Source organism: Pseudomonas sp., from assembly GCF_040514055.1.
Lineage (GTDB): Bacteria > Pseudomonadota > Gammaproteobacteria > Pseudomonadales > Pseudomonadaceae > Aquipseudomonas.
The window spans coordinates 1-55,865 of record NZ_JBEVDL010000006.1; the positions used below are offsets into that span (position 1 = coordinate 1).

A 55,865-nucleotide genomic window follows, 5' to 3' on the forward strand; every position below is an offset into this window, starting at 1 on the left:
GAGGGGCGGCACTATACCGATGAGTGTGCCGTCCGTCTGCACGGTTGTGGTGCATTCGGGGAAACGAAGCTTTGAAACACCCGGCGTTACCGGCGCCGGGCTTATGCGGGGTCTGCTTTTCTGTGGGAGCGGGGTTTCTCGCGGAGGGGGGGTGTGAGGCACCATAAATAGTGGATGTCAGACCGTATTCGCGAGCAAGCCCGCTCCCACATATCTCAGCTCCCAGACATTCTGATTGGCTGCCAAATCGTTAAAAAAAAGGGCTTGGGGAATAAATCCCCAAGCCCTCAAAAGGTGAGAGGTGTCTAGTCCCTCGACCTGGTGAGCGGTGCTATCAATAACGCGTCGGGTCAGGCTTTAAGCGGAACCAGACGTGGAGCAATCATGTTTTCCGGGCGCAGGATGTCGTCGAGCATCGCGTCGTCGAGCAAGCCTTCTTCACGTACCAGTTCCAGCACGCCGCGGCCGCTTTCAAGGGCGATACGGGCGATGCGGGTGGCGTTTTCATAGCCGATGTACGGGTTCAGCGCGGTAACCAGACCGATCGAGTGTTCGACCAGTTCGCGGCAGCGCTCTTCGTTGGCGGTGATGCCGACGATGCAGTGCTCGCGCAGCATGTCCATGGCGCGTTGCAGCAGGCGGATCGAGTCGAGGATCTTGAAGGCGATCAGCGGCTCCATCACGTTCAACTGCAGTTGGCCGCCTTCGGCTGCCATGGTCAGCGCGAGGTCGTTGCCGATGACCTGGAAGGCCACCTGGTTCACGGCTTCCGGAATCACCGGGTTGACCTTGCCGGGCATGATCGAACTGCCTGGCTGACGCGCCGGCAGGTTGATTTCGTTGATGCCGGTGCGTGGGCCGCTGGACAGCAGGCGCAGGTCGTTGCAGATCTTCGACAGCTTGACCGCGGTACGCTTGAGCATGCCGGAGAACAGCACGAAGGCACCCATGTCCGAGGTCGCCTCGATCAGGTCGGCGGCCGGCACCAGCGGCTGGCCGCTGATCAGTGCCAGGCGGGCCACGGCCAGCTGCTGGTAGCGGGGGTCGGCGTTGATCCCGGTGCCGATCGCGGTGCCGCCCAGGTTGACCTCGGTCAGCAATTCGGGCGCCAGGCTTTTCAGGCGCGCCAGGTCTTCACCCAGGGTGGTGGCGAAGGCACGGAATTCCTGGCCCAGGGTCATGGGCACGGCGTCCTGCAGCTGGGTGCGGCCCATCTTCAGCACATGGGCGAATTCCTCGCCCTTGGCGGCGAACGCCTGGATCAGGCTGTCGAGGCTGGCCAGCAGGGTGTCGTGGCCGAGCAGCAGGCCCAGGCGAATGGCGGTCGGGTAGGCGTCGTTGGTCGACTGCGCCATGTTCACGTCGTTGTTCGGGTGCAGGTACTGGTACTGGCCTTTTTCATGGCCCATGGCTTCCAGGGCGAGGTTGGCGATCACCTCGTTGGCGTTCATGTTGGTCGAGGTACCGGCGCCGCCCTGGATCATGTCCACCACGAACTGGTCGTGGAATTCGCCGCGGACCAGGCGTGCGCAGGCCTCGCTGATCGCCTGGTGCTTGCTCTCGCCCAGGTGGCCCAGCTCGCGGTTGGCGTCGGCTGCCGCCTGCTTGACCATGGCCAGGGCCACCACCAGTTTCGGGTAGTGCGAGAGGGTCACGCCGGAGAGGCGGAAGTTGTGCACAGCACGCAGGGTCTGGATACCGTAGTACGCCTCGGCGGGGACTTCGAGGCTACCAAGCAGGTCTTTTTCGACGCGGAATGATGCAACAGGGGACATGACGGAATTCTTCTCAGGGAAAGTACGGACAAGGCCGCAGTCCGCATAGACTAAGGCTTGGCGATCAAGCGGGGCCAATGCTGTTAAACGCTGGGTCATGCATAATCGGCATAATGTCGGTGTGACGTCGACTCAGTCCCGAGCGTGTCACGGGTCAGGGAGCGCGGTAACGATGAACCTGGAAACCAAATGGCTGGAGGATTTCAGCGTGCTGGCGGCCACCTGCAGTTTCTCCCAGGCGGCGCTGCGCCGGCACGTCACCCAGCCGGCCTTCAGTCGGCGTATCCGCAGCCTGGAGCAGGCCCTGGGGCTGACCCTGGTCAATCGCGCCCGCACGCCGGTGGAGCTGACCGAAGCGGGGCAGCTGTTCCTGGTCACCGCGCGCAACCTGCTCGAGCAACTGGGCGAGGTGGTGCGGCACCTGCACCAGGTGGAAGGTCAGCAGGGTGAGATGCTGCAAATCTCCGCGGCGCATTCGCTGACCCTGGGCTTTTTCCCCGAATGGATCGCACGGCTGCGCCGCGAAGGCCTGCCGCTGACCACCCGCCTGGTGGCGACCAACGTCGGCGAGGCGGTGCACGCCCTGCGCGAAGGCGCCTGCGACCTGATCCTGGCGTACTACGATCCGGACGCGGCGCTGCAGATGGACCCCGAGATCTTTCCGTCGCTGCACCTGGGGCGCACCGAAATGCTGCCGGTGTGCGCGGTCGACGACGCCGGCGAGCCGTTGTTCGACCTTCAGGGCGGGCTGAGCGTGCCGTTGTTGGCCTATAGCGCCGGGGCCTTTCTCGGGCGTTCGGTAAACCTGCTGTTGCGCCAGCGGGCGCTGCGCTCGACCACCGTCTACGAGACGGCCATGGCCGACAGCCTCAAGAGCATGGCCATGCAGGGCATGGGCGTGGCCTGGGTGCCCAGGCTGTCGGTGACCAGTGAGCTGGCGCGGGGCGAACTGGTGGTGTGCGGCGACGAGGACTGGCAGGTGCCCCTGGAGATTCGCCTGTACCGCTGCGCGCTGGTGCGCAAGGCGGCGGTGCGCCTGCTGTGGCGCAAGCTCGAAAGTGCCGCGGCGGGCCGCGAGCTCACCTGAGAGCCCTGGGGCTCGGCGGTCAGCCAGCGGCGCCGGACGGCGCGGGTTTCGCTGGGCCGCGACCCCCGCGGGCCTATATGCTGCGCGCTGCCGAACAACAACGACAATAATGGAAATCGCTATGGGCGCATTGAACCTGAAATCCCTCTTCGGCCTGTTGGCCGGCTTGCTGGTGGCGGTGGCGCTGCTGGGCTCCTGGTACACGGTCAACGAAACCGAGCGCGGGGTGTTGCTGCGCAACGGTGCCTTGGTCGGGGTGATCGAGCCGGGGCTGTCGTTCAAGATTCCGCTGATCGAGTCGGTGAAATTTATTTCGGTGCAAAGTAACGCCACCACCTACCCGCAGCTGCAGGCCTACAGCAAGGACCAGCAGACCGCCACCCTGAACGTCTCGGTGTCCTGGCACGTGGTGCCCTCCGAGGTTGGCAAGGTCTATACCCAGTATCAGGACCTGGATGGCCTGGTCACCCGCCTGATCAGCCGCCAGGTACCGACCCAGGTGGAGAACGTGTTCGGTCAGTACAACGCGGTGAGCGCGGTGCAGAACCGCGGCAAGTTCGTCGCCGACGTCACCAAGGCCATCCGCGAAGCGGTGAACGGGCCGGTGGTGATCGACGGGGTGCAGGTGGAGAACATCGATTTCAGCGACGACTACGAGCGTTCCATCGCCTTGCGCATGAAGGCCGAGGTGGAGGTCAAGACCCGTGAGCAGATGCTCGCCACCGAGCAGGTCGAGGCGCAGATCGTGGTCACCCGGGCCCAGGCCGAGGCGGATTCCAAGGTCGCCCAGGCCAAGGCCGATGCCGAGGCCACCCGCTTGCGTGGCGATGCCGAGGCGGATGCGATCCGGGCCAAGACCCTGGCCCTGAGCAGCAACCCGGCGCTGATCGAGTTGACCAAGGCCGAACGCTGGGACGGCACCTTGCCGACCACCATGCTGCCCAATGGCACCTTGCCGTTTATCGAGGTTGGCAAGTAGCGCCTGGTTGGGTGCGCTACGGCGTTAAATGACCAAGCCTTGCGACGCGTGCCGTGCGCGGCCCTAAGCCCCGCCGGCCGGCGGCGGACGGGCGGTTACGCCGGGGGGGCGCCGAACGGCCCTTTTCGGTATACTGCATCGCCTCAAAACCAGCCCGCCCGCTGGATTGAACCGCACATGACAAGCCACGCCCTCCGCGTGGCTTGTTGGTTTTTGTCGCGCCCACCTGGCGCACCGAGATGAGGCAAGACGATGAGCGCACTGGTTGGCGTGATCATGGGCTCGAAGTCCGATTGGTCCACCCTTAGCCACACCGCCGACATGCTGGAGCAGTTGGGCATCCCCTTCGAAGTGCAGGTGGTGTCCGCGCACCGCACCCCGGATCTGCTTTTCCAATACGCCGAGCAGGCGGCCGATCGCGGCATCCAGGTGATCATCGCCGGTGCCGGCGGCGCCGCGCACCTGCCGGGCATGTGCGCGGCCAAGACCCACCTGCCGGTGCTGGGTGTGCCAGTGCAATCGTCGATCCTGTCGGGTGTCGATTCGCTGCTGTCGATCGTGCAGATGCCGGCCGGTATTCCGGTGGCGACCCTGGCCATCGGCCGGGCCGGTGCGGTCAATGCCGCCTTGCTGGCCGCCAGTATCCTGGGCCACCAGCACCCGCACCTGCACGAGGCGCTCAAGCGTTTCCGTGACGAGCAGACCCAGTCCGTGCTGGACAATCCGGATCCGCGCCAGGCGTAACGCCGTGGCGGCAGCCGCGCCTTGCGTGGCCTGGGCCGCCCTCAATAAAAAGGGTTTAGCAGATGAAGATCGGCGTAATAGGTGGCGGCCAGCTGGGCCGCATGTTGGCCCTGGCGGGAACCCCGTTGGGCATGAACTTCGCGTTCCTCGACCCGGCCCCGGATGCTTGCGCGGCGGCGCTGGGCGAGCATATCCGGGCCGATTATGGCGATCAGGACCACCTGCGCCAGTTGGCCGATGAAGTCGACCTGGTGACCTTCGAATTCGAAAGCGTGCCGGCGGAGACCGTGGCGTTCCTGTCGCAGTTCGTGCCGGTCTACCCCTCGGCCGCGGCGCTGCGGATCGCCCGTGATCGCTGGTTCGAAAAAAGCCTGTTCCAGGAGCTGGGCATCCCCACGCCAGCCTTCGCCGACGTGCAGTCCCAAGCCGACCTGGACGCCGCGGTGGCCGCCATCGGCCTGCCGGCGGTGCTCAAGACCCGGACGTTGGGGTACGACGGCAAGGGCCAGAAGGTCCTGCGCAAGGCCACCGACGTGGTCGGTGCCTTCGCCGAGCTGGGCAGCGTGTCCTGCATCCTCGAGGGCTTTGTGCCCTTTACCGGCGAAGTGTCCTTGATCGCCGTGCGCGGCCGTGATGGCGAACGCCGTTTCTACCCGCTGGTGCACAACACCCACGACAACGGCATCCTGCGCCTGTCGGTGGCCAGTACCGCGCACCCGCTGCAGGCGCTGGCCGAAGATTACGTTGGCCGGGTACTGGAGCGCCTGGACTATGTGGGGGTGCTGGCCTTCGAGTTTTTCGAGATTGACGGTGGCCTGAAGGCCAACGAGATCGCGCCGCGGGTGCACAACTCGGGGCACTGGACCATCGAAGGGGCCGAGTGCAGCCAGTTCGAAAACCACCTGCGCGCGGTGGCCGGCCTGCCCCTGGGCTCGACGGCGAAACTCGGCGAAAGCGCCATGCTCAATTTCATCGGCGAAGTACCGCCCCTGGCCCAGGCCATCGCCATTCAGGATTGCCACGTGCACCACTACGGCAAGGCCTTCAAGGCCGGGCGCAAGGTGGGTCATGCCACGCTGCGTAGCGCCAATCGCGCGACCCTGGACCGCCAGATCACCGCGGTGGAAAGCCTGATCGAAAAGGCCTGAGGCACGCTTTTTCGCGGCGCGGCGGTTCGATGCATGCCGATTGAACCTCCCGCGCCCGCCTTCGTCTGATGGCGAGTGGCCTGCGCTGTGCGGTTGGAACGATCCGTTTTCTGCACCCAGTCCGCGCATTTTTTCGTCACTACGAGGGCTTCTCAATGGGCATTATCGGTACCATTTTTATCGGCCTGATCGTTGGCCTGATCGCGCGCTTCCTCAAGCCCGGCAATGATCCCATGGGTTGGATCATGACCATCCTGCTGGGTATTGGCGGCTCCCTGGCCGCCACCTATGGGGGTCAGGCACTGGGCATCTACCAGGCGGGCGAGGGTGCCGGCTTTATCGGCGCGGTGGTCGGTGCCATTGTCCTGCTGGTGATCTACAGCCTGGTCACGCGCAAGAAATAATAGCCGGTGCCGGGCTTGCGCCAGCACTTGGTCACGGGCGCGGCGCGGGTTAGGCTGCGGGCTGTTTCCCCATGCCGAGTTTATCCATGCGCCCCCTGCTGGCTTGCCTGTTATTGCTGTTCAGCCCCCTGCTGCTGGCCGAACCGGCGGAGCTCGACTGGCTCGAGCTAATGCCAGAGAGCGACCGCCAGGCCCTGGAGCAGATGCCGGAGCTCACCCATGCGGGGCCGGAAACCTCGGGCGATTTCACCCGCCAGGGTGGACTCAAGCAGGAGCAGGGTTTGCCGGCGGTGATGTATTCGGCCAAGACCGTGGCCACCCTGGACGGCCGTCAGGTGCGCATGGGCGGCTATCCGGTGCCCCTTGAAACCGATGGCCAGGGGCGCAGTACCCTGTTTTTCCTGGTTCCCTATCCGGGCGCCTGCATCCATGTGCCGCCACCGCCCCCCAACCAACTGGTGCTGGTGCGTTACCCCAAGGGCATTGCCCTGGGGGATATCTACGCGCCGCTGTGGGTCGTGGGTACGCTCGAAGTGGAGGCGGTCAGCAACGACCTGGCCGACGCCGCCTACGCCCTGGATGCCAGCGCGGTCAGGGCCGTCGAAGAAGCGGATCTGCAGGAGGACTGAGCGGCGTTCAAGCCGGGTCCGCTTTGGCGGGTTACGCCGCGCGGCGGGTGCGGCGTGGTTTGCCAGGCCGGCGTTGCGCGGCTAACCCGCCCTACGAAAAACGCTTCGGCCAAGTCCGCAGGTTATGCGCGGTGCTGCAAGGCTTTGGTAGGGAGGGTGGGGCCGCCTAGGTGCAACCCGCGGGTTTTTTGCACGGTTGCTTCGTGCATAGCAGGACGGTATCTACAAAAAGCGTCTTCCCCCTTCGTTCGCACTCGCAAAGCCGGCGGCGCGATGGGCCTCAGGCCCACCAGAAGCGCACGATATGGAAGAAGATCGGCGCGGCGAAGCACACCGAGTCGAGGCGGTCGAGCATGCCGCCATGGCCTTCGATCATATGACCCCAATCCTTGACCCCGCGGTCGCGCTTGATCGCCGACATCACCAGGCCGCCGAAGAAGCCCAGCAGGTTGATGCACAGTGCGATCGCCGCCGCCTGCCAGAAGCCGAACGGGGTGATCCAGCACAGCACGGCGCCCAGCAGGGTGGCCAGTGCCACGCCGCCGACAAAGCCTTCCACGGTCTTGGACGGTGACAGGTTCGGCGCGATCTTGCGTCTGCCCCAGAGCTTGCCGCAGACGTACTGCAGCACGTCGGACAGTTGCACCACCATCACCAGCCAGGCAATCAGCAGCAGGTTGCGCCCCTCGAAACCCGGGATCTGCAGGGTCAGCAAGGCCGGCACATGGGATACGCAGAACACCGCGATCATCAGGCCCCACTGCACCTTGGAAGCGCGCTCGAGAAAGTGCGTGGTGTCGCCCCCCAGGGACGCCAGAATCGGCAGCAGCAAAAACACATAGACCGGGATAAAGATCGAGAACAGGCCGTACCAGCTGATACCGATCAGCAGGTACTGCAACGGCAGCACCAGGTAGAAGGCTGCCACCAGGGCCGGGTAGTCGCTGCGCCGGGTGGGCGTCAGGGTCATGAATTCGCGCAGGGCGAAAAACGACACCAGGTAGAACAGCAGGATCACCGCGGTGTGGCCGAGCCAGAAGGCGATGCCGATCACCGCGACCATCACCCACCAGGCATTGATGCGCGCGTTGAGGTTGTCGATCACCGCGTTGGGTGCGCCGCCGGCGCGCCGCTTGAGCACCTGGCCAACCCCGGAGGCCACGGCCAGCAGGGTGCCAATGCCGAGAAACAGCAGGCTGTTGTCATCCATTTCAGTGGGTCTCCGGCATCAGCGCCAGCAGGGCCTCGCGGGCCGTGGTCAGAAATTGTTCCTTGCTCTGGTCGTCCGCGGGCGCCAGGGGCGCACCGAAACTCAGGCTGCAGAGCAAGGGCAGGGGCAGCAGGCGGCCCTTGGGCATGACCCGATTGAGGTTGTCGATCCACACCGGTATCAGCTCCACCTCGGGGCAGGCCCGGGCCAGGTGGTAGAGACCGCTTTTGAACGGCAAGAGGCCTTCCTCCTGGTTGCGTGTGCCCTCGGGAAAGAGGATCAGCGAATCGCCCAGGGCCAGGGCGTCGAGCAGCGGCTGCAGCGGATTACCCTCGGCCTCGCGGCGTTCACGGTCGATCAGCACGCCGTTGAACACCCGGTTGATCAGGTAACGCCGCAGTCCGCCCTTGAGCCAGTAATCGGCCCCGGCCACCGGCCGGGTGCGTGCGCGCAGCGGCGGCGGCAGGGAGGCCCAGAGCAGCACGAAGTCGCCATGGCTGCTGTGGTTGGCATAGTAGATACGTTGCCGCGGCAGCGGCGCACAGCCCAGCCAGAGGCTGCGCGCGCCGGTGACGGCGCGGGCACCGCTGGTGATGGCAAAGGCGAACAGGGGGGCGAGCATAAAAGGCTCCTAATTTACGCAGGCAAGGCATAAAAAAACGGCATCAGCACGCCAGTCAGGGCCAGCAGCAGCTGCAGGGCACAGAGCAGCGCCTGGGTCCGCAGCAAGCGCAGCGCGCCCTGGATCCGTTGCGCCCAGGGGCGAGCGGTACGCGTGGTGGGCAGCAGTCCAAGCGCGACCAGCGCGTTATCCAAATCGTCGGTGCGTTGCTCCAGGCTGCCGGGCGCGGCGGCGAGTTGCTGCAGCAGGTCGGCGTCGAAGGCCACTCGCAGGGCCCAGTATTTCTGCGCCAGGCCCAGCAGCACCAGGCCGAGGAACAGGGCGAGCAACGGCAGGCTGGGCGACGTGAGCCAGGGCAGGGCCAGACCGAGGGCCAGGGCCAGCAGGGTCAGTGCCGTGGACAAGCGGTCAAGCTCCTGGCCGCGCCGCAGCAGGGCGGCCAGGGTACGCAGCGTCGATTCAGACATGGGCGCCCGCCAACGGGCTGGTCGACGCGGTGGTGCCCAACGCCTCCAGCGCCTGACGCTGGGCCATGCCCAGGCGTACCTGGGGACTGGCCGCGCGCAGCTGGGCGAGGGCCGCGTCGACGTCCGGGGCCCGGCCGCTGTGCAACAGCCAGGCGGCCACGGCGGTGGCGCTGCGCGAATAGCCCAGGGCGCAGCACACCAGCACCGGTCCCTGGCCGCGGGCCTGCTCGATAAACCTGGCGGCCGCGCGGCAGGTGGCGCTATCCGGGGCAGTCAGGTCGAGCACCGGCAGGTTGAGATAGGTACGGCCCTGGGGTGCGCAGGGGATTTCGGCGCACAGGTCGACCACGGCCCTGAAGGGACTGTCGCGCAGCGCCGCCGCGGCGGGCAGGCGTCCGAGCCAGACCCCGTCGGCGACCTCCCGGGGCTGCGGGTGCTGACGCGTCCACAGCCGCGCGTTAAGCCAGGCCCCCGCCAGGTACGGGGCCAGCAACCAGCGTACCGCCGGGCTAAGGCTGCCGTCCGCGCTTTTTTGAAAGCCCGCGGCGCCGAACAGGGCGTAGTTCAGCGCCACCATCGCCAGGGCCAGCGCTGGCCACAACAGCCACAGCCCGGCGCCGCCCAGGGCCCCAGCCAGTATCACGCCCAGCCCGCTGCCCAGGGCATAGAAACTCGCCAGCTTCCAGCGCTGTGTCGTGCGCGCCAGCCTCAGGCTGCGCAGCGGGCTGGGACCTTCGTCCGGCCACAACCAGACGCACAGCCAGCCGGCCAGCGCGCCGGTCGGCACGTCGATAAAATGGTGCTGCCAGGTGGTCAGCACCGACACACCGATCAGGGCGAACCAGCCGTGCACCAGCAGGCGCCAGGCGCCCGTCAGATGCCGGGCGAACATCACCCAGAGCACCACCAGCAGGGTGATATGCAGCGAGGGCGCCTGGTTGAAGGGCTTGTCGAAGCCCATCAGCACATCGAACATCCAGCCGAACAGGCCGTCCAGTTCCGGCCGCTGAAAGGTGAAACGCAGCGGCCACAGCAGAAAACCGGCGATGCACAGCACCTGGGCGCTGAGCAGGCGCAGGGCATGGCGGTCGACTTCGGCGCGGCTGGCACAACAAAGGAAGGACAGGCCGTAGAGCAGGTCGATGGACCAGTAGGGCAGGATGGTCCAGGGCCATAGCGGCATCCCCTGCTCCCAGTCGAACACCAGGCTGCCGACGTCGTCGCGTCGGGCGGTGAGGTCGTTGGCCAGGCCGTAGCTCAGGAAAAACAACGGCGCCAGCAGCAACAGCCAGACGACAGCGCGCTTCCATTGGCCGCTTTCGCGTGGGCGGGCGAGGGTCGGGCTCACGGCAGCCTCTGGGCCAGGGACACGCTGAAGATGCCCCATTCGTCGATGCGCTGGGTCAGTTTGCGAAAGCCGGCGGCCTCCACCAGTTGGTCCATCTCCGCCTGGCTGCGCCGGCGCATGACCCAGGGCTGGCCGTCGCGGTGGCTGGTCAGGGCGCGCGCGATCAGCTCCAGTTGCGGGTGCCAGGGCTGCCCGGTGTACACCAGGTAGCCTCCCGCCGGCACCGCGGCGGCCAGGCCGCCCAGGGAGCCGCCGACCATGGCGTTGTCGCCGAACAGTTCGTACAGGCCGGAGACCACCGCCAGGGTCGGCTTGGGATCCAGGGCCGCCAGGTCGACACCGTCGAAGGCATCGCCTTTGACGAAGCGGGCGATTTCCCCCAGGCCCTTCTGCTGGATCAGGGCGCTGCCGTCGCGCACGTTGATCTCGCTGTAGTCGCGCAGCAGGATGGCCTCGGGCAGGGGCGCCACACCCTCGAGCGCCTCGAGGATGTAGCGGCCATGGCCGGCGGCGATATCGACGATGCGCACCGGGGTGCCAGCCGCACGCAGTTGGCTCATGGCCAGGCGCAGCAGCTCCTCGACATGCAACTTGCGCTGACGGATGCCGCGCCAGCCAATGGAGTTCAGGTAGTTCTGGTCGATCAGGCGACCCAGGGCGCCGCTGCCGGTGGGTTGGTTACGGTAGACGTAGTCCAGGGTGCTGCCCGAGTCGAAGCCGGTGTCGAAGCCCAGCTTCACCCCTTGGCTCAGCCCGGCGCCAAGCTTGAGTCCGGCACGGGTGGCGCGCCAGTAGAGGTCGCGCGGGGAGTTTCTAGGCAGTGGCGCGGACAGCGCCTCGGACTCGGCGCAGGTGGCGCCCAGGTGATCGGCATCCAGCAGCGACGGGCGCGCCAGCGGGCGGGCGAAGCACTGCAGGATAAAGCGCCGGGCGCGGCTCACGGCCAGGTGGCGGTCACGCTCGCCCAGGGTGTCGTGGAAGAACCCCGGCAGTATGTGTTTTTCCTTGCACGGGCTGCCCAGGCGTTCGAAGAACTGCTCCTGGGGTTTGCGCTCGACCACGAAGTCGGCCCCGGAAATCAGCAGCTGGGTCGGCACCTGGATCGCCGCGGCATCGGCCACCACCCGTTCGGCGGCCTCGTACAGGCCCAGCAGCATGTTCACCGAGATCGCCCGGGCGATCAGCGGGTCGCTGTCGAAGCTGGCGATGCGCGCCGGGTCATGGGTCAGAAAGCGCGCCTTCACGTAGCTGTTGACGAAGAAGTTGCCACGCCAGGCGCGCAACAGGCCGAGCCCGGGACGGGCCAGGGGCACGTAGAGCTTGACCTTGAAGGCCGGCGAGGCGAGCACCAGGGCACGGATCTTCGGCGCGTAGTCGTGTACCCAGGTGCTGGCGATCACCGCGCCGACGCTCTGGGCCAGTACCGCCATGTCTTCCACGGCGATGCCGTGGTGGGCGCTGATATGGTCGATAAAGGTTTGCACGTCGCGCACGCTGGTGGCGAAGCTCGGGCTGTCGCCCCGCGCGCCCGGCGACTCGCCATGGCCACGGGCGTCCCAGGCGAAGATATCGAAGTTCGGCAGGTCCAGCTCTTGCGCCAGGTGGGCGATGCGACCGGAGTGCTCGTGGCCGCGGTGGAACATCACCAGGGCGCGGCGCGGCGCTGCGGTGTCGGTACTCGCCGGCCAGTGGCGGTAGAACAGCTCGATGCCATCGTGGGTGCTGAACGTACGGGGACTGGACATGAACTTCCTTTTCGGATGGTCTCGAGCGGCAATCAGGACGTCGTCTCGGCAAGGCCGTGGCGTACGCGGTTATACAGGGTCAGCAACAGCAGGACGGCGATCAGGAGCAGTGCCGGGTCGATCCAGGGCAGCGGCAGCAGGCCACTGGCCACCCCTGCGGCCAGCACGCCGAAGCAAAAGGCCCGATCGCTCTTGCCCATGGGCCCGTCATAGCGCCGGCTGGCGCCGACCAAGGGCCCGAGCACACCGGCGTATTCGCTGAGCAGCGCCAGCAGGGTGACCAGCACCACCAGGCCCGGCGATACGCCGGGCAGCAGGGCGAAGACCAAAAACAGTGCACTGTCGGCGACCACGTCGCACAGCTCGTTGAGGTAGGCGCCGAGCCGCGACTGCTGGTCGAACTCGCGGGCAAGCATGCCGTCGATGGCGTTCAGCGCCATACGCAGGGCCATCCACAGCGGAATCAGGGCAAACAGCCAGGGGTAGTGAATAAAGCCGGCCACGAGGGCCGCCACCAGCAGGGAAATGGCGCCAGCGGCCAGGGTGACCTGGTTGGCAGTGACGCCGCGGGCGTGCAGGCGGATCACCAGCGGGCGGAGCAGGTTCTGAAAGCGCGGTTTGAGCTGGTAAATGGAGGGCACGACCGGTCCTTATCCCTGGGGCTGGGCAAGCATAGCTATTTACCATGCCATGAACCCGCGGGGGGATCTCATTTATCGCGCACGCACTGCGGCGGCAGGGAAACGACCTTTAACCGCGCACGGTGGTCTTTTCTGCGAGGGGGGCGCTATCCGGAAGGGGCTCCGCCCACATCCGGGAGAACCGCCATGGCATTGGATGCAAACTACCAGCAGGCCTTTCGAGAGCTGGCTGCCCAGACCGAGGGGATCGACAGGGCGGTCTATCAACGCTTCGCGCGGGATCCGCTGGAGCCGATCATCGGCCTGGGCGACCCCGATGCACGCCTGGGCTTTTTCGGCCGCGACCCGGGGCGCGACGAAGTGAAATACGGCGAACCCTTTATCGGCAGTGCCGGGCAACTGCTGCGCAAGGTCCTCTACCAGCATTTGTGCGGGCAGGCGCTGCCCGATTTCGAGGCCTCCCGCGCCCTGAGTCCGCAGTTCTTCTGGTGCAACACGGTGCCCTATAAACCCATCGGCAACCAACCCTGGTCGATGGCGGTCAAGCGCCGCTTTCATCCGCTGATGCGTGACCTGTTGATCGACGCCTGGCACGGCCATGAGCTGATCACCCTGGGACGGGAAGCCTTTTTCTGGTTTGGCATCGGTCAGCCGCTGTTGATTCGTCAGCGTCTTGCCGCGTTCTGGCATGCCGAGACGCGCTTCAGCGCCAGCTTCGAGGTTCGCTTGCAGGCCGCCAGCGGTGCAGCCCGAACGCTGAGGCTGCACCCGCTGCCGCATCCGTCACCGCTTAACCAGGCCTGGCTCGAACATTTCGCGCCGCTGTTGGAGGCGCGTCTGCGGGCACTGGAGCTGTAAGCGCGGGTCAGGCGTCGCAGTGCAGCTTCATGGTTCGCATTACACCGGCCAGGGATTGCGCACCCTTTTCGTCGACATAACTGGTCAGGAACACCAGCGCGTGCCGGCCTTTAAGGCAGGCAAAATACTGCAAATCGACCGATGCAATGCCGACTTTCATGGTGGTGCTCATAACGCCAAAAGGGTTGCCATTGAGATGGGCGTTTCGGCAGCCCTCGGGGAAGTCGATTTTCTGCTGCAAGCGGCTCATTGTTTTTTGCATCTGAGACAGGTAGTCACAACCGGTCTTGATACCGGGGAACGCCTCGACGCTTTCAGCTGAGGCACTGATACTGGCATTGGTTCTGACTGCCTCGCCCGGTGGCACCTGAAAGAAATCGAAAAGTGGTAGGGTGCCTTGCAACGCAGCGTCAAACATTGCCTGAATGTTTTGATCGGAGCCGGCCACCTTGGTGCTGCCCTGTTGCATCTGCGCCAGCGACTCCTTGATGTCCATGGCATACCAACCTTCGGGCTTGGTCACGCTCAGGCCAAACCGGGCGTTGCTGTAGTGACTGCCGTCGGCAGAGGTGGTCATCGCCGAATCCTCATCAGCACCCGCGTTGAAGGCAGTGAGGCCCAGGCAAAGGGCAATGGCGAACAGAGGTTTCATGATGAGATGACGTTCCGTTGGGCAAAGTGGGGAAAGGCAGAGTCCGCGGGCAGCGCCGTCGCGAGGAGGCGGGAGCGCCAAGCTCGCAGCGGGGAGAACGTCGTACTTGGAGCCGACAGAGTGCTGCGCCCGCGTGGATTCGGCTCGGCGGGCGATACGCAAGCTACAGCGGTTCGCTCCACAGGCTCAGGCTCAGGCAATGCTGTTCGCCCGGGGCCAGTTGCAGCACGTCGTCCAGCACGTTGGCCGTCTCGATGCAGAGCATGTCCTGCCAGGCGTCGTCGGCAAACTGCGACAGGCGTTTGGCCTTGTCGACCCAGGGGTTCCACAGCACCGCCGAACCCGAGCCGCTGGCCTCGATAAGGATGCGCCGTTGCCAGGCCCGATCGACAATGCTGACCTGCTCGGGCACGTCCAGGTACAGGCGATCGGTTTCGCCCACGATGGGTAAGGGGCCTTGCTGCCGATGTTCGCGCCAGTCGTCCAGGCTGTCGCGGTAACGGCTACCCGTCAGCCCCTCGACCTCGACTTGGTGGATGTCGCCCACCGCGAAGTAGCTGTGCAGGGCCTGGCTCAGGCTGACCGGGTGGTTGCCCAGGTTGTGGCTGATCAGCTCCAGGCTGAGGTGCGGGTCCAGGCGAATGCTCAGGCTCAGTTCCAGGCCAGCCGGCCAGCCAGGTACTTCGCCCTCGGGCCGCACACAGGTGAACTCCAGGCCAACCCGCTGCTCGGTGCTGTCGATGCCCAGCAGTTGCCAGTCCAGGCTGCGCACCAGTCCGTGGGCCGGTGCGGGGGCGTCGTGCTGGTACAGGGCCTGCACCTCGTCCGGATTGCGTGCCAGGTCACCGAACCAGGGCCAGCACAGCGGGATACCGCCGCGCACGGCCTGCCCCCGGCTGAACGCGGCCTGGGGGCTGAGCCAGATCAGGGGCGGCTCACCGTGACGCTGATAGCTCAGGACCTGGGCACCCTGCTGGGCCACCAGCAATTCCGCGCTGGCGGTGCGCACGCGCCAGCACACCAGTTCGCCCAGTTCCACGCGCTCGACGTGGGGCGGTTGTGTATTCAAGGCGACTCTCCTGGTACGGGACAAGGCATCATTAGAAACCCCCGGGCGCCAAAGGCCAAGCCTGTGCGCCGTTGGCAGACGCCCAGGGCCCCCGGGAGCCGGTGGTCACTACGGCGCCGAGCGTCAATGGTCACGCCACTCGGATCACCGCGCAACCCGGCGTTTGAAAAGGGTTCAGCGGCGTGCGGGCACGGGGCGGGTGCGACCGCTGCCATCGATGGCGACGAAGACGAACACCGCCTCGGTCACCTTGCGCCATTCGCTGGACAAGGGATCGTCGCTCCAGACTTCGACCAGCATTTGCATCGAGCTGCGGCCGACGGCCAGGGTGTGGGTGTAGAACGACAGCTGTGCGCCGACCGCCACCGGCACCAGGAACGCCATGCGGTCGATGGCCACGGTGGAGACACGCCCCCCGGCGACCTTGCTGGCCATGGCGGTACCGGCCAGGTCCATCTGGGCGACCAGCCAGCCACCGAAGATATCGCCGAAACCATTGGTTTCACGCGGCAACGCGGTGATTTGCAGGGCCAGATCGCCTTGGGGGGTAGGGTCTTCTTGTTCGAGTTCTTCGATCATGCCGGGTGTGCCTTTAAGCCTGATTCTTAGTGGGGGTGGGGCGTGCCCAGTGTCCGCTCCAGGATCAGGTACCGTGCGGAAGCTCTAGGGCGGCTAGTATATCGGTCCCGGTCGCCAGCGACGACCGCCCAGTTCTATATTTGACTGGCCATACGTCTGGCACTGGGGGCCGCTGACCCGCTTTGTTAAGGTAGGCCGGTCGTTCGCCCTCCGTCAGCCTCCCACGAGACCGTCCACGCCATGCCACCCCTGTCCTCTTCCGCCGTGCCTGCTCCGCGCCCACTGACCCGCAGCGACTACAAGACCCTGTCGCTGTCCGCCCTGGGTGGCGCCCTGGAGTTCTACGACTTCATTATTTTCGTATTTTTCGCCGCGGTGATCGGCAAGTTGTTTTTCCCGGCGGACATGCCCGAGTGGTTGCGCCAGATGCAGACCTTCGGCATCTTCGCCGCGGGCTACCTGGCCCGGCCCCTGGGCGGTATCGTCATGGCGCACTTCGGTGACCTGCTGGGTCGCAAACGCATGTTTACCCTGAGCATCTTCCTGATGGCGGTGCCGACCCTGATCATGGGCCTGCTGCCGACCTATGCGCAGATCGGGGTCTGGGCCCCTTTGTTGTTGCTGGTACTGCGTCTGATCCAGGGGGCGGCGATCGGCGGCGAAGTGCCCGGGGCCTGGGTGTTCGTCTCCGAGCATGTGCCGGCGCGGCACGTCGGCTATGCCTGCGGCACCCTGACCAGCGGCTTGACCACCGGCATCCTGTTGGGGTCCTTGATGGCCACGTTGATCAATACCCTCTACCCGCCCCAGGAAGTGCTGGACTGGGCCTGGCGGCTGCCGTTCCTGGTCGGTGGGGTGTTCGGCTTGCTGTCGGTGTACTTGCGCCGCTGGTTGCATGAAACCCCGGTGTTCGCCGAACTGCAGCAGCGCAAGGCGCTGGCGGCAGAAGTACCGCTCAAGACCGTGGTGCGCGATCACCAGCCGGCGATCCTGTTGTCGATGTTGCTGACCTGGCTGCTGTCGGCCTGCATCGTGGTGCTGATCCTGCTGACCCCCAATGTCCTGCAGACCGCCTACGGTTTTGCTGCGGCCGATACCCTGAAAGCCAATAGCCTGGCCATTGTTTGCCTGAGTTTCGGCTGTATCGGTGCCGGCATCCTGGCCGACCGCATCGGCGCGGCGCGGGTGTTTATCTTCGGTTCGCTGGCGCTGGCGCTGGTCACCTGGACCTTTTATACCCAGCTGACGGCGCACCCGGAGTGGCTGTATGGCCTGTACGCCCTGACCGGCCTCTGTGTCGGCATGATCGGCGCGGTGCCCTATGTGATGGTCCGGGCCTTTCCCGCCTCGGTGCGCTTCTCCGGCCTGTCGTTCTCCTACAACCTGGCCTATGCCATCTTTGGCGGCTTGACCCCCATGGCGGTCGGCCTGCTGCTGAAATGGAGTCCGTTGGGTCCCGCCTATTACGTCATTGCCCTCTGTGGCCTGGGCCTGTGCATCGGCCTGTACCTGCGCCAGACCGAAACCAGGACGCCGGCGCTGGCGTAAGTGCGCCGTTGCGAGAGGGATGTGACGGTGGCGGGGCGGTGTTCACGCAACTGTCACATTCCTTTCATAGAGTGGTCATGTGGCCTACTGATACTGGGCCCCGCTGAACCCCCACTCTATTCCTGCTAGGAGCAAGGCATGAAACTGAAGCGTTTGATGGCGGCCCTGTCGTTTGTAGCCGCTGGCGTAAGCGCCGCGACCGCGTTTGCCGCCGTCGACCCGGCTCTGCCGACCTACGAAAAAACCTCGGGTGTCTCGGGTAACCTGTCCAGCGTGGGTTCCGATTCCCTGGCCAACCTGATGACCCTGTGGGCTGAAGAGTTCAAGCGTAACTACCCGAACGTCAATATCCAGATCCAGGCCGCCGGCTCCTCCACCGCGCCACCGGCCATGACCGAAGGCACCGCCAACCTGGGCCCGATGAGCCGTGCCATGAAGGACAGCGAAATTCAGGCCTTCGAGCAGAAGTACGGCTACAAGCCGACCGCGGTGCCGGTGGCCATCGACGCCCTGGCGGTGTTCGTGCACAAGGACAACCCGATCCAGAGCCTGTCCATCGAGCAGGTCGATGCGATCTTCTCCAGCACCCGCCTGTGCGGTGGCTCCAGCGATATCAAGACCTGGGGCGACCTGGGGCTGAGCGGCGAGTGGGCGGCCAAGCCGATCCAGCTGTTCGGTCGCAACTCGGTGTCCGGTACCTACGGCTATTTCAAGGAAGAAGCCCTGTGCAAGGGTGACTTCAAGGCCAACGTCAACGAGCAGCCGGGTTCGGCCTCGGTGGTGCAGTCGATCTCCAGCACCCTGAACGCCATTGGCTACTCGGGCATCGGCTACAAGACCTCCAGCGTGCGCGCCGTGCCCTTGTCGAAGAAAGGCGGCGAGCCCTTCGAGGCCAACGAAGTGAACGCCCTGGCCGGCAAGTTCCCCCTGGCGCGTTTCTTCTACGTGTATGTGAACAAGGCACCGAACAAGCCGCTCAGCCCGCTGGACGCCGAGTTCGTCAAGCTGGTGCTGTCCAAGCAGGGCCAGGACGTGGTGGTCAAGGACGGTTACATCCCGCTGCCGAAGAAAGTGGTCGACAAGGCCATGGCTGACCTGGGCCTGTAAGCGAAATTTAGGTCTTAGCGGCACGGATGCCCCGTTTGCAAGCAAGCCCGCCTCCCGATTCGCGAGGCGGGCTTGGTTATGTCAAGGCGCTGTAACTTTTCTGTCACACAGCCGGCTTAAAGTGATGGCCCGCTGTGCCGGAACTGACCTACGGCGCGCTCATGGCCGCGCAGAGACGCTCTGAATTATGAATGACTTGGCTAGTGACTCGATGACCGCCGCGCCCAAGCCCTTCGGGCTGGATTTCAATACGCCGGCCTTGCGCCGCAAGCGCCGTGTGCGGGCGCTGAAGGATCGCCTGGCCCGCTGGTGCGTGTCGCTGGGTGGGCTCGCGGTACTGGGCGCCATTACCCTGATTTTCTTCTACCTGGCCTATATCGTCCTGCCGATCTTCCAGGGGGTCGAGATCGAAACCCGCCAGGCCGTGCAACCCGCCTGGCTGGCCGATGCCAGCACGCCGTTGCTGATCACCGTGGAAGAGCAGAACCAGGTCGGCATGCGCCTGAACGACCGCGGTCAGGCGCAATTCTTCGACGCCAAGAGCATGGCCGCCCTGAGCGTGGTCAACCTGCCGCTGCCGGCCGGCACGCGGATCGTCTCGGTGGCGCGGGACCAGCCCGGCAGTAACCGGATTGCCCTGGGCCTGTCCAACGGCCAGGTGCTGGTGTTCGAGCATGCCTATCCGATCAGCTACCCCAACGACGTGAAAACCATTACGCCGCGCCTGGACTATCCCTTTGGCGAAGCGGGCATCGTGCTCGACCCACAGGGACGCGCCCTGGACCACCTGGGTATCGGCCTGAACAGCGGTACCCTGTTGCTCAGCGGCTCCACCGGCACCGACCTGCACGTGCTGAGCCTGGGCCGTGAAGAAAACATGATGACCGGCGAGGTGACGCTCAGCGAAGCGCGCATCGCCTTGCCGCAGATCGCCGAGCCGATCAAGGCGCTGATCGTCGATCCGCGCCAGCAATGGCTCTATGTGATCAACGGCCAGGCCACTGCGGACGTCTTCAACCTGCGCAGTCAGACCCTCAACGGTCGTTACAAGCTGCTGACCGACGGCGTGACCCAGGTCAGCACGGCCACCGCCCTGCTCGGCGGCATTTCGCTGATGGTCGGTGACAGCCAGGGGGGCATTACCCAGTGGTTCATGGTGCGCGAGCAGGACGGCAAGCAGTCGCTCAAGGCCATCCGCAGCTTCAAGTTGGGCGACAGCCCGATCACCCAGATCCTGCCGGAAGAGCGCCGCAAGGGTTTTATGGCCCTGAATGCCAAGGGTGACCTGGGTATTTTCCATAGCACCGCGCACCGCACCCTGCTGCTCGAGCCGATTGCCGAAGGGGCGGCCATGGCCGGCCTGTCGCCGCGCGCCGATCGCCTGCTGATCGAGTCCAGCGGTCAGTTGCAGCGTGTGCTGGTGGACAACCCGCACCCGGAAGTGTCCTGGAGCTCGCTGTGGGGCAAGGTCTGGTACGAGAACTACGACCAGCCGGACTACGTCTGGCAGTCGACTTCGGCCAGTACCGATAACGAACCCAAGCTGAGCTTGGCGCCGCTGGCCTTCGGTACTTTGAAGGCGGCGTTCTACGCCATGTTGCTCGCCGCGCCGCTGGCGATCGCCGCCGCGATCTACACCGCCTATTTCATGGCCCCGGCCATGCGCGGCAAGGTCAAGCCGGTCATCGAGCTGATGGAGGCGTTGCCGACGGTGATACTCGGTTTCTTCGCCGGGCTGTTTCTGGCGCCCTATGTCGAGGGGCATCTGCCGGGCATCTTCAGCCTGCTGATATTTACCCCCATTGGGATACTCCTGGCAGGGTTCGGCTGGAGTCGCCTGCCGGAGTCGATTCGCCTGCGGGTGCCGGACGGTTGGGAGGCGGCGCTGCTGATCCCGGTCATCCTGCTGGTGGGATTCGTCTCCCTGAGTATGAGTGGCCATCTGGAAGTCTGGTTGTTTGACGGCAATATGCGCGCCTGGCTGAGCAATGACCTGGGCATCCCCTTCGACCAGCGCAACGCCCTGGTGGTCGGTCTGGCCATGGGGTTCGCGGTGATCCCGAACATCTACTCGATCGCCGAGGATGCGGTGTTCAGCGTGCCCAAGAGCCTGACCTTCGGTTCCCTGGCGCTGGGCGCCACGCCCTGGCAGACCCTGACCCGCGTGGTCATCCTGACCGCCAGCCCGGGGATCTTCTCGGCGCTGATGATCGGCATGGGCCGTGCGGTGGGCGAGACCATGATCGTGCTGATGGCCACCGGCAACACGGCGATCATGGACATGAACATGTTCGAAGGGCTACGCACCCTGGCGGCCAACGTGGCGGTGGAAATGCCCGAGTCGGCCGTGGGCGGTACCCATTACCGCGTGCTGTTTCTTTCCGCGCTGGTCTTGCTGTCGTTCACCTTTGTGATGAACACATTGGCTGAACTGGTGCGTCAGCGCCTGCGGGTGAAGTATGCGTCGCTGTAAAGCAGTGCCTGCGCGGCAGGCCCATCCGATGGCCCGTTCCCCGCGGCAGAGGGTTTCAGGCGCGCAAGGCTCGAAGAGCGGTGCGACCAGCGATTTCAGTGAAGGTAGAGCACGGTGAAAAAATATTCCGTTAATGCCTGGTTCAAGAGCGGCTCGCCCTGGATCTGGATGAATGCCGGCGCGGTTTCCATCGCGGTGATCATGACCCTCGGTTTGCTGGCGGTAATCGCCACACGCGGCCTCGGCCACTTCTGGCCAGCCGATATCATCGAGGCCGACTACCAGATCCCCGGTAAGGAACGCCAGATCATGGCCGGGGAAATCACCCAGATCGAAGAGATTCCCCGTGCACGCCTGGCCGCCTCCGGGTTGCCGGTGCCGGCCGAGGGCGGCGAGTTTATGACCCGCGAGCTGTTCAAGGTCGGTAACCGCGACCTGAACGGGGCCGACTTCAGCTGGGTGATCGGGGAATGGCTGAGCAACCCGCGCACGCCGGAGACCCTCTCCGCGTTCGAGCGCCGCGAGTGGGGCAATTTCTACGGCTACCTGGTCAACGTCAAGGAGAACGGTCAGCTGGTGGCCGAGGGCGAGGCCGCGTGGCAGGCCCTGCAGGACCGCCTGGTGCGCATCGAGGAGTTGCACGAGCAACTGGTGCGCGTCGAGAAGCGCGATATCGGTCGGATCAACGCCGGGCTCGAGCGCATCCGCCTGCAGACCCGCGAACTGGAGCTGCAAGGCAAGCTGGACGCCCAGGCCCAGGCCGACCTGCAAGCCGACCGCGCCCAGTGGGATGCTCAGTACAAGGTGCTGGAAACCGAGCTGACGGGCCTGCACGCGGCCTTCAACCGGGACAGCGCGACGGTCAGGACCGTCGATGGCCGCGAGCTCGAATTGAGCCTGGGCAAGGTGGTGCGGGCCTACCAGCCCAACGCCATGTCGACCTGGGGCAAACTGGGTTTTTACGGCAGCAAGCTGTGGGAATTCGTCAGTGACGACCCGCGCGAAGCCAACACCGAGGGGGGCATCTTCCCGGCGATTTTCGGCACCGTGATGATGACCCTGATCATGGCGGTGATCGTCACCCCGTTCGGCGTGATCGCCGCCATCTACCTGCGCGAATACGCCAAGCAGGGCACGTTGACCCGGGTGATCCGTATCGCGGTCAACAACCTGGCCGGCGTGCCGGCCATCGTCTACGGGGTGTTCGGCCTCGGCTTCTTCGTCTATGTGCTGGGCGGCTCACTGGACCGGTTGTTCTTCCCCGAGGCGCTGCCGGCCCCGACCTTCGGTACGCCGGGCCTGCTCTGGGCCTCGCTGACCCTGGCGATCCTGGCCGTGCCGGTGGTGATTGTCGCCACCGAGGAAGGTCTGGCACGGATTCCACGGGCCCTGCGCGAAGGGTCCCTGGCCCTGGGCGCGACCAAGATCGAGACCCTCTGGCGGGTGGTGCTGCCCATGGCCAGCCCGGCGATGATGACCGGCCTGATCCTGGCCGTGGCCCGGGCCGCTGGTGAGGTGGCGCCGCTGATGCTGGTGGGTGTGGTCAAGTTGGCGCCGAGCTTGCCGCTGGACGGCAACTACCCCTACTTGCACCTGGACCAGAAGATCATGCACCTGGGGTTCCACATCTACGATGTCGGCTTCCAAAGCCCCAACGTCGAGGCGGCGCGGCCCCTGGTCTACGCCACCGCCCTGTTGCTGGTGCTGGTGATCGCGACCTTGAATCTCACGGCGGTGTACCTGCGCAATCGGCTGCGCGAGAAGTACAAGGCGCTGGATCACTAAATACAGCGACAAGCTGCAAGCTCAAGTGGCAAGACTTGAGGCTTGTAGCTTGAAGCTTGCCGCTCATAGCTCTGAATGGAGTGAAACCATGCAACACGAACCTCATACCCACGGCATCGACATGGTCGCCCTGGGTCGCAACAAGCAGAACCTCAACCTGGCCGGCGAAACGGTCGCCATCCAGGTCCCGGGGCTGAGCCTGTACTACGGCGAAAAACAGGCGCTGTTCGATGTGCAGTTGAATATTCCCAAGCAGCGGGTCACGGCCTTTATCGGCCCGTCCGGCTGCGGCAAGTCGACCTTGCTGCGCACTTTCAACCGGATGAACGATCTGGTCGATGGTTGCCGGGTCGAGGGTGAGATCAACCTCGATGGCCGCAATATCTACCGCAAGGGCGAGGATGTCGCCGAGCTGCGTCGGCGGGTCGGCATGGTGTTCCAGAAGCCCAACCCCTTTCCCAAGAGCATCTACGAAAACGTGGTGTACGGGCTGCGCATCCAGGGTATCAACCAGAAGCGCGTGCTCGACGAGGCGGTAGAGTGGGGCCTGAAAAGCGCGGCGCTGTGGGACGAGGTCAAGGACCGCCTGCACGAATCGGCCCTGGGCCTGTCCGGCGGACAGCAGCAACGACTGGTGATCGCGCGGACCGTCGCAGTGCAGCCGGAAGTGCTGCTGCTGGACGAACCCTGTTCGGCCCTGGACCCGATTTCCACCCTCAAGGTCGAAGAGCTGATCTACGAACTCAAGGCCAAGTACACCATCGTCATCGTCACCCACAACATGCAACAGGCCGCGCGCGTCTCCGACTACACGGCGTTTATGTACATGGGCAAGCTGATCGAATACGGCGATACCGACACGCTGTTCACCAACCCGGCGAAGAAGCAGACCGAGGATTACATCACCGGCCGCTATGGCTAGTCTCTGGCCATGTCCGAACGCGCCGGGCGGCGTCGGCGGAACTTGCCGTACTGCTGTGTACTGTCTGCGTTCCGCCTCCTTGCCCGGCACGCCCTGCCAACGCCCAGAGTGTCTTGGCGAACAGAACATCATTCGGTTTCACAAGGGATCGACCCATGATCAGTAAAGACAGCCTCACCCACCACATCTCCCAGCAGTTCAACGCCGAGCTGGAGGAGGTGCGCAGCCATCTCCTGGCCATGGGCGGCCTGGTGGAAAAACAGGTCAACGATGCCGTCACCGCGCTGATCGATGCCGATTCGGGCCTCGCCCAGCAAGTGCGCGAGGTGGACGACCAGATCAACCAGATGGAGCGCAACATCGATGAGGAATGCGTGCGCATCCTGGCCCGTCGCCAGCCGGCGGCCTCCGACCTGCGCTTGATCATCAGTATTTCCAAGTCGGTGATCGACCTCGAGCGCATCGGCGACGAAGCGACCAAGATCGCAAAGCGCGCGATCCTGTTGTGCGAGGAGGGCGAGGCGCCACGGGGTTATGTCGAGGTGCGGCATATCGGCGATCAGGTGCGCAAGATGGTGCAGCAGGCGCTGGATGCCTTTGCCCGCTTCGATGCGGACCTGGCATTGTCGGTGGCCCAGTACGACAAGACCGTCGACCGCGAGTACAAGACCGCGTTGCGCGAGTTGGTCACTTACATGATGGAAGATCCGCGCTCGATCTCCCGCGTGCTCAACGTGATCTGGGCGCTGCGTTCGCTGGAGCGCATCGGCGATCATGCGCGCAATATCGCCGAGCTGGTGATCTACCTGGTGCGCGGCACCTCGGTCAAGCACATCGGCCTGGCGCGCATGCAGGAAGAGGTCCAGGGCAAGGTCGAGAACCCTTGACCCGCAGGGCCGCGACTCGGCCTTCCGGTGCCAGGTAGGCCGCCTGTTCGAATCCATTTGGTCGTTGCCCGGTGGGCGGGGCTATGCTTACAGGCATTCTGCAGGAGTGGCCGATGAGCAAAGTCAGTGTGCTGGTGGTGGACGACGCGCCTTTCATTCGTGACCTGGTCAAGAAGGGGCTGCGTAACTATTTCCCGGGTATCCAGATCGAGGAGTCGGTCAACGGGCGCAAGGCACAGCAGGTGCTGGCCCGCCAGACGTTCGACCTGATCCTCTGCGACTGGGAGATGCCGGAAATGTCCGGTCTCGAGTTGCTGACCTGGTGTCGGGAACAGGACGGCCTGAAAACCACCCCCTTTATTATGGTCACCAGCCGGGGTGACAAGGAGAACGTGGTCCAGGCGATTCAGGCCGGGGTAACGGACTTTATCGGCAAGCCGTTTTCCAACGACCAGCTGATCACCAAGGTCAAAAAAGCCCTGAGCCGTGTCGGCAAACTGGACGCGTTGCTGGCCGGTGCGACCAAGGCCGTCAATGCGGGCTTCGCCAACGACTCCTTGGCGGCCCTGACCGGCGGCAAGGCTGAGGTGCTCAAGCCGGCCGCGATGCCATCCGCCGCCAAGCCCGCGCCCGTCGCTGCAGCCGCCAAGGCCGCGGCGTCGACGCCGACTGGCCGTGGCCAGGGGCAATTGCGCCTGCCCGGTGGCAACCTCGCCTGCGTGATCAAGGCCCTTAGCCTGAAAGAGGCGTTGCTGCTGGTCAAGGTGGCCGAACCCTTGCCACAGGTGCTGGAAAGCGCGGTGCTGGACCTGGAGCAAGGTGAGGGCGGCGAGGTGGCGCGCTTGAACGGTTACCTGCACGCGGTGGCCGCCTTCGAACCCAAACCCGACAGCGAGTGGCTGCAGCTGACTTTCCGCTTCGTCGACCGCGATCCGCAAAAGCTCGATTACCTGTCGCGTCTGATTGCCCGCGGCTCGGCGCAGAAACACTTCAGTCCGGGGGCGTGATGGCGTGACTGGCGGCTTCGCCAAGGCCCTGCCGGGGTGCGCCCGACGACCGTGGCTCGCCCGGCTCCGGCCGGGCTGCTAAGCTGGCCCGCCTGATTCGACCCCACGCGGCCTCTTGCTCATGTTTTCACGCCTTGTCCTGTGTTGCGCCGTGCTCGCCCTGCTGCCGTCGACGGGGTCGGCCGCCTTCTACAAACACGTCGATGCCAACGGTGTGACCACTTACAGCAACCTGGCACCGGCCGCGCCTGGGCAGGTGGTGCAACCGGTTTCCCGGCCCGCCGCCTCCGCCCAGGCGGAACCCGGGCGTTACGTCGAGGTGCGCGACGACCTGTACGGCGCAATGGACTTCGACCCGCAGCAGGCACAGTTGAACAAAGGCGCCACGCAAACCATCGAGGTCGACGACGAACCCACGCTCGCCGAGACCGCCATGGTCAACCAGATCCTGCGCGAGCTGTTGGAGCAATCGCTGCACGCGCCGCCCCCGTCCGCTACGCTGCCCGCGCCGCTGGAGCCCGCGGTGTACCCCTGGCCGTGGCAGGGTGGCCCCTTTCCCATCAGCCAGGGCGCCAATGGCAACTACAGCCACAATACCCCCCAGGGGCGCTACGCCCTCGATATCGCCATGCCGCCGGGAACCCCGGTGATCGCGGCGCGGGCCGGACGGGTGATGACCGTGCACGATGGCCAAAGTGGCCGTGCCGGCAGCCCCTCGGGCAACCATGTACGGCTGCTGCACGATGACGGCAGCATGAGTGTCTATCTGCACCTGCAAAAGGATTCGATCAGTGTCGCCGAGGGCCAACGGGTGGCGCTGGGAGCGCCCTTGGGCCGCTCCGGCAATACCGGCAACAGCACCGGCCCGCACTTGCATTTTGCCGTGCAGCGGCAGGTGGGCGCGCGATTCGAGTCGATTCCGTTTCGCTTCGAGCAGCCGTTGAGTCCCTTGCCGAATTTCGCCCTGAGTGGTGAATAGGGCGGCTATCTGGCGATTTTTTGACCAGCGGTAGGCATTTTTAAGAGCCAGTGCCGCTTTTTCGTACGGGGGTGCCCGTATGATGGCCACCCATCGCCCTGCAAGGTCGAAGTGGTTCGGTATCCGTCGGACGCCATGCCCGCTCTCCATCCCTGCTAGGCTTCATTTTCGTGTCCATAACTAGATCGACTGTCATGCTCGGGCGTTTTCTCCTTCTGTTGGCTGCGTTGACCCTCGCCGGTCCCGCTACAGCCTTGACCATCTACAAGTACACCGATGCCAACGGTGTGGTGACCTATTCCGACAAAGCCGTTAAGGGCGCGCAGGTGTTCGTTTTTCGCGACCGCATGGTCGAGCGGCTCGACCGGCAGGTGAAGCTGGAAACCAAGAAACACGAGGCCGGCGAAACCTTGCTGCTGCGCAACGACCTGTTCGCGCCGGTGGAGGTTGAGCTGCGCCTGGACAATGTGCAGAACGCCGTGGGTGTGCCGTCCAAGCCGATTCGCTGGGTCCTGCCGCCGCGCAGCAATATTCGCCTGGCGACGCTGGCCGCGCGGGATCCGAGCAAGCCGTTGAGTTACACCCCCAGGTTGCGTTATGCCCTGGGCGACCCACGGCTGCTGCCCCTGGTGTATCACTATCCGTTGCCCTGGCGTGGCGGGCCGTTCCGCCTGACCCAGGGCGCCAACGGCAAGTACAGCCACTTCACCCCCAAGGGCCGTTACGCCCTGGACATCGCCATGCCCGAGGGCACGCCGATCGTGGCCGCACGCGGCGGGGTGGTGGTCAAGACCGAGAACAGCCAGACCGGGCGCGGTAACAACCCTTCCGGAAACTACGTGCGCATCCTCCACGACGACGGCACCATGGGTGTCTACCTGCACCTGATGCGCGGCTCGGTGGCGACCCAGGAAGGGCAGCGCATCGAGGTGGGCGGCATGATTGGCCGCTCCGGCAACACCGGCAACAGCACCGGACCGCACCTGCATTTCGTGGTGCAGCGCAACGTCGGCCTGGCTTTGGAGTCGATCCCCTACGACTTCAATCAGCCGGTCGACAGCCTGCCCAATTTCGCCGTCGGCGGCGATTAGCGCCCCACCGCGCGGGTTGCCCCTGCGCGTCAGTCCTGAGCGTCACTCGTCCCTGCAAAGTGCCATGACCCCTGCGCCGCCACTTTTTCCTGGAGATCGGCAGGCCCGCTTGGCGCTCTGATAGCACTTTGCTGGTCTGTTCGCACTTTTCATGAATTTACACATTCACCAGCCCATAGCCTCTATTTTGCCGCCCGCCGAGCCGCTAGAGTGGCCATGGGCTATAGGCGTGCCTGGCTCAGGCCTATGGCTGTCCATACACCGAGGTGACGGCAAGATCCCGGCTGTCACCCAATCCCTATAAGGGCATCAAGGAAAAATTATGAACTGGTATCTCGACGTTTTGAAACAATACGCAGTATTCAATGGTCGCGCGCGCCGTAAGGAATACTGGATGTTTTTCCTGATCAACCTTGTCATCAGCATGGTGTTGGCGTGGGTCGATAGCCTGATCGGCATGAGCCTGTTGAGCATTATCTACGGCCTGGCCTTGCTGGTTCCGAGCATTGCGGTGGGGATTCGCCGCCTGCACGACACCAACCGCAGCGGCTGGTGGATGCTGATCGCCCTGGTTCCGTTTGCCGGCATCGTGTTGCTGGTATTCCTGGCCATCGACAGCACCCCGGGCGATAACCAGTACGGCCCCAATCCCAAGGGTGTGACGGCGTAAGCCTGAGTTCGTGCCCTGGATCGACGGTGGCGGCCTAAGCCCTCACCGTCGATTTTGGCGGTTCAGCTGCGGCTGGCTGCTCAGTCCAGTTTCAGCACCTTGGCCAGCACTATTTTCGGGCCCTTCATCTTCTTGATGATGATGCGCAGGCCTTCGACTTCCAGCACTTCTTCCTCGCCCGGGACCCGTTTCAGGGTTTCGTAAATCAGGCCGGCCAGGGTTTCAGCCTCGATATGGTCGAGGTTCAGCCCCAGCAGACGTTCGACCTTGAACAGTGGCGTGTCGCCGCGCACCAGCAGTTTGCCCGGTTGGTAGGCGAGGATGCCGCGCTCGGCCTTACGGTGTTCGTCCTGAATATCGCCGACCAGGACTTCCAGCACGTCCTCCATGGTCAGGTAGCCGATCACCTTGCCATCGCCTTCCTCGACCAGCGCGAAGTGCGCGCCGCCCTGGCGGAACTGCTCCAGTAAGCGGCTCAGTGGCATATGCTTGGAGACCCGCTCGATGGGCCGGGTCAACTCGGCGAGGCTGAAGGACTCCGGCATGCTTTCCAGGGCGGCCAGCGCCAGCAGCAGGTCCTTGATATGCAGCAGGCCGACGTACTGGCCGCTGGTCGAATCATAGACCGGGTAACGGCTGTATTTGTGGCGGCGGATCAGTGCGAGGATTTCGCCGAGGGGCGCTTCGTGCTCCAGGCTGACCAGGTCCTCCCGGGAATTGGCCCAGTCCACCACTTCCAGCTCACCCATTTCCACCGCGGACGCCAGCACCCGCATGCCCTGGTCGCTGGGATCCTGGCCACGGCTGGAGTGCAGGATCAGTTTCAGTTCCTCACGGCTGTAGGCGTGTTCATGGTGCGGTCCCGGCTCGCCCTGGCCGGCGACGCGCAAGATGGCATTGGCGCTGGCGTTGAGCAGGTAGATCGCCGGATACATGGCCCAGTAGAACAGGTACAGGGGCGCGGCCGTCCACAGTGACAGCAGTTCGGGTTGACGGATGGCCCAGGACTTGGGCGCCAACTCGCCAACCACGATATGCAGGTAGGAGATGATGAAAAAGGCGCTGAAAAAGGCCACGCCGTGGACCACTTGCGGCGACTCGATGCCTATCGCACCGAGCAGTGGCTCCAGCAGGTGGGCGAAGGCCGGTTCGCCGACCCAGCCCAGGCCCAGGGACGCCAGGGTGATACCCAGTTGGCAGGCCGAGAGGTAGGCGTCCAGTTGGCTGTGCACGGTGCGCAGAATATGCCCGCGCCAGCCATTCTTCGCGGCGATGGCTTCGACTCGGGTCGCGCGAAGCTTGACGATGGCGAATTCGGCGGCGACGAAGAAGCCATTGAGCACGACCAGGAACAGGGCGAACAGGATAAGACCGATATCGGCGAAATAGGAGGCAGCGGCGTAACTGGGGGAAGGGTCCATGGTGGTGTTTCAAGGGTTCCGAATGAGAAGGGGGATCATCGAATGGGTTCGGTGAGCAGCGAGCCTAACGGCTGACGCGCGTCTTGCCCAGCACCAGAGTTTAACGGCTGATGGCGCAGTCGGCTAATCGGCGCCGCGTGGGTGACGCCGTCGCCGGCGGTAACCGTCGTTTCAGGGCCCTCGCTCGCCTAGCTCGAGCCACAGCGCGCGGTGGTCGGAGCCGACTGCGGGGCCGGTTTGCAAACTCCTGACCTGCCAGTCGGCGCCCAGCAGCGCCTGGTCCAACGGCAGCCCCAGCGGGCCCATGGCGCTCGGCCAGGTGGCGAAGTAGCCGCGTCCCGCCCGGGCGTCGCGCAGGCCGGAAGTCGCCAGTAGATCGCGGTGCAGCGGCGACCAGGGTGTCAGGTTCAAATCACCCAGCAGCAACACATCGCGCTGCCCGGCGATACGCAGTCCCCAATCACGCAGCTGCTGTTGACGGATCAGGGCCAGCTCATCGTTGAGCGGCGGCGGCGGATGCAGGCCAATCAGCCTCAGGTTACGGTCTGCCAGCCGTGCCTCGATCGCCGGCAACCGACCGCTGACGGTGCAGCTCGCCAAGGGCAGACGGGACAGCAGGGTCATGCCGAAGGGATCGTCGCGCGGTATCCCACAGCCGTGGCCGTAGGCCTGGCGCAGTGCGAACAAGGCCTGCCACTGCACCGGCGTGACCTCGATCAGCAGCACCAGGTCGGGATGGCCCTGCTCGATCTGGCGCATCACCGCCGGCATGTCGGGGTTGTCCAGGTTGAGGTTGAAACTGAGCACTCGCAGCGCGGGCTGCTCGGCGATTGCCGGAGTCGGGGAGGGCGCCAGGCCCAGGGTCAGGGCGATCAGGCCGAAGCCGCCCAGGCCCGCCAGCAGGTAGAACAGCCGCAGCAACCGATGGCGTGCCGCCCAGCTGGCCACCAGCAGGGCCAGGCAGGCATGGGGCAGGAAATGGCTGAACAGTTCCAGGCGCCAATCGAGCCGGCCCAGTCCGGCGCCCAGCAAGGCCAGCAGGCTGGCCGCGCCTATCCATTGCAGCCGCAGGCGCAGGCGGTTCAGTGAGGCGCCCGCTGTTGACTGGAAAAATGGCAGGTGAAGGTACTGCCACGACCCGGCTCGCTGTGGATATCCAGGCGTCCTCGATGGCGCAGCAGCACATGTTTGGCGATCGCCAGGCCCAGACCGGTGCCTCCGGTGTTCGAGGCTCGACTGGAATCGACCCGGTAAAAGCGTTCGGTCAGGCGCGGCAGGTGCCGTGCCTCGATGCCCAGCCCATGGTCCTGCACGCTCAAGTGCGCGCCCTGTTCGTCGCCCCACCAGCGGATGCGGATTTCACCGCCTTCAGGGCTGTATTTAACGCCATTGAACACCAGGTTGGAAAAGGCGCTGCGCAGTTCGGTCTCGCTGCCCTTGAGCCACACCTCGGGGTCGGCCTCGAGGACGATCGGATGACGTTCGCCGGAGAGGGCGCGGGCGTCGTTACGAATGGTCTGCAGCAGCATGGCGACTTTCACCGGCTGGTTGTCCGAGGGGTAGTCGGTGGCTTCCAGCTTGGCCAGCAGCAGCAGGTCATTGAGCAGGCTCTGCATGCGCATGGCCTGCTGTTGCATCTGTTGCAACGGACGCTGCCAGCGCGGGGTGACGTCCTCGACATTGTCCAGTAGGGTTTCCAGGTAACCGGCGATCACGGTCAAGGGTGTACGCAGTTCGTGGGAGACGTTGGCCACGAAGTCCTTGCGCATCTGCTCCAGCTGATGCACCCGGGTGACGTCGCGTACCAGCATCAGGTGTTCGTGATTGCCATAACGGGTGATCTGCAATTGCAGGCGCAGGCGGTCGTTGACCGGGGAGGGTAGCTCCAGCGGCTCATGGAAGTGCCCACGCTCGAAATACTCCTTGAACCGTGGGTGGCGGACCAGGTTGCTCACTGGCTGGCCGTTGTCCTGGGGGCTTTGCAGGCCGAGCAGCTTTTCGGCCGCGCGGTTCCACCACTCCAGGTTGCCGTCAGTGTCGAGCATGATGACCGCGTCCCTGAGCGCTGCGGTGGACTCCTGCACGCGGTCGATCACCGCCTGCAGGCGTGCCCGTACGCGCATGTCACGACGCTGCAGGTGATAGATGCTGTCGAAGACTTCGCCCCACAAGCCGTGACCATCAGGTGGCGGCTCCTCGGGCTGGTGCTGCTTCAGCCATTGATGCAGGCGCAGCAATTGGCGCAGGGTCCAGCCCAGGTAGAGGGCCAGGCCCAGCACCAGGGCCCAGGCGTAGTAACCGCTGATCAGGCCGAGCAGCAGGCAGCCCGTTACGAGCACCAGCAGGTGGCGTACAACGGTGCCGCGCCAGTTCTGGTTCACCTATGCAGTCCTTATCGACGCCGTGGGGCGCTCAGCTTTTGGTGGAAAAACGATAACCGGTGCCGCGCACGGTTTGCACCAGGTTCTCGTAGGTTTCGCCCAGGGCTTTGCGCAACCGGCGGATATGCACGTCGACGGTGCGCTCTTCGACGTAGACGTTGCCGCCCCAGACCTGGTCCAACAGCTGGCCACGGGTGTAGGCGCGCTCCTGGTGGGTCATGAAAAACTGCAACAGCCGGTATTCGGTGGGGCCCATCTCGGCAGGTTTGCCGTCGATGGTCACGCGGTGGCTGACCGGATCGAGCAGCAGTCCACCGATCTCGATCGGTGCCTCGTTGTCCACCGGGCCGGCACGACGCAGCACGGCCTTGAGGCGGGCGACCAGTTCGCGGGGGGAAAAAGGTTTGGTGATGTAGTCGTCGGCACCGACTTCCAGGCCCTGGATCTTGTTGTCCTCCTCGCCCTTGGCGGTGAGCATGATGATCGGGATCCCGCCGGTCAGCTCGTCGCGCTTCAGGCGCCGGGCCAGTTCGATGCCTGAAGTGCCGGGCAGCATCCAATCGAGCAGGATCAGGTCCGGTTGGCGATCGACGATCAGGGCGTGGGCCTGCTGGCTGTTTTCCGCCTCCAGGCAGCTGTAGCCGGCCATTTCCAGGGCGACCGCGATCATCTCGCGAATCGGCGCCTCGTCGTCGACGATCAGGATGTGTTTGCCAACCATGCTCAGGCCTCGGGTCGTTTAGCGATCATGGGGCGCATTAGATAACGGAATTATTGCAACGGTGTGACAGTGGGGTGGCCGCGCGCCTTCGATTGGCATCTGGCAACCCCGGGCGGCCGGAGTGATCCGCACGAATCAGCGCAGGCCGTAGTCGACCACCAGGCCAAGAAAGATCGCCAGCCCGGCCCAATGGTTGTGCAGGAACGCGGCGAAGCAGGCCTGGGGGTCGCGGTCGCGGGTGCTCCAGAACTCCCAGGCAAAACATAGGGCGGCGACGCCCAGGCCAAGGTGGAAATACAGCCCGAGTCCGAAGCGCGCCGCGGCCAGCAACAGGCACAGCAGCGCCAGGCCCTGCAAGGTGGCGATGATCAGGCGGTCGGCCTCGCCGAACAGGATGGCGGTGGACTTGACCCCGATGCGCAGGTCATCCTCGCGGTCGGTCATGGCGTAGTAGGTGTCGTAGGCCACGGTCACCAGCAGGTTGGCCAGGTAGAGCAGCCAGGCCGCCGCCGGCAGATGGCCAGTCTCGGCGGTAAAAGCCATCGGCATGCCCCAGGAGAAGGCCGCGCCGAGGACCACCTGGGGGTAGTAGGTGTAGCGTTTCATAAAGGGGTAACAGGCGGCCAGGGCCAGGGCGCCGAACGACAACCAGACTGTGGTGGCGTTGGTGAACAACACCAGCACGAAACTCAGGCCGACCAGCACCGCGAACAGCACCAGGGCGTCCCGTGAGCTGATACGGCCGGTGGCCAGGGGCCGTTCGCGGGTGCGTTTGACGTGGCCATCGAAGTGGCGGTCGGCGTAGTCGTTGATGACGCAACCGGCGGAGCGCATCAGCACCACTCCCAATACAAAGATCGCCAGGTTCTTCAGGCTGGGCAGGCCCTCGGCGGCGATCCACAGGGCCCAGAGCGTCGGCCAGAGCAGCAGGTAGATGCCGATCGGCCGGTCGATCCGGGTCAGCGCGGCAAAATCCTGCAGGCGTTCCCGGGTTCGCGAGGGCTGCGGTTGTGGCGCGCTGGCGAACGCCTTGGTGACTGGTGCGCCTTTCGTCGAGGGTTTTCTGCCGTGTTTTTTCTTGCCCATGGGAGACCGGGTCCTTTAAAGGTGAAGGTCCTGCGCGGGAGCGCTCGATTATAGGCCGGGGGGCGCGGCGCGTGACCAGAATGCCGGCAGAAAGACCTCGACCACCAGCACGCCCAGGGCCGCGCGGCGAAAGCACGAGCGGCGCGCCCAGAGGCCGTCCTCACGCACCGCGGCGGGCAACCACTCGCCGGGGCAACGGGCCGCCTGCAGCGCCCCGCGGGTAAAGGCGCTGTCGCTGAACAGCAATTCACCGAGGGAGCGGCTGCCGAGGCTTTCCAGGTCGAACTGCGATTCGCTCAGGTCGCGCCGTGCTGCCACGCTGCGGGCGAAGACCCAGGGCTCCTCATGGCCGCGCAGGTAGACCTCGCGCACCCAGCCGACGCTGGCCAGGGGCACCGCCAGCGCCAGGCACTCGTCGTCACGCAGGGTCTGCCAACCCTGCAACAGCGGCGTGATACTGAAGGCCCCATTCGACAAGGCGGTCAGCCGACGGGTCAGCGAGCCCTGGTCGAACAACCAGTCGGCCAATTGGCTGCTGGGCTCGGGTTGCAATGCGGCGGCTTCGAGCCAGCGAGGGGTCTCGCAAAAGGGAGCAACGGGCACGGCGAGGGACTTTGGCGACCAATGGGGCGGGCAGCTTAGCATGTGCCCTGGCGCTGTGAAGTGCGGCCAATGGGCGCGTCCTGGAGGCCGGACTTAGGTAGGGCGACGGTGCTGCCCCTTGCGCCGGTGCCCGCCGATCAGTACAAAGCGCCTGAGTCGGATGGCGGTCCAGCGGTATTGACCGTCCGACCGAAAACGCCTGAGAGCCGAGGAAGCAGTCGATGAAAAAGTGGCAGTGTGTGGTGTGCGGGTTGATTTATGACGAGCGCCTGGGGTGGCCTGACGAAGGCATTGCCGCCGGTACCCTGTGGCAGGATGTCCCCGAGGACTGGTTGTGCCCGGATTGCGGCGTCGGCAAGCTGGATTTCGAGATGATCGAAATCGGCTGAGGCCGGGTCGAAGCTGTTTTGAGCCGTCCCGGGCGGCGTCCGGGCGGCGGGAGGCGACGATGCGCAAATGGCAATGTGTGGTGTGCGGATTCATCTACGACGAAGACGCCGGGCTGCCGGACGAGGGCATAGCACCGGGTACCGCCTGGGACGATCTGCCGGCGGACTGGATCTGCCCGGACTGTGGCGTTGGCAAGAGCGACTTCGAGATGATCGAGATCTGTTGAGTGGCGATATGGGCTCGCCTGGCGCACGCCAGCGCTCGAGCTCCCTTTAATCTTTCATTGTCGAGGAGCCGCGGATGCGCGCACCTGTGGTCATAGTCGGTACCGGTCTGGCGGGTTACAACCTGGCCAAGGAATTTCGCAAGCTCGACGCGGACACGCCCTTGCTGCTGATCACCGCCGATGACGGCCGGTCCTATTCCAAGCCCATGCTGTCCACCGGTTTTGCCAAGAACAAGGACGCCGAAGGCCTGAGCATGGCCGAGCCCGGTGCCATGGCCGAGCAACTGAATGCCGAGGTGCGCACCCATACCCGCATCAGTGGCATAGACCCGGGCCATCGACAGCTGTGGATCGGTGAGGAAGCCGTGCCCTACCGGGACCTGGTGCTGGCCTGGGGCGCGGAAACCATCCGGGTGCCGGTGCAGGGCGACGCTCAGGACGCGATTTTTTCGATCAACGACCTGGAGGACTACGCGCGCTTTCGCGCTGCGGCGGCGGGTAAGCGCCGGGTCTTGCTGCTGGGCGTGGGTTTGATCGGCTGCGAGTTCGCCAACGACCTGCTGCTTGGCGGATTCGAAGTCGAGCTGGTGGCACCCTGCGAGCAGGTCATGCCGGGCTTGTTGCACCCGGCCGCGGCTGCCGCGGTGCAGGCGGGACTGGAAAGCCTCGGCGCGCGCTTCCACCTGGGGCCACTGCTGACACGCCTGCAGCGCACCCCCCAGGGGCTGCAGGCGCAGTTGTCCGACGGCAGCGAACTGTGCTGCGACCTGGTGATTTCCGCCGTCGGGTTGCGGCCGCGCATCGACCTGGCGGCGGCGGCGGGGCTGCAGGTCAACCGCGGGGTAGTGGTCGACCGCCAGTTGCAGACCTCCCACGCGAATATCCATGCCCTCGGTGACTGTGCCGAGGTCGATGGCCTGAACCTGCTTTACGTGATGCCCCTGATGACTTGCGCGCGGGCGCTGGCCCAGACATTGACCGGCACCCCGACGCCGGTTCGTTACGGTCCCATGCCGGTGCTGGTCAAAACCCCGGTCTGTCCCCTGGTGGTGTCCCCGCCGCCGCTGGGTCAGCCCGGGGAATGGACGGTCGAAGGCCGCGGCGGCGATATCAAGGCGCTGTGCCGTGACCCCGCCGGACGCCTGCTGGGCTATGCACTGACGGGGACGGCGGTGCAGGAGAAGTTGGCCTTGAACAAGGAGTTGCCGGCGTTGCTGGCGTAAACGGCAGTCGTTCTGTCGGATACGCCACCCAATTGTCCCGGCAAAGTGTCCGACAAGACTGGCGAAGGTCCAGAGGGCATGCCATTCTCCATCGGGTCTGCCGCAGCGCAGAGCTGTTACGGCACAGTGGGCGCCGTTCTTATGGCAGTACGGATACAACAAAAAAAAACCCGTCTTAAGAGGCTTTCTATGCGTAAACCTGAACTCGCCGCCGCCATCGCGGAAAAGGCTGATCTGACCAAGGATCAAGCCAATCGTGTGCTCAATGCCGTACTCGAAGAAATCACCGGCGCGCTGAACCGCAAAGACAGCGTGACGCTGGTGGGTTTTGGCACCTTCGTGCAGCGTCACCGTGGTGCGCGCACCGGAAAAAACCCGCAAACCGGGGAGCCGGTGAAAATCAAAGCCAGCAATACCGTTGCCTTCAAACCAGGCAAGTTCCTCAAGGACTCGGTCAACTGAGTCCAGGTCCCGGAGCCGCTCGGCTCCGGGCTTTTCAGCGATTCTGCGGCCGGCTTAAAGGCGGGCTGTAGTCCTCGCGGCAAACCGCTACAATGCGCCGCCGTTTCACTTCCCCCGAGGCCGTGCGCATGAAATTCCGTTTTCTCCTGTGGATGCTGGGTCGCCTGATGGCCAAGGCCAGCCGTGAAAATCCCAAATTCCAGGAGCAGCTGGCAGGCAAGGACCTGGTGTTCCAACTGCATACCCTGGACGGCAAGATCGCCCGTCATTTCATCGTCAAGGACCAACGCATCAGCAGCAAGGGTGGTACGGTCAGTGCTCCGGCCTTCGCCTTGGGCTTCAAGGACGGCGCCTACGGGTTCGCCACCATGAGCGCGAAGAACAAGCAGCTGGCCTTTATGCAGGGTATCCAGAACAAGGACATCCAGATCCAGGGCAACCCGGCGTTGGTGGTCTGGTTCCAGGGCCTGACCAAGTACCTGATGCCGAAGAAAAAGAAACCGGCCGAGAAAACCGCGGCCTGAGTCCTGCCGGGCTGCGCCTGTTTTGCCGAAGCCGGTCCGGAACCCGCGTTCAGAGTGTCGACCGCGCCGCATCTGCGGCCCTGCGGCTGGCAGCTGCGCGGGGCTTTGGTTAGGCTGACGGCTGTTTTTGCGGAAATCTCCCGATGCGCCTATTACCCTTCCTCGCGCTGCTGCTAAGCGCCGACCTGGCCCGTGCCGAAGCCCCCAAGCCTGCCGCGTTCAATCAGGCGTTCGAACTGGCGGGTATTCGCATGCTCTGCGAGCAGAGTGAGCCGTTGTTATTGCGCGGACTGTCCAGCGAACAGCAGGCCGCCGTGGGCAAGGCATTCGCCGCCGACGCGCTGTGCCGCGACCTGGCTCGCCGCCTGGCGCCAAGTGTGCAGGCGGCCGAGTTGCGCCAGGCCGAGGCCCTGCTGAGCAGCCCCCTGGCGCAGCGATTCACCCAGGCGGAACGGGCTGTCGGTGAAACCGGTACCGAGGCCCTGGCCAATTACCGCGCTCAGCTCGGGCAACGGCCGCCGCGCGCCGATCGGCTGGCCCTGGTGCGGCGCCTGGACCGTGCCGCGCACACCACGGTGCTGGCCTCGAGCTTGCGTTACGAGGTGGGCAAGACCCAGGCGCTGCTGGCGCTCAAGGCCCGCGGCGAGTCCCTCGACGAACAAGCGTTGAGCGCCCAGACCGAGGCGCAGGCCAAGGCCCTGGACGCCCAGAGCGCCCAGGCCGTGGAATCCTTTATGCTGTTCGCCTACCGGCAAATGCCCAGTGACCAGTTGGCCGAGTACGCCGCGCTGTACGAGCAGGGACCGGTCAGCCGCCTGCTCGAAGCCAGTGCCCAGGCCCTCCCCGAAGTGTTCGCCGCGCGGCGCGCCAAGCTCAACAAGTAGGGTGCCGAAGTTCAGCCCGGTTGATTGATCTGGTCGGCGCCGATGATCTCGGCGACCCAGAGACCCTTGGCGTCGTTCAGGAAGTACTCAGTCGGGTTTGGCGCACGCAGGCGGAAGAATTTGTCCTCGCCGACCTGCATGCTATGGCCCTCACCCATCTGCGCGCCTGACGTCTGCAGGTAACCCAGCACATTGCCGAAGATCTCGAAATACCACTGGCCTTGGTCGTGGCCTTCGGCCAGGGCGGCGAAGTTGGGCAAGCCGAATCGATCGGCGCCGTAGGTGCGCATCCACACCCCCGGCGTACCTTCCACCTCGTACTTGACGAAGCCACAGAACAGCATCAGCAGCGGCAGCGCCTGCAGCAGTTTCAGGTGCTTGCCCTTGGATTCGGGGTCAGCCAGCATCTGCGCCGGCAGCGAGGTGTTTGCCGTTTCATTGACCACGATTTGCGCACCCAGGTGCGACAGTGCCCCGGCTACGGCAGCCAACGCGAGGTACTGGTCCAGGGCGGAGGTGGCATCGCCGGCGTAGTAGAGAATCACATGGGCGCGGTGGGCGCGGGCCTGGTCCTTGAGCTCGGCGGGGTAGTGGGCCGGCGCGACACAGGCTTCCAGTGCATCGGCCGGCATGGGCGCGGCGAAACCGATCAGCTTGATCACATGGGGCCCCCAGCCGGCCAGGCCGATAGGCTGTTCGGCGGGAAAGTCCGGCTCGAATTCGACCAGGGCCGCAGCCATGCTGCGGTCGAAGGCGCGCAGCTGCTGCTGCAGGGCCTGGGCATCCAACCGCAGGTCGGCGAACAACAGGATCAGACTCAACGGGTTTTCGATCGCGGGGTTCGCCACCAGTGGGCCGGCTTGACCGGCGGTTTGCGGCGCACCGAGTTTGCCGAAAAAGCGGGATAACAGACTCATAAAGCAGGGCTCCGACAAGGACGAGGGGAGGCGTTAAAGCCCGCTGTAGCCGGTATCCAGCCACACGCGCTCAGGGTGCCCAGCGTATCGCCTTCGCGTCGGCGGCCGGTCCCCCAGCTTCGCAGCTGTGAGCACTGTCACATTGCGCCGCGGTGTCTTGAGCTTGTCTCGGGTGAACCGCTAATCCGCAATACGCTCACCTGATCGGCTATGTCGAGACGTTCGGTCAGCATAAGGGTGAAGTGAAAGGGGCGCGGCGAGGTTGTTGCGCGGGCTGGGGCACGCGACCCGCATTGAAGTGCGGCCGCGCTGTCGGCGAACCCTTACGACTGGCTTCCTGCCTTCGCGGGATTGATGAAAAGGCCTGGGCATGGATTGGCCAGTCGCATCGAGTTGGCCCCAGGCTGTCATCAGCCACGCGGGCAGGTAACCCGCCCGGCGTCGGTTGGATAGTTAACCGGGCTGATTGAACTGCGAGGCCAGGTCGCGCAGTGCCGCCTCCGCTTCCAGCACCTTGCTCACGGCATCCTCGGCCTTGTCGCGGCTCAGGCCCAGGCGATCAAACAGCCCTTGGGGGATCTCGCCCTGGGGCCCCGAACCAATCCCGCGGTTGCGCAGCAGGCTGGCCGCCAGGCAGACCAGATTCGGATAGGCCGAGTGCGGCCCCTGGTAATGCGGATCGTGCTGGAAGCGCAAGGCGCTGACCAGTTCCTCGGGCATGTCCCAGAAGCGCATCAGCCAGCTGCCGATCTGCTCGCGGCTGATCCCCAGCAGGTGCTGTTCGATGTAGCTGTGGGGCAGGTGCGGATTGACTTCCTGGTGCCGGCAGATCAACGAGAAATGCGGCGGAAAGACGTGGGCCAGCACCAGGTAACCGAAGTTGTGCAGCAGTCCGGCGAGGTAGGTCAGACCGGTTTCCGGGCGCTGGGCGCGGGGCATGGCCCGGGTCAGGCCTTCGATCACCGCGGCGCAGTAGATCGCTTGCTGCCAATAGGGCGTGGCGTGCTGCACTTGATCCTTGGGCAGGCTCAGGGTCTTGCCCAGGGCCAGGCCCAGGGCCAGGTTGATCACCAGGTCGAAGCCCAGCACACGGACGATGGCGTCCTCGACCGAGCGAATCTTGCCAGGCGCCGCGTAGTAGGGCGAGGCGGCCCAGCTGACCACCTGGGCGGCCAGCGCCGGGTCGGTTTCGACCACGCCGGTGATGTCGTCCACCGTGGCGTCGGGATCGACCCGCAGCTTGATGATCTTCTGCGCGGTGGCCGGCAGCGGCGGAATCTCGATGGTTTCTTCGAGGCGCTGCTGGATGCGCCGGGCCGTGAAGGCCTTGACCGCCTCGGTGATTTCGGCCCGATCGTCATCGGGGCGGTCCAGGTTCGGACGGATGCCACTCAGCGGCTCGCCGAAGCGCGCCGCGCTGGCTTTGCTGAGCAGGCTACGGAACGCCGCGGTCGGCACTTCCAGCAAGACCCCACGCTGCCCGGATTCGATCAGCAGGCTGCTTTCATTCAGCAGGCGTTCGTCATACAGGCACGGCGAGCTGGTCAGCGGCGGCAGGGCTGGCAGCAGGTCGAGCTGGTGTTTGCCGAGCATGCGTTCCAGGCGCTCGGGTTTGACCGCCGCCAGTTTGCGTCCGGTCAGCTCCGCCAGGCGGTTGAGGTCCAGCAACTGGTTCTGAGGGTAGAGGATCAGCAGGGCGCCGACCGCGTCCTCGAGCAATACCGCCTGGACCCGCTGGGCGCGTTCGAGGTTCGGCTGATCGACGCGTTCCTGGTAGGGCAGCCCGAGCTTCTCGAACAGTTGCACTATGACCGCCGGCGGGCGGGGCGTGGAATCGGGAACGACAGCGACTTCGATCATGGGCAGGATCCTGCTGGAAGACATCTATAGGCGAGTATAACCAGAGCCTTGGGCCGGTGAGGGGGCCGGTGATCGGGCCAGTGTGCGCCTCATCACACTTGGCCGTACTGTTGACCATGGCGCAACCAGCGTTCCAGCAGTGGGCTGACATGTTGCGGCCAGCGCGCCAGCAGGGTCTGCGCGGCGTCGCGCACCGCCGGCAGCAGGTCGGCGTCACGCATCAGGTCCGCCACCTTGAACTGCAACAGGCCGGTCTGGCGGGTGCCCAGCATCTCGCCGGGACCCCGCAGTTCCAGGTCCTTTTCGGCGATCAGGAAGCCGTCGCAGGTTTCGCGCATGATGCCCAGGCGTTCACGGCCCAGCTGCGACAGCGGTGGGTGGTAGAGCAGCACGCAGTGGCTGGCGGCACTGCCGCGGCCGACCCGACCGCGCAACTGGTGCAACTGGGCCAGGCCCAGGCGCTCGGGGTTTTCGATGATCATCAGGCTGGCATTGGGCACATCGACACCCACCTCGATCACGGTGGTGGCGACCAGCAATTGCAGCCGTCCCTCCTTGAACTGGGCCATGACCGCTGCCTTTTCCGCCGGCTTCATGCGCCCGTGGATCAAGCCGACATGCAGCCCGCCCAGTGCCGCGCTGAGGTCCTGGAAGGTGGTCTCGGCGGCCTGGCAGGTCAGCTCCTCGGACTCTTCGATCAGGGTGCACACCCAATAGGCCTGACGCCCCTCGTGGCACCCCGAGCGCACGCGCTCGATCACTTCGAGGCGCCGGCTGTCGGCGACCAGCAGGGTGTTGACCGGTGTGCGCCCGGGCGGCAATTCGTCGAGGATCGAGGTGTCGAGGTCGGCGTAAGCACTCATCGCCAGGGTCCGCGGGATCGGCGTGGCGGTCATGATCAGCTGGTGCGGGCAGAGCCGGCCGTCGACGCCCTTGCGCCGCAGGGCCAGGCGTTGTTGCACGCCAAACCGATGCTGTTCGTCGATGATCACCAGGGCCAGGCGCTTGAAGCTGACCTCGTCCTGGAACAAGGCATGGGTGCCGACCACCATCGGCGTGCCACTGCCGATCTGCTCCAGGGCCGTACCGCGGGCCTTGCCCTTGAGCTTGCCCGCCAGCCAGGCGACCTCGATGCCCAGCGGCGTCAGCCATTTCTGGAAGGTGATGAAATGCTGTTCGGCGAGGATTTCCGTCGGCGCCATCAGGGCCACCTGGTAGCCGGCTTCCAGGGCCTGCAGCGCCGCAAGGGCGGCGACCACCGTCTTGCCGGCCCCCACATCGCCCTGGATCAACCGCAGCATGGGTTCGTCCTGCATCAGGTCGTAGGCGATTTCGGCGCCGACCCGCTGCTGGGCGCCGGTGGGCGCAAAACCCAGGTTGGCGAGAAACTGGCTGGGCAGGCGCTGGGCCTTGGGCAGGGCCGGCGCGTGCTGGGCGCGCAGGCTCTCACGCAGGCGCTGCAGCGACAGCTGATGGGTCAGCAACTCCTCGAAAGCCAAGCGATGCTGGGCCCAGTGCCGGCCCTCGGCCAGCTCGTCCACGTCCGCATCCGGCGGCGGGCGGTGCAGGTAGCGCAGCGCCTGGTCCAGGGGCGCCAGGCGGTATTCCCGGGCCAGTTCCTCGGGCAACCAGTCCGGCAGGCTCTGGGGACTCAGGCGCGCCAGGCTCTGCTCGCTGAGTTGGCGCAGGCGCGCCTGGGTCAGGCCTTCGGTGGTGGGGTAGATCGGCGTCAGGGTCTGCTCCACCGCGATCGGCTCGCTGCCGCTGAGCGCGCGGTACTCCGGGTGGTAGATCTCCAAGCCCGACGAGCCTGGGCGCACCTCGCCGTAACAGCGGACCGTGGTGCCGCGCTTGAGGCCGTCTTTTTGCGCCTGGCTGAAGTGGTAAAAGCGCAGGCTCAGCGTGCCGCTGCCATCCTGCAGGCGCACCAGCAGGCTGCGACGGCGGCCCATCACCACGTCCGCGCCGGACACCGTGCCCTCGACCACCGCATCCTGGCCCGGGCGCAATTGGCCGATGGGCACGATGCGGGTCCGGTCCTGATAGCGCAGCGGCAGGTGGAACAGCACATCCTGCAAGGTTTCCAGGCCGACCCTGGCGAGTTTCTCCGCCAGGGCCGCGCCCACGCCTTTCAGGGCGGTGACCGATACCGTCGCCAGTTCACTCATGGGCGTGTTATCCCTGGGCGCTTGTCGTCAGGGGCTGCACCACCGAGCACAGGCGAATCGAGTCGGCCAACACCTCGATCGCCCGTGGGCGCGGAAAACTGGCGCGCCAGGCAATGGCGACGCTGCGAAAGGGCACCGGCGGCGTCAGCGGACGCACGTCGAAGACACCCGGGGCATAGTGATGGCTGTCGACCGCCGAAAGCGGCAGGATCGAGATGCCCATGCCGGAGGCCACCATATGGCGAATGGTCTCCAGGGAGCTGGATTCCACCGTGGTGTGTTTGGCGTGGTCCTCGCCACCCTTGCGCAGGGTCGGGCAAGCTTCCAGCACCTGATCGCGAAAACAGTGACCCTCGCCCAGCAGCAGCAAGCTCTTGTCGTTCAGCTGGCTGGCATCGATGCTGGCTTGGGCGGTCCAGGGGTGGCCGGCGGGCAGCAGCACGGAGAAGGGCTCGTCGTAGAGCACCTTGGTCAGCACGTCGGCTTCCTGGAACGGCAGGGCGATGATCACCGCGTCCAGTTCGCCGTTGCGCAGCTTGTCACGCAGCACGTGGGTGAAGTTCTCTTCTATATAGAGCGGCATCTGCGGTGCCACCCGGTGCAGCTGGGGGATCAGGTGCGGAAACAGATAGGGCCCGACCGTGTAGATGGCGCCGACCTTGAGGGGCGCAGTCAGCTGGTTCTTGCCGGCCTGGGCCAGTTCGCGGATACCCTGGGCCTGCTCCAGCACCTTCTGCGCCTGGGTGACTATGCCTTCGCCGACCGGGGTCAGGCGCACCGCGCTTTTGCTGCGCTCGAAAATCAGCACGCCCAGTTCGTCTTCGAGTTTCTTCACCCCCACCGACAGGGTTGGCTGGCTAACGTGGCAACGTTCGGCCGCACGCCCGAAGTGTTGCTCCTGGGCGAGGGTGACGATGTAGCGCAGTTCGGTGAGGGTCATAGGGGTTTTCCATTAGATTGCGCCCAAGCATAGCGGTTGCCAGGGATGGAACCAACCGGGTCGAGTCGTCGAGGTGCGGGGCAGTGGCCCGTCTCGGGCCGTCATCGGCCGGCCGCCGCGGGGAACGGCGGGCCGGTGGACGGAAAGCGGGTCCTAGCGAGTCAGCTCGTAGGTGTGCGGAAAGGTCACTTCCTTGAGCCCGTTGCTGAGGACCTCCGCGGGCGGTTTGGGCAACGGCTGGGCACGCCGGATCATCTGCAGCGAGGCCCGGTCGAACAGCGCGCTGTTGGCGGACTTGACGACCGAGTAGTCCGTCACCTCGCCCTGGGCGTTGACGGTAAAGCGCAGGGTGACGTGGCGCACGCTGCCGAGCCGTTCGCTGCGCCGGGCCGCATCCGGGTACTTGAGGTACCTGCGCAGGTGCGCGGTGAGCTTGTTGCTCCATACCACCTCGGCCTGGGACACGGTGTTGGTCGGTGCCGGCGGGGCTTGCTCCACGGGCGCCGGTGCCGGTTCAGCAGGCGCCGGCGGTGCTGGCGGTTGCGGCGTGGGCGCAGGCTCGACCGGTTTGGGCGGCTGCGGCTTGGGCTGCGGCGGTTGTGGTTTCGGACGAGGCTTGGGCGGCGGCAACGCCAGCGCGGGTTTGGGCGCCTCGGCCAGCTTGGGCAAGGGCTTGGGCGTTTCCGGCTCGACCTGTGGCGGCGGTGGAGGCGGCGGGGGCGGTGCCGCGACGGCCGGAGGCAAGGGCGCCAGCTCCACCAGCATGGCGGCGGGTGGCAGTTCCAGCGGTGGCGTTTCAACCTGCCAGTACAGCGCCCAGGCGGCCATGCCGCCGTGCACGCCCAGGACCAGCAGCAGGCACAGGATCCATATCAGCTGACGGGGTATCGCATTCATTGCGGGGCGACCGCCTCGAGGCCGACCAGGCCTATTTTCAGGTAACCGGCGGCGCGCAAGGCGTTCATCACTTCCATCAAGCGCTCGTACTCGACGCCCTTGTCCGCCTGGAAGAACACCGTGGTGTCCTTTTTCGACTGGGTGCGCTGATCCAGCGCGGCGCCCAATTGTTCCTGGGTCACCGGCTCGTTGCCGAGGAACAGGCTCTGGTCTTGCTTGACGGTCAGGAACAGCGGTTTTTCCGGGCGCGGCTGGGGCTCGGCGCTGGAGGCGGGCAGGTCGACCTTGATATCGACCGTGGCCAGGGGCGCGGCGACCATAAAGATGATCAGCAGCACCAGCATCACGTCGATAAAGGGCGTGACGTTGATCTCGTGGGTTTCCTGGAGATCATCGCCGCCGTCGTTCAGGTGAAGTCCCATGATCAGCCCACTTTTGCCATGTGCGGCTGGCTGCGTTCAGCCGGCAGGTGGTCGAGGTCACGGCTGACCAGCAGCAGCACCTGGGCCGAGGCGTCGGCGACCTGGGCCTTGTAACCGGTGATCGAACGGGCGAAGACGTTGTAGATGACCACCGCCGGAATTGCCGCGACCAGGCCGAGGGCCGTGGCCAACAGGGCTTCGGCGATCCCCGGGGCGACTACCGCGAGGTTGGTGGTCTGGGATTTGGCGATGCCGATAAAGCTGTTCATGATGCCCCAGACGGTACCGAACAGGCCGACGAAGGGCGCCGTCGAACCGATGGTGGCGAGCACCCCGGTGCCGGTGCTCATCTGCCGACCGCTGGCGGCGACCAGGCGTTCCAGGCGGAAACTCACCCGCTCCTTGATGCCTTCGCGTTCGCGGCTGTTGGCCGACAGGCGCATCTCTTCCATGGCGTCCTGCACCAGCAAGTGCGACAAGGTGCCGTCGGTGTTGGCCGCGTCAGCGGCTTCCTTCAATGTGCGTGCCTTTTTCAACAGCAGCAGCTCGCGGCGCAACCGGCGCTTGGCGCCCAGCAGTTCTAGGCCCTTGGCCATCCAGATGGTCCAGGTGATCACCGAGGCCAGCGCCAGGCCGATCATCACGCCTTGCACGATGGCGTCGGCGTTCTGGTACATGCCCCAGGGCGACAGGTCGTGGGGCAGTCCGTTTTCTTCGTTGATCGCCAGCGGGTCGACCTCACCGGCCGGCAGCGTCGGGACCGGCGTCGCCGCGCCGTCGGCACCGGGTGCCGCTGGCGTGGTCGCAGGCGCCGCGGGCGTGGCGGGTGCCGCGGCTACAGCAGCGGGCGTGGGGCTGCTGGCCGTAGTGGCCGCTGCTGGGGCCACGGGCTCATCGGCGTGGGCCAGGTTGGGGGCCAGCAGCAGGCCCAGGCACAGGGCGCGCAGCGTGGCGAGGGTCATGCACAACCGACGGGAGGTTTCGTTGGATTTCATGCGGGCGGGCCCCGAAAGACGAGAAAACGGCTGATTCGGGGCCTGGAGTCCCGAACGGCGAATAAAAATGGTGAAGTATTATTGCAAACAATTCGCGTTAGCAAAAGCAAAGGCGCGATATTTGTCGGCGCTGGCTCTGCGCCGGGGCTTGGCCCTGGGGGGCTGCGACGTTAGGCTGTGGTTTTTGCGCCGGAGTCTGCTGATGAACCCTTCCCTGTTGATCGCCGGTTGTGGCGATGTCGGCAGCCGTCTCGGATTGCGTCTGGTTGCCTCGGGCTGGCGCGTACATGGCTTGCGCCGTACTACCAGCGCTTTGCCGGCGGGCATCCTGCCGCTGGCCGGCGATCTGCAGCAGGCCGATTGCCCGGAGGCCTGGCCGAGTGGCGCGCTGGATTACCTGGTGTACAGCGCCGCCGCCGGCGAGCACGACGAAGCCGGCTACCGCGCCGCTTATGTCGAGGGGCTGCGCCATGTGCTGGCGTGGTTGGCGCAGCAGGGGCAGTCGCCACGGCGCCTGCTGTTCGTCTCCAGCAGCGGCGTGTATGGCCAGCAGGGCGGCGAATGGGTCGACGAGGCCTCGCCGGCCGAAGCCGGGAGTTTTTCCGGGCGGATCATGCGCGAGGCCGAGCAATTGGCGCTGGCCAGCGGCATCCCCGCGACCCTGGTGCGCCTGACCGGTATCTACGGCCCGGGCCGCGAGTGGCTGTTGACCCAGGTCCGCCGCGGCTACCGGGTGGCCAGTGAGCCGCCACTGTATGGCAACCGCATCCATGTCGACGACGCGGCCGGCTTGCTGGCCTTTTTGCTGCAGGCCGACCAACGTGGCCAGGCCCTGGACGATTGCTACCTGGGCGTGGATGACAGCCCGGCGCCGCTGGCCGAGGTGGTGGCTTGGTTGCGCGAGCGCCTCGGGGTCAGCCACTGGTCCGACGAGTCCAGCGTGCGCCGCGCCGGCAGCAAACGCTGCAGCAACGCCCGCGCCCGCGCCCTGGGCTGGGCACCCGAGTACCCGGGTTACCAGCAGGGTTATGGGGCGATTCTGGCCGGGCAGGCGTAGAGGGCGAGTTCTGTGCTCAGGGCGGTGTTGGGCGGTCGCCCTTGACGTCCAATCGGTAGATCTCACTATCCGTCCCTAGGTAGGACTCGGTGTTGTCGGAGTCGAGCCTTCCGTAAAAGTAAGACGACTCGCGGCCTTCCAGGCTCAACCGCGAGGTGACACCCATGTGATCGACTATAAAGGGCCCATAGAGGCTTTCCACCAGCCAGGCATTATGGTTTTCCAGCGGGGAGACCTTTTCGATCGCGCCCACCTGATAGGGGTCGGCCAGCAGCGTCTGCAGTTGGCCATCGGACAGGACTCGATAAAGGCCACGGTAGGTGACCAGTACCAGATCCTTGCCCATTTTGATCAGCTGCAGCGGGTGTCCGTGCTGGCGCGGATCGAAACGGGCCAGTTCGACGGGTGCAGCACCCGGCGACCAGACAAAAATCCGGTTGCTGTCGATATAAAAAAGCCGTTCGGCATCGGACAGCATATGGCTGAGCCGGGACGTATCTTTCAGGGGGAAATGCGGATAAGGGTTCACTGTACCCACGGCGCTAAGCAGGTAGACCCCGCCGGCGACAGCCTCAAAGACCAGCGCGTGGGCGCCATTGCCGGGCTTTTCAACGAGCGGATGTATATGTTTGACCTTCCCAGGAATACCTACCCGGGTGATGCCGTTCAGGGTGATCTGGGAAAAATAGAGGTCTGTCGAGCTATGAACCATGGGGTGGTAGCTGAACAGGCTCTGGCCCAGATTGAAGAGTGTGCCGATACCGGCTTTGTTATTCGGCGAGTGGAAGGGTCGTACAGTGAAATCCGGGTCAAGTATGGCCATTGAGATAGCGCCACGACTGACCAGGAACGAGTGGCCGTCTTCCAGGCGGCCATGAGCGCGCCAGCCCTGGTCATCTCTGGGCAGTTTGATGCCGTAACCGTAACTGCCGGCCTTCTGCAGTAGGGCATACTCGCCGGCTTTGTGCGGAAAGTGCTGGCGCAGGCCCTGGGCGTCAGCTTCTTCGAGCGTCACCACCTTGATGTGCTTCGACAGATCGTCAACCGGCGTCAAGCTTTCCGCGGTCTTGAGCATGAGGGCGCCTGACCGCAAAAAAATCAGATAGCGCCCTGCGTCGATTTTTTTGGCCGAGGAAATGACGTCGTTCCTGACCCCCTCCATCAGCGGCACCAGCCGATAGTGACTGGGGTAATCGGGTTTTACCCGCTCACAATATTGGGCGGCGTCGCCCTGGTTTTTGGCGACGATAAACAGGCCGTTGTAAGTCTTGACCAGGATGTCGCCGCGGCCAGCCAAGGGATACAGATCGACGCCATCGGGTCTGACCAGGTGATTGCCCTGGATCGGCAGCGACAGCCCGGAGGGATAGGTCAGCTGGAGGCCCTTATCGCTGACGGCCAGCTGCAATCCGTCCTCCAAGCCCAGGCGATGATACGAGTGGTTACGCTGGGAAGACAGACGATCTCTCCAATCGCTCCTGGCCATTAACTCGTCTTCGGACACGCGTATTGGCGCCTGGTCGCCCTGGATCTTGTAACCATGGGGGGAGTCGCTGAAGGTGTAGATAACATCTGGGTCACGGAAGTAGACCGAACTATCTAAGTAGCTGAGATGGACTTTCGGTTGGTAGACGCTGGCCCTGTTAAAGTCCTTGATCGTCCACAAGGAGCCGTATTGGCCATCTAGCAATACATGAGGCGCAAACGGGTAGGTCTTGAAGAAATAGTTGTAATAGAGATCCGCGTCGCCTGGCTGATCCATCACCGGTACCACGCAATACTCGGTGCCATAGTGCTCCGGCTCGACTACGGCACTGGCGGAAAAGGCCATTAGAATCCCACAGCCCAGCCCCCCGATTTTCCCTGCTGCGCACTTGAACATTGAGCCTGTCCTGAAAAAACGGTGTGTCTGCGGTAGGCGCAGCCTGGCTGCGAAAATTACCCCCTGCCTTGCCCGGAGGGGCGGCGACAAGATAATCGAATCCCATGGGTTGTCTATAGAAAGCCAAGCGAGCCCTTTCCACTAGGCTCGATGACGCTTACAGGCCGTACGCCGTGCGCGCTGGTGGCTTGGCGTAAATGACGGGCAGTGCTCCAGGCTCGAGTAACAGGCAAAAAAACGCCCCGCAAGCGGGGCGTTGTGAGGTGCGGGGCGGGTGAGGGCCTGTTCAGGCCCTAGCGCACGCCGGCGTTGCGCAGGGCGGCGGGAGTGTAGTCGGCGGCCTTGGCGGCGAAGCCGAACTCGGTGCCTTGTTTCTCCTCGTTACGCAGGCCCAGGGCGATATACCGACCGGCGATAAGGTCGTACAGCGCTTCCAGGGTATAGGTCGTGACCTGGCGATCGAAGTTGTACTGCGAGTGCCCTTCGCCGACCCGCCACAGCTGACCGCGACCGTCATAGTGGTCGACCAGCGCCAGCTGCCAGCTGTCCTCGTCGAAATACAGGTGACGCTTGGCATAGATATGCCGCTCGCCGCTTTTCAGGGTGGCCTCGACTTCCCAGACCCGGTGCAGCTCGTAGCGGGTCAGGTCCTGGTTGATATGGCCGGCCTTGAGCACGTCCTCGTATTTCAGCTCGGTGGAGTCCAGACGATAGGCATTGTAGGGAATGTACATTTCCTTCTTGCCGATCAGCTTCCAGTCGTAGCGGTCGGGTGCGCCGGAGAACAGGTCGAAGTTGTCCGCGGTGCGCATGCCATCGGCCGCCGTGCCCGGGCCGTCGTAGGCCACCTGGGGCGCGCGGCGCACGCGGCGCTGGCCGGCGTTGTAGATCCAGGCCAGGCGCGGCTCCTTGACCTGGTCGAGGGTTTCGTGGACCAGCAGCACGTTGCCGGCCAGGCGCGAGGGCGCGGTCACCTTCTGTTTGAAATACAGCAGGATGTTCTCGGTCTTGCTGCTGTCCAGGCCGCTCATGTCGGCCGGAAACGCCACCTCGTCCTCGAAGTGCACCGGGGTGAAGGAGCCATTGGTCTGGGGCGTGGCCTGGATCACCTGGCGCCGGGCGTTGCCGCCGCGATAGCGGGTGATATGGTTCCACAGCACCTCGACACCGGTCTTGGGAATCGGGAAGGCATAGTAGTGACTGCCGGCGAAATGGGTCAGGCCGTTGCCGCCGTCCACCGGTTGGGTATTCAGGGCGCTCTGCTTAGCCGCCTCGTAGACCGCTGGCGGTACGGCGGCCGTGCGGTGCGTGGTGTAGACCGGGATCCGGTAGCTGTCGGCATAGCGCTTGAGCATCGCCAGCTGGCCCGGGGACAGTTTGTCCTGGTACTGCGCGGCGTTGGCCGCGGTGATCACGAACAGCGGTTTCTCCGAGGGGAACGGGTCACCGAGAAAACCCTTGTTGACGCTGGCGGCGTTCTTTGCCAGGCCGCCGTCCCAGGCCGGGATGCTGCCGTCGGCATTGCCGGCCTTTTCCGCGCCCAGGGGCGTCAGGCTGCTGCCCAGTTGGTTGGCTTCTTCCGGCGATACCGCGGCCTGGACACTGAAGGCGAGCAGGCTGAGGGCCAGGGCGCCGCATTGAAGCAATCGAATGTGGGTCATGGAGATATCCTTGGTCGAGGCCTGGATCAGAAGTTCACGCCGAAGCTGAGGGCGACGAAATCCCGGTCGGTCACGGTGCTGTAGTCGCCGCCGAAGAAGTCGGTGTAACTCAGGCTGGCGGTGTAGGTGTTGGCGTAGTCGGCATTCAGACCCAGGCTCACGGCCTTGGAGCCTTCGAGGAAGTTCGGCCCGTAGCCCTGGACATCGTGTGACCAGGCCAGGCTTGGACTCAGGTTGACCCCGGCGAACACGTTGCTGTAGTCCAGGCTGGTGCGCAGCCGGTAACCCCAGGACTGGCTGGTGTAGAAACCATCGTCATTGCACTCGTCGGGGTTGGCGGCGTTGAAGGCGGCGCAGATCGGCGCGACCGACAATTGGCCTGGACCATAGATGGGGTCACGGCCAAAACGCAGCTCGCCGATATCGTCGCTGATGCCGGAGATATGGTTGTAGCCCACCTCGCCCACCAAGGTCAGGCGGCTGGCGCCCAGCACTTGGTCGATAAAGTGCACCGCGCTGAGCTGGACCTGGGTCACCGGCCGGCGGTCATAACCGTGCAGGTCGCTGCCGGAGACATTCTGCGAATGGCCGGACTCGTAAATGGGCGAGAAGGCCAGGCCCAGGGCGCCGAACGACAGGTCGGTACTGTTGATCTGCAGCGGCATGTTCGGCCGGTAGCTGACTTCGCCGGACACCGCGGTGCCCTCGATATTGGTCTGGAAGCTCAGGCCGTAGAGGCGGATGTCCTCGGGGTATTCGATGAAATAACGAGCATTGGGTGCGCCGGGAATAAAGGCGGGCGAAGGCGTGGTGGTGCGGATGGTGCTGAACACCGGACCACGGCTGTGATAGTTCATCGCGTAGGCGCCGAACTCGGTGTCGTTGAGCTCGGGTACGAACCAGCGCAGGGCCAGCCCATATTGGCCACTGTCCTTGGCGTCGCGGTCGCCCGCACGGGGTATATAGAGGTTCTCGCCGGGCGCGCCGGTGTTGTTCGAGTCGCCCACCGGCAGGTCCGGTCCGGCCACCACCAGGCGGTCCTCGCAACCGTCGGCGAGCACGTCGGCGGTGGAGAAGAAGGTGCCGCAGTTGTCCACCACCGTCTGGTCCCACTCCAGTTGGTAGAACGCCTCGACCGAAATCGCGTCGTTCAGGCTCTGGGACAGGTAGAGCATATTGACCGGGATCAGCCCTTCCTTGATCTCGGCACCGGGACGGCGGAAGGCGGCGACGTCGACCGGGTTGATCGAGTTGATGCTGTTGCCGATAAAGGTACTTTCACCCCAGCTGACCACCTGCTTGCCGACCCGCACGGTGCCAGGCAGCTCGCCCAGGTTGTAGTTGTGGTAGGCGAAGGCATCGAGAATCTGCGCGCCGGACGCCTGGGCGCCTTGCTTGCGGTTGTGGTCGTCGATGTCATAGAACTCACGGCCCTCGTCCTTGAGCTCGAAGTCGTACCAGTACTTGCCGCGCACGAAAATCCCGGACTCGCCGTACTTGATCTCCAGGTCGTGGATGCCCTTGAAGATCTTCGAGAAGGTCTCGCCTTTGGCAAAGTTCAGGCGGCCGTCGTCGGAGGTGCGCGAGGAGGCACGTCCGCCGCTGACCGGGGCGATAAAGTCGCGGTCCGCCTCGCGCACCCCCCAACTGGCACCCACCGACAGCTGCGAGTCGAACTGCGCTTCCAGTTCGCCGATATTGAAGGTGACGGCATGCGCCTGGGCGCTGCAACCCAGGGCGACGGCAACGGCCAAGGTATGTGGCCGGAAGATTCCGCGCATTGTTCTTGTTGTCATGCGGCTCTCCTGAGCAGGAATGAGTGAAGCCTCATCCTAATCAGCCGCGCGGCTCGCCATAACTGCCTAAAGGGGCGATTTAAGCCATCACCCACTCGGGTGAGGCGCAGCGGATTTCACCCGGGTGACCGATGCTTTCGGTGCTTGTGACTGTACCTTTGGGCCCTGTGCCGGCCCGGCTGCTACCGGGGGTGACAGCGCCGTGTTCAGCCGCTACGCGCGGTGGTCGAGGCGGACGAAAGGACTCAGGTCAGGCCAGCGGCCAGGGCGTAGCTGCGCGCCTGTGGCACCAGCCAGTCGCGAAACGCCTGCAGCGCCGCCGACTCGACCTTGCGCTGGGGAATCACCAGGTAGTACGCCTTGTCGCTCAGGTAAGCGCGGTCCAGGGCGACCACCAAGCGGCCTTCGCTCAACTCGCGTTCGATTAAAAAGGGTGGGATCAGTGCCACCCCCATCTGGTGCATCGCCGCCTGGGCCAGCATGGAAAACAGCTCGTAGCGGGGGCCGCTCATGTCCCGCGGCACCGTCAGGTTCTGGGCGTTGAACCACTGGCGCCAGGCATAGGGGCGGGTGGTCTGTTGCAGCAGCGGCAGCTGGGCCAGGGCTTCGGCGCTGAGCGAGGACTGGCCGCCGAGCAGGGCGGGGCTGCAGACCGGCAGCGGGTTCTCGCGCATCAACGCGTGGGTTTCGGTGCCAGGCCAGTCGGCGTCGCCGAAATAGACCGCGGCGTCGAACTCGGTTTCGGCGAAGAGAAACGGTCGGGTGCGATTGGTCAGGTTGACCGTGACCTCCGGGTGCAGGGCCTGGAAGTCTTTCAGGCGGGGTAACAGCCACTGGGTGCCGAAGGTCGGCACCACCGCCAGTTCCAGGCGGCCGGCGCCGTGCTGGCCCATGACCGACAGGGTGTCCTGTTCCACGGCATCGAGCTGCAAGGCGACGCGCCGGCTGTAGGACAAGCCAGCTTCGGTCAGCTTGACCCCACGCCGTGAACGGCGAAACAGCGCGATGCCGAGAAATTCTTCCAGACCGGCGATCTGCCGGCAAATGGCGCTCTGGGTCAGGGCCAGTTCCTGGGCGGCGCGGGTAAAACTTTCATGGCGCGCCGCGGCTTCGAAGGCCAGCAGGGCCGCGGTGCTGGGGATTTTACGGCGCATGGTCGAGTACTCAGGTTGCACAGAAGAGTGGGTATATTTGCCGTTCTGGCGAAGACGGAGTGATGAAAACGCACAATAGCATGCGGAAATCTCGTTTGCGTCGGGGGCATGGGGCTGGCTAGGATGGCTTCAGTGCAAGGGCTGTAGCGCCACCCGGGCGTGCCGACGCCCAACGTTTAAATGCCTGTCGGGCACCCGGCCGGCGCAGCGCCTACAGTCTTAACCCTATCTCACCGAGGAATTCGTCATGGCCGGCAAGGCAAGCTTCAACTGGGAAGACCCGCTGTTGCTCGATCAGCAGTTGACCGAAGAAGAGCGCATGATCCGCGACAGCGCCCAGCAGTTCTCCGCCGACAAGCTGGCGCCACGGGTGCTGGAAGCGTTCCGCCATGAACGTACCGACCCGGCAATCTTCCGCGAGATGGGTGAAGTCGGCCTGCTGGGCGCGACCATTCCCGAAGTCTATGGCGGCAGCGGCCTGAACTACGTGAGTTACGGCTTGATCGCCCGTGAAGTGGAGCGTATCGACTCCGGCTACCGCTCGATGATGAGCGTGCAGTCCTCCCTGGTGATGGTGCCGATCAATGCCTTCGGCAACGAGGCGACCAAGCAGAAATACCTGCCCAAGTTGGCCAGCGGCGAGTGGATCGGCTGCTTCGGCCTGACCGAACCCGACCACGGTTCCGACCCGGGCTCGATGATCACCCGGGCCAAGAAGGTCGAGGGTGGCTATCGCATCAGTGGCGCGAAAATGTGGATCACCAACAGCCCGATCGCCGATGTGTTCGTGGTCTGGGGCAAGGACGATGCCGGCGAGATTCGCGGTTTCGTCCTGGAGAAAGGCTGGCAGGGCCTGAGTACACCGGCCATCCATGGCAAGGTCGGGCTGCGCGCCTCGATCACCGGCGAGATCGTCATGGACAACGTGTTCGTTCCTGAAGAAAACGCCTTCCCCGACGTACGTGGCCTGAAGGGCCCGTTCACCTGCCTCAACTCGGCCCGTTACGGCATCAGCTGGGGTGCCTTGGGCGCCGCAGAAGCCTGCTGGCACACCGCGCGGCAATACACCCTGGACCGCAAGCAGTTCGGTCGCCCCTTGGCGGCCAACCAGTTGATCCAGAAAAAACTGGCCGACATGCAGACCGAGATCACCCTGGCCTTGCAGGGTTGCCTGCGCCTGGGCCGCATGAAGGACGAAGGCACCGCAGCGGTGGAAATCACCCCGATCATGAAGCGCAACAGCTGCGGCAAGGCCCTGGACATCGCACGTATGGCTCGCGACATGCTGGGTGGCAATGGCATCAGCGACGAGTTCGGCGTGGCGCGCCACCTGGTCAACCTCGAGGTGGTCAACACCTACGAAGGTACCCATGACGTGCATGCGCTGATTCTGGGGCGGGCACAGACCGGTATTCAGGCGTTCTTCTAACAAGCAGCGACCAGCGGCAAGCCGCCAGCTGCGTAGGATGGGTTGAGCGCAGCGATACCCATCAGTCCGCCCGATGGGTGATGCCGCTTCGCGGCTCACCCATCCTACGTTCGTTCCGAGGCTCTACCATGTCCGGCGCTCTGTCCCATCTGCGTGTGCTCGATCTTTCCCGTGTGCTGGCCGGCCCCTGGGCCGGGCAGATTCTTGCCGACCTGGGGGCCGAGGTGATCAAGGTCGAGCGCCCCGGTGCCGGCGACGACACCCGCGCCTGGGGCCCGCCGTTTCTGCGTGACGCCCAGGGCGACAATACCAGCGAAGCGGCCTATTACCTGTCGGCCAA

General features: G+C 64.9%; 53 protein-coding genes (1 of these 53 running past the window's edge). 26 read left to right on the plus strand and 27 right to left on the minus strand.

All coding sequences use genetic code 11. The features are described 5' to 3' along the window. Positions 1-350: 350 nt before the first annotated feature. Entirely contained in the window at positions 351-1,775 is a 1,425-nt protein-coding gene (gene aspA, locus ABWY06_RS01820) for an aspartate ammonia-lyase (RefSeq protein WP_353923853.1), read from the minus strand. Between the two features lie 172 nt (positions 1,776-1,947). Between aspA and ABWY06_RS01825 the strand changes: the two genes are divergently transcribed. The 6 genes from ABWY06_RS01825 (at position 1,948) to ABWY06_RS01850 (ending at position 6,766) form a co-directional block, all read left to right on the plus strand. Then, positions 1,948-2,862, plus strand: a complete 915-nt coding sequence (locus ABWY06_RS01825; RefSeq protein WP_353923854.1) for a LysR substrate-binding domain-containing protein — start codon at positions 1,948-1,950, stop codon at positions 2,860-2,862. Positions 2,863-2,983: 121 nt separating this feature from the next. Continuing rightward, complete coding sequence (locus tag ABWY06_RS01830) at positions 2,984-3,841, plus strand: SPFH domain-containing protein (RefSeq protein ID WP_353923855.1); 858 nt, start codon at positions 2,984-2,986, stop codon at positions 3,839-3,841. A gap of 252 nt (positions 3,842-4,093) precedes the next feature. Next, positions 4,094-4,585, plus strand: coding sequence for a 5-(carboxyamino)imidazole ribonucleotide mutase (gene purE / locus ABWY06_RS01835; RefSeq protein WP_353923856.1), 492 nt, complete (start codon positions 4,094-4,096; stop codon positions 4,583-4,585). 62 nt (positions 4,586-4,647) lie between these two features. Next, entirely contained in the window at positions 4,648-5,733 is a 1,086-nt protein-coding gene (locus tag ABWY06_RS01840) for a 5-(carboxyamino)imidazole ribonucleotide synthase (RefSeq protein ID WP_353923857.1), read from the plus strand. A gap of 155 nt (positions 5,734-5,888) precedes the next feature. Continuing rightward, complete coding sequence (locus ABWY06_RS01845) at positions 5,889-6,137, plus strand: GlsB/YeaQ/YmgE family stress response membrane protein (protein WP_353923858.1); 249 nt, start codon at positions 5,889-5,891, stop codon at positions 6,135-6,137. Positions 6,138-6,223: 86 nt separating this feature from the next. Continuing rightward, positions 6,224-6,766 carry a DUF3299 domain-containing protein gene (locus tag ABWY06_RS01850; RefSeq protein WP_353923859.1) on the plus strand — a complete coding sequence of 181 codons (543 nt, stop codon included), beginning with the start codon at positions 6,224-6,226 and terminating at the stop codon, positions 6,764-6,766. A 280-nt stretch (positions 6,767-7,046) separates the two neighbouring features. Here the strand turns inward: ABWY06_RS01850 and ABWY06_RS01855 are convergent, their stop codons facing one another. The 6 genes from ABWY06_RS01855 to ABWY06_RS01880 are packed head-to-tail and all read right to left on the minus strand — an operon-like array spanning position 7,047 to position 12,799. After that, a complete protein-coding gene (locus ABWY06_RS01855; RefSeq protein WP_353923860.1) occupies positions 7,047-7,976 on the minus strand; it encodes a phosphatidate cytidylyltransferase in 930 nt (309 codons plus the stop codon). Position 7,977: 1 nt separating this feature from the next. Next, positions 7,978-8,598 carry a lysophospholipid acyltransferase family protein gene (locus tag ABWY06_RS01860; RefSeq protein WP_353923861.1) on the minus strand — a complete coding sequence of 207 codons (621 nt, stop codon included), beginning with the start codon at positions 8,596-8,598 and terminating at the stop codon, positions 7,978-7,980. Between the two features lie 14 nt (positions 8,599-8,612). Next, the gene (locus ABWY06_RS01865) at positions 8,613-9,065 is read right to left on the minus strand and encodes a hypothetical protein (protein ID WP_353923862.1); all 453 of its coding nucleotides are present in this window, start codon (positions 9,063-9,065) and stop codon (positions 8,613-8,615) included. After that, positions 9,058-10,452, minus strand: a complete 1,395-nt coding sequence (locus ABWY06_RS01870; protein ID WP_502948134.1) for a phosphatase PAP2/dual specificity phosphatase family protein — start codon at positions 10,450-10,452, stop codon at positions 9,058-9,060. The genes ABWY06_RS01865 and ABWY06_RS01870 overlap by 8 nt, the downstream gene beginning before the upstream one ends. Then, positions 10,410-12,158, minus strand: coding sequence for a bifunctional alpha/beta hydrolase/class I SAM-dependent methyltransferase (locus ABWY06_RS01875; protein WP_353923864.1), 1,749 nt, complete (start codon positions 12,156-12,158; stop codon positions 10,410-10,412). The genes ABWY06_RS01870 and ABWY06_RS01875 overlap by 43 nt, the downstream gene beginning before the upstream one ends. Before the next feature lie 32 nt (positions 12,159-12,190). After that, entirely contained in the window at positions 12,191-12,799 is a 609-nt protein-coding gene (locus tag ABWY06_RS01880) for a CDP-alcohol phosphatidyltransferase family protein (protein WP_353923865.1), read from the minus strand. A gap of 186 nt (positions 12,800-12,985) precedes the next feature. Between ABWY06_RS01880 and ABWY06_RS01885 the strand changes: the two genes are divergently transcribed. Next, positions 12,986-13,657, plus strand: a complete 672-nt coding sequence (locus tag ABWY06_RS01885; protein ID WP_353923866.1) for a uracil-DNA glycosylase family protein — start codon at positions 12,986-12,988, stop codon at positions 13,655-13,657. A 7-nt stretch (positions 13,658-13,664) separates the two neighbouring features. Here ABWY06_RS01885 and ABWY06_RS01890 read toward each other — a convergent pair whose 3' ends face one another. From ABWY06_RS01890 to ABWY06_RS01900, 3 genes are all read right to left on the minus strand, one after another. Next, positions 13,665-14,309: a hypothetical protein gene (locus ABWY06_RS01890; RefSeq protein WP_353923867.1), complete on the minus strand. Its 645-nt coding sequence runs from the start codon at positions 14,307-14,309 to the stop codon at positions 13,665-13,667. Positions 14,310-14,472: 163 nt separating this feature from the next. Beyond that, positions 14,473-15,378 (minus strand): D-hexose-6-phosphate mutarotase, encoded by a 906-nt coding sequence (locus ABWY06_RS01895; RefSeq protein ID WP_353923868.1) that lies wholly within the window; start codon positions 15,376-15,378, stop codon positions 14,473-14,475. A 174-nt stretch (positions 15,379-15,552) separates the two neighbouring features. Further along, positions 15,553-15,954 carry an acyl-CoA thioesterase gene (locus ABWY06_RS01900; protein ID WP_353923907.1) on the minus strand — a complete coding sequence of 134 codons (402 nt, stop codon included), beginning with the start codon at positions 15,952-15,954 and terminating at the stop codon, positions 15,553-15,555. 243 nt (positions 15,955-16,197) lie between these two features. On the opposite strand from ABWY06_RS01900, the gene ABWY06_RS01905 reads away from it, so the two are divergent. The 10 genes from ABWY06_RS01905 to ABWY06_RS01950 all read left to right on the plus strand — a co-directional run bounded on the left by ABWY06_RS01905 (position 16,198) and on the right by ABWY06_RS01950 (position 28,426). Next, the gene (locus ABWY06_RS01905) at positions 16,198-17,505 is read left to right on the plus strand and encodes an MFS transporter (RefSeq protein ID WP_353923869.1); all 1,308 of its coding nucleotides are present in this window, start codon (positions 16,198-16,200) and stop codon (positions 17,503-17,505) included. A gap of 138 nt (positions 17,506-17,643) precedes the next feature. Further along, entirely contained in the window at positions 17,644-18,612 is a 969-nt protein-coding gene (locus ABWY06_RS01910) for a phosphate ABC transporter substrate-binding protein PstS family protein (protein ID WP_353923870.1), read from the plus strand. Between the two features lie 187 nt (positions 18,613-18,799). Next, positions 18,800-21,085: an ABC transporter permease family protein gene (locus ABWY06_RS01915; protein ID WP_353923871.1), complete on the plus strand. Its 2,286-nt coding sequence runs from the start codon at positions 18,800-18,802 to the stop codon at positions 21,083-21,085. 168 nt (positions 21,086-21,253) lie between these two features. Next, positions 21,254-22,870 carry a phosphate ABC transporter permease PstA gene (pstA, locus tag ABWY06_RS01920; protein WP_353923908.1) on the plus strand — a complete coding sequence of 539 codons (1,617 nt, stop codon included), beginning with the start codon at positions 21,254-21,256 and terminating at the stop codon, positions 22,868-22,870. 88 nt (positions 22,871-22,958) lie between these two features. Beyond that, the gene (pstB, locus tag ABWY06_RS01925; protein ID WP_353923872.1) at positions 22,959-23,792 is read left to right on the plus strand and encodes a phosphate ABC transporter ATP-binding protein PstB; all 834 of its coding nucleotides are present in this window, start codon (positions 22,959-22,961) and stop codon (positions 23,790-23,792) included. 155 nt (positions 23,793-23,947) lie between these two features. Beyond that, a complete protein-coding gene (gene phoU, locus ABWY06_RS01930; RefSeq protein WP_353923873.1) occupies positions 23,948-24,679 on the plus strand; it encodes a phosphate signaling complex protein PhoU in 732 nt (243 codons plus the stop codon). Positions 24,680-24,792: 113 nt separating this feature from the next. After that, positions 24,793-25,686 (plus strand): response regulator, encoded by an 894-nt coding sequence (locus ABWY06_RS01935; protein ID WP_353923874.1) that lies wholly within the window; start codon positions 24,793-24,795, stop codon positions 25,684-25,686. A gap of 121 nt (positions 25,687-25,807) precedes the next feature. Next, on the plus strand, positions 25,808-26,665 hold the full coding sequence (locus tag ABWY06_RS01940) for a peptidoglycan DD-metalloendopeptidase family protein (RefSeq protein WP_353923875.1): 858 nt from the start codon (positions 25,808-25,810) through the stop codon (positions 26,663-26,665). A gap of 194 nt (positions 26,666-26,859) precedes the next feature. Beyond that, positions 26,860-27,756 carry a peptidoglycan DD-metalloendopeptidase family protein gene (locus ABWY06_RS01945; protein WP_353923876.1) on the plus strand — a complete coding sequence of 299 codons (897 nt, stop codon included), beginning with the start codon at positions 26,860-26,862 and terminating at the stop codon, positions 27,754-27,756. A gap of 322 nt (positions 27,757-28,078) precedes the next feature. Then, the gene (locus tag ABWY06_RS01950; RefSeq protein ID WP_353923877.1) at positions 28,079-28,426 is read left to right on the plus strand and encodes a DUF805 domain-containing protein; all 348 of its coding nucleotides are present in this window, start codon (positions 28,079-28,081) and stop codon (positions 28,424-28,426) included. An 80-nt stretch (positions 28,427-28,506) separates the two neighbouring features. Here ABWY06_RS01950 and ABWY06_RS01955 read toward each other — a convergent pair whose 3' ends face one another. The 6 genes from ABWY06_RS01955 to ABWY06_RS01980 all read right to left on the minus strand — a co-directional run bounded on the left by ABWY06_RS01955 (position 28,507) and on the right by ABWY06_RS01980 (position 34,638). Continuing rightward, entirely contained in the window at positions 28,507-29,847 is a 1,341-nt protein-coding gene (locus tag ABWY06_RS01955) for a hemolysin family protein (RefSeq protein ID WP_353923878.1), read from the minus strand. A gap of 171 nt (positions 29,848-30,018) precedes the next feature. Next, positions 30,019-30,879: an endonuclease/exonuclease/phosphatase family protein gene (locus ABWY06_RS01960; protein WP_353923879.1), complete on the minus strand. Its 861-nt coding sequence runs from the start codon at positions 30,877-30,879 to the stop codon at positions 30,019-30,021. A 50-nt stretch (positions 30,880-30,929) separates the two neighbouring features. Continuing rightward, entirely contained in the window at positions 30,930-32,228 is a 1,299-nt protein-coding gene (phoR, locus tag ABWY06_RS01965; protein WP_353923880.1) for a phosphate regulon sensor histidine kinase PhoR, read from the minus strand. Positions 32,229-32,259: 31 nt separating this feature from the next. Further along, positions 32,260-32,949, minus strand: coding sequence for a phosphate regulon transcriptional regulator PhoB (gene phoB, locus ABWY06_RS01970; RefSeq protein ID WP_353923881.1), 690 nt, complete (start codon positions 32,947-32,949; stop codon positions 32,260-32,262). 135 nt (positions 32,950-33,084) lie between these two features. After that, on the minus strand, positions 33,085-34,035 hold the full coding sequence (ubiA, locus tag ABWY06_RS01975; protein WP_353923882.1) for a 4-hydroxybenzoate octaprenyltransferase: 951 nt from the start codon (positions 34,033-34,035) through the stop codon (positions 33,085-33,087). A gap of 48 nt (positions 34,036-34,083) precedes the next feature. Then, complete coding sequence (locus tag ABWY06_RS01980; RefSeq protein WP_353923883.1) at positions 34,084-34,638, minus strand: chorismate--pyruvate lyase family protein; 555 nt, start codon at positions 34,636-34,638, stop codon at positions 34,084-34,086. Positions 34,639-34,859: 221 nt separating this feature from the next. Between ABWY06_RS01980 and ABWY06_RS01985 the strand changes: the two genes are divergently transcribed. From ABWY06_RS01985 to ABWY06_RS02010, 6 genes are all read left to right on the plus strand, one after another. Then, positions 34,860-35,027: a rubredoxin gene (locus ABWY06_RS01985; RefSeq protein WP_353923884.1), complete on the plus strand. Its 168-nt coding sequence runs from the start codon at positions 34,860-34,862 to the stop codon at positions 35,025-35,027. A 59-nt stretch (positions 35,028-35,086) separates the two neighbouring features. Further along, on the plus strand, positions 35,087-35,254 hold the full coding sequence (locus ABWY06_RS01990) for a rubredoxin (RefSeq protein ID WP_353923885.1): 168 nt from the start codon (positions 35,087-35,089) through the stop codon (positions 35,252-35,254). Between the two features lie 74 nt (positions 35,255-35,328). Beyond that, a complete protein-coding gene (locus ABWY06_RS01995; protein ID WP_353923886.1) occupies positions 35,329-36,477 on the plus strand; it encodes an NAD(P)/FAD-dependent oxidoreductase in 1,149 nt (382 codons plus the stop codon). Between the two features lie 189 nt (positions 36,478-36,666). Next, positions 36,667-36,939 (plus strand): HU family DNA-binding protein, encoded by a 273-nt coding sequence (locus ABWY06_RS02000; RefSeq protein ID WP_353923909.1) that lies wholly within the window; start codon positions 36,667-36,669, stop codon positions 36,937-36,939. 128 nt (positions 36,940-37,067) lie between these two features. Next, positions 37,068-37,463 (plus strand): helicase, encoded by a 396-nt coding sequence (locus ABWY06_RS02005; RefSeq protein ID WP_353923887.1) that lies wholly within the window; start codon positions 37,068-37,070, stop codon positions 37,461-37,463. A gap of 143 nt (positions 37,464-37,606) precedes the next feature. Further along, positions 37,607-38,347, plus strand: a complete 741-nt coding sequence (locus tag ABWY06_RS02010) for a hypothetical protein (RefSeq protein WP_353923888.1) — start codon at positions 37,607-37,609, stop codon at positions 38,345-38,347. A gap of 11 nt (positions 38,348-38,358) precedes the next feature. Here ABWY06_RS02010 and ABWY06_RS02015 read toward each other — a convergent pair whose 3' ends face one another. From ABWY06_RS02015 to exbB, 7 genes are all read right to left on the minus strand, one after another. Next, positions 38,359-39,264 carry a DUF4261 domain-containing protein gene (locus ABWY06_RS02015; protein ID WP_353923889.1) on the minus strand — a complete coding sequence of 302 codons (906 nt, stop codon included), beginning with the start codon at positions 39,262-39,264 and terminating at the stop codon, positions 38,359-38,361. Between the two features lie 453 nt (positions 39,265-39,717). Beyond that, positions 39,718-41,124, minus strand: coding sequence for an aminoacyl-tRNA deacylase and HDOD domain-containing protein (locus tag ABWY06_RS02020; RefSeq protein WP_353923890.1), 1,407 nt, complete (start codon positions 41,122-41,124; stop codon positions 39,718-39,720). Between the two features lie 92 nt (positions 41,125-41,216). Beyond that, positions 41,217-43,292: an ATP-dependent DNA helicase RecG gene (gene recG / locus ABWY06_RS02025; RefSeq protein ID WP_353923891.1), complete on the minus strand. Its 2,076-nt coding sequence runs from the start codon at positions 43,290-43,292 to the stop codon at positions 41,217-41,219. Positions 43,293-43,299: 7 nt separating this feature from the next. Continuing rightward, positions 43,300-44,232 carry a hydrogen peroxide-inducible genes activator gene (locus tag ABWY06_RS02030; RefSeq protein ID WP_353923892.1) on the minus strand — a complete coding sequence of 311 codons (933 nt, stop codon included), beginning with the start codon at positions 44,230-44,232 and terminating at the stop codon, positions 43,300-43,302. A 153-nt stretch (positions 44,233-44,385) separates the two neighbouring features. Then, a complete protein-coding gene (locus ABWY06_RS02035; RefSeq protein ID WP_353923893.1) occupies positions 44,386-45,129 on the minus strand; it encodes an energy transducer TonB family protein in 744 nt (247 codons plus the stop codon). After that, positions 45,126-45,551, minus strand: coding sequence for a TonB system transport protein ExbD (gene exbD / locus ABWY06_RS02040; protein WP_353923894.1), 426 nt, complete (start codon positions 45,549-45,551; stop codon positions 45,126-45,128). The genes ABWY06_RS02035 and exbD overlap by 4 nt, the downstream gene beginning before the upstream one ends. A gap of 2 nt (positions 45,552-45,553) precedes the next feature. Then, positions 45,554-46,546 carry a tonB-system energizer ExbB gene (gene exbB / locus ABWY06_RS02045; protein WP_502948135.1) on the minus strand — a complete coding sequence of 331 codons (993 nt, stop codon included), beginning with the start codon at positions 46,544-46,546 and terminating at the stop codon, positions 45,554-45,556. Between the two features lie 199 nt (positions 46,547-46,745). Between exbB and ABWY06_RS02050 the strand changes: the two genes are divergently transcribed. Continuing rightward, positions 46,746-47,603 (plus strand): SDR family oxidoreductase, encoded by an 858-nt coding sequence (locus tag ABWY06_RS02050; RefSeq protein WP_353923911.1) that lies wholly within the window; start codon positions 46,746-46,748, stop codon positions 47,601-47,603. A 16-nt stretch (positions 47,604-47,619) separates the two neighbouring features. On the opposite strand, the gene ABWY06_RS02055 is transcribed toward ABWY06_RS02050, so the two are convergent. The 4 genes from ABWY06_RS02055 to ABWY06_RS02070 all read right to left on the minus strand — a co-directional run bounded on the left by ABWY06_RS02055 (position 47,620) and on the right by ABWY06_RS02070 (position 54,096). Then, a complete protein-coding gene (locus tag ABWY06_RS02055; RefSeq protein WP_353923895.1) occupies positions 47,620-49,485 on the minus strand; it encodes a hypothetical protein in 1,866 nt (621 codons plus the stop codon). A gap of 293 nt (positions 49,486-49,778) precedes the next feature. Further along, positions 49,779-51,146: a DUF1329 domain-containing protein gene (locus tag ABWY06_RS02060; RefSeq protein ID WP_353923896.1), complete on the minus strand. Its 1,368-nt coding sequence runs from the start codon at positions 51,144-51,146 to the stop codon at positions 49,779-49,781. 26 nt (positions 51,147-51,172) lie between these two features. Further along, a complete protein-coding gene (locus tag ABWY06_RS02065; RefSeq protein ID WP_353923897.1) occupies positions 51,173-52,942 on the minus strand; it encodes a DUF1302 domain-containing protein in 1,770 nt (589 codons plus the stop codon). A gap of 245 nt (positions 52,943-53,187) precedes the next feature. After that, on the minus strand, positions 53,188-54,096 hold the full coding sequence (locus tag ABWY06_RS02070) for a LysR family transcriptional regulator (RefSeq protein ID WP_353923898.1): 909 nt from the start codon (positions 54,094-54,096) through the stop codon (positions 53,188-53,190). Between the two features lie 247 nt (positions 54,097-54,343). On the opposite strand from ABWY06_RS02070, the gene ABWY06_RS02075 reads away from it, so the two are divergent. Both ABWY06_RS02075 and ABWY06_RS02080 read left to right on the plus strand, forming a co-directional pair. Continuing rightward, positions 54,344-55,525 carry an acyl-CoA dehydrogenase gene (locus tag ABWY06_RS02075; RefSeq protein ID WP_353923899.1) on the plus strand — a complete coding sequence of 394 codons (1,182 nt, stop codon included), beginning with the start codon at positions 54,344-54,346 and terminating at the stop codon, positions 55,523-55,525. A 128-nt stretch (positions 55,526-55,653) separates the two neighbouring features. Beyond that, positions 55,654-55,865: the start of a CaiB/BaiF CoA transferase family protein gene (locus tag ABWY06_RS02080; RefSeq protein ID WP_353923900.1), read on the plus strand. The gene runs 1,012 nt beyond the window's last position; the window shows 212 of its 1,224 coding nt (coding positions 1-212); its start codon is at positions 55,654-55,656; the stop codon falls past the right edge of the window.

What these genes read in the sequence shown, in the direction of transcription:
- ABWY06_RS02010 (WP_353923888.1), top strand. Translation starts at nt 37,607, where the DNA reads ATGCGCCTATTACCCTTCCTCGCGCTGCTGCTAAGCGCCGACCTGGCC.
- ABWY06_RS01910 (WP_353923870.1), top strand. Translation starts at nt 17,644, where the DNA reads ATGAAACTGAAGCGTTTGATGGCGGCCCTGTCGTTTGTAGCCGCTGGC.
- ABWY06_RS01955 (WP_353923878.1), bottom strand. Translation starts at nt 29,847, where the DNA reads ATGGACCCTTCCCCCAGTTACGCCGCTGCCTCCTATTTCGCCGATATC.
- ABWY06_RS01950 (WP_353923877.1), top strand. Translation starts at nt 28,079, where the DNA reads ATGAACTGGTATCTCGACGTTTTGAAACAATACGCAGTATTCAATGGT.
- ubiA (WP_353923882.1), bottom strand. Translation starts at nt 34,035, where the DNA reads ATGGGCAAGAAAAAACACGGCAGAAAACCCTCGACGAAAGGCGCACCA.
- ABWY06_RS01840 (WP_353923857.1), top strand. Translation starts at nt 4,648, where the DNA reads ATGAAGATCGGCGTAATAGGTGGCGGCCAGCTGGGCCGCATGTTGGCC.
- exbB (WP_502948135.1), bottom strand. Translation starts at nt 46,546, where the DNA reads ATGAAATCCAACGAAACCTCCCGTCGGTTGTGCATGACCCTCGCCACG.
- pstB (WP_353923872.1), top strand. Translation starts at nt 22,959, where the DNA reads ATGCAACACGAACCTCATACCCACGGCATCGACATGGTCGCCCTGGGT.
- ABWY06_RS01945 (WP_353923876.1), top strand. Translation starts at nt 26,860, where the DNA reads ATGCTCGGGCGTTTTCTCCTTCTGTTGGCTGCGTTGACCCTCGCCGGT.
- ABWY06_RS02035 (WP_353923893.1), bottom strand. Translation starts at nt 45,129, where the DNA reads ATGAATGCGATACCCCGTCAGCTGATATGGATCCTGTGCCTGCTGCTG.
- ABWY06_RS01985 (WP_353923884.1), top strand. Translation starts at nt 34,860, where the DNA reads ATGAAAAAGTGGCAGTGTGTGGTGTGCGGGTTGATTTATGACGAGCGC.
- recG (WP_353923891.1), bottom strand. Translation starts at nt 43,292, where the DNA reads ATGAGTGAACTGGCGACGGTATCGGTCACCGCCCTGAAAGGCGTGGGC.
- ABWY06_RS02015 (WP_353923889.1), bottom strand. Translation starts at nt 39,264, where the DNA reads ATGAGTCTGTTATCCCGCTTTTTCGGCAAACTCGGTGCGCCGCAAACC.
- ABWY06_RS01870 (WP_502948134.1), bottom strand. Translation starts at nt 10,452, where the DNA reads ATGGGGCATCTTCAGCGTGTCCCTGGCCCAGAGGCTGCCGTGAGCCCG.
- ABWY06_RS01890 (WP_353923867.1), bottom strand. Translation starts at nt 14,309, where the DNA reads ATGAAACCTCTGTTCGCCATTGCCCTTTGCCTGGGCCTCACTGCCTTC.
- ABWY06_RS02055 (WP_353923895.1), bottom strand. Translation starts at nt 49,485, where the DNA reads ATGTTCAAGTGCGCAGCAGGGAAAATCGGGGGGCTGGGCTGTGGGATT.
- ABWY06_RS02065 (WP_353923897.1), bottom strand. Translation starts at nt 52,942, where the DNA reads ATGACAACAAGAACAATGCGCGGAATCTTCCGGCCACATACCTTGGCC.
- ABWY06_RS02020 (WP_353923890.1), bottom strand. Translation starts at nt 41,124, where the DNA reads ATGATCGAAGTCGCTGTCGTTCCCGATTCCACGCCCCGCCCGCCGGCG.
- ABWY06_RS01935 (WP_353923874.1), top strand. Translation starts at nt 24,793, where the DNA reads ATGAGCAAAGTCAGTGTGCTGGTGGTGGACGACGCGCCTTTCATTCGT.
- ABWY06_RS01830 (WP_353923855.1), top strand. Translation starts at nt 2,984, where the DNA reads ATGGGCGCATTGAACCTGAAATCCCTCTTCGGCCTGTTGGCCGGCTTG.
- pstA (WP_353923908.1), top strand. Translation starts at nt 21,254, where the DNA reads ATGAATGCCGGCGCGGTTTCCATCGCGGTGATCATGACCCTCGGTTTG.
- ABWY06_RS01995 (WP_353923886.1), top strand. Translation starts at nt 35,329, where the DNA reads ATGCGCGCACCTGTGGTCATAGTCGGTACCGGTCTGGCGGGTTACAAC.
- ABWY06_RS01825 (WP_353923854.1), top strand. Translation starts at nt 1,948, where the DNA reads ATGAACCTGGAAACCAAATGGCTGGAGGATTTCAGCGTGCTGGCGGCC.
- ABWY06_RS02075 (WP_353923899.1), top strand. Translation starts at nt 54,344, where the DNA reads ATGGCCGGCAAGGCAAGCTTCAACTGGGAAGACCCGCTGTTGCTCGAT.
- ABWY06_RS01885 (WP_353923866.1), top strand. Translation starts at nt 12,986, where the DNA reads ATGGCATTGGATGCAAACTACCAGCAGGCCTTTCGAGAGCTGGCTGCC.
- phoB (WP_353923881.1), bottom strand. Translation starts at nt 32,949, where the DNA reads ATGGTTGGCAAACACATCCTGATCGTCGACGACGAGGCGCCGATTCGC.
- ABWY06_RS01855 (WP_353923860.1), bottom strand. Translation starts at nt 7,976, where the DNA reads ATGGATGACAACAGCCTGCTGTTTCTCGGCATTGGCACCCTGCTGGCC.
- ABWY06_RS01990 (WP_353923885.1), top strand. Translation starts at nt 35,087, where the DNA reads ATGCGCAAATGGCAATGTGTGGTGTGCGGATTCATCTACGACGAAGAC.
- ABWY06_RS02000 (WP_353923909.1), top strand. Translation starts at nt 36,667, where the DNA reads ATGCGTAAACCTGAACTCGCCGCCGCCATCGCGGAAAAGGCTGATCTG.
- ABWY06_RS01915 (WP_353923871.1), top strand. Translation starts at nt 18,800, where the DNA reads ATGAATGACTTGGCTAGTGACTCGATGACCGCCGCGCCCAAGCCCTTC.
- ABWY06_RS01905 (WP_353923869.1), top strand. Translation starts at nt 16,198, where the DNA reads ATGCCACCCCTGTCCTCTTCCGCCGTGCCTGCTCCGCGCCCACTGACC.
- ABWY06_RS01850 (WP_353923859.1), top strand. Translation starts at nt 6,224, where the DNA reads ATGCGCCCCCTGCTGGCTTGCCTGTTATTGCTGTTCAGCCCCCTGCTG.
- ABWY06_RS01940 (WP_353923875.1), top strand. Translation starts at nt 25,808, where the DNA reads ATGTTTTCACGCCTTGTCCTGTGTTGCGCCGTGCTCGCCCTGCTGCCG.
- ABWY06_RS02060 (WP_353923896.1), bottom strand. Translation starts at nt 51,146, where the DNA reads ATGACCCACATTCGATTGCTTCAATGCGGCGCCCTGGCCCTCAGCCTG.
- ABWY06_RS02070 (WP_353923898.1), bottom strand. Translation starts at nt 54,096, where the DNA reads ATGCGCCGTAAAATCCCCAGCACCGCGGCCCTGCTGGCCTTCGAAGCC.
- exbD (WP_353923894.1), bottom strand. Translation starts at nt 45,551, where the DNA reads ATGGGACTTCACCTGAACGACGGCGGCGATGATCTCCAGGAAACCCAC.
- ABWY06_RS01865 (WP_353923862.1), bottom strand. Translation starts at nt 9,065, where the DNA reads ATGTCTGAATCGACGCTGCGTACCCTGGCCGCCCTGCTGCGGCGCGGC.
- aspA (WP_353923853.1), bottom strand. Translation starts at nt 1,775, where the DNA reads ATGTCCCCTGTTGCATCATTCCGCGTCGAAAAAGACCTGCTTGGTAGC.
- ABWY06_RS02030 (WP_353923892.1), bottom strand. Translation starts at nt 44,232, where the DNA reads ATGACCCTCACCGAACTGCGCTACATCGTCACCCTCGCCCAGGAGCAA.
- ABWY06_RS01875 (WP_353923864.1), bottom strand. Translation starts at nt 12,158, where the DNA reads ATGTCCAGTCCCCGTACGTTCAGCACCCACGATGGCATCGAGCTGTTC.
- purE (WP_353923856.1), top strand. Translation starts at nt 4,094, where the DNA reads ATGAGCGCACTGGTTGGCGTGATCATGGGCTCGAAGTCCGATTGGTCC.
- ABWY06_RS01845 (WP_353923858.1), top strand. Translation starts at nt 5,889, where the DNA reads ATGGGCATTATCGGTACCATTTTTATCGGCCTGATCGTTGGCCTGATC.
- phoU (WP_353923873.1), top strand. Translation starts at nt 23,948, where the DNA reads ATGATCAGTAAAGACAGCCTCACCCACCACATCTCCCAGCAGTTCAAC.
- ABWY06_RS01860 (WP_353923861.1), bottom strand. Translation starts at nt 8,598, where the DNA reads ATGCTCGCCCCCCTGTTCGCCTTTGCCATCACCAGCGGTGCCCGCGCC.
- ABWY06_RS02005 (WP_353923887.1), top strand. Translation starts at nt 37,068, where the DNA reads ATGAAATTCCGTTTTCTCCTGTGGATGCTGGGTCGCCTGATGGCCAAG.